Source organism: Paenibacillus sp. FSL R7-0331, from assembly GCF_000758645.1.
In the GTDB taxonomy this organism is placed as follows: Bacteria; Bacillota; Bacilli; order Paenibacillales; family Paenibacillaceae; genus Paenibacillus_AQ; species Paenibacillus_AQ camerounensis.
Map to the genome: position 1 here is coordinate 6,310,001 of NZ_CP009284.1, position 57,671 is coordinate 6,367,671.

At 47.5% G+C, this 57,671-nt stretch carries 42 protein-coding genes, 1 rRNA gene and 1 riboswitch (2 of these 44 running past the window's edge); of the genes, 6 read left to right on the top strand and 37 right to left on the bottom strand.

Translation table 11 applies throughout. The features are described from left to right. A 16S ribosomal RNA gene (locus tag R70331_RS27630) occupies positions 1-645 on the bottom strand; it reaches 903 nt to the left of the window's first position. A 404-nt stretch (positions 646-1,049) separates the two neighbouring features. Here R70331_RS27630 and R70331_RS27635 point away from each other — a divergent pair. Beyond that, entirely contained in the window at positions 1,050-2,306 is a 1,257-nt protein-coding gene (locus tag R70331_RS27635) for an MFS transporter (RefSeq protein WP_081947767.1), read from the top strand. Between the two features lie 204 nt (positions 2,307-2,510). After that, complete coding sequence (locus R70331_RS27640) at positions 2,511-3,785, top strand: molybdopterin-dependent oxidoreductase (RefSeq protein WP_042181129.1); 1,275 nt, start codon at positions 2,511-2,513, stop codon at positions 3,783-3,785. Positions 3,786-3,867: 82 nt separating this feature from the next. On the opposite strand, the gene R70331_RS31330 is transcribed toward R70331_RS27640, so the two are convergent. The 30 genes from R70331_RS31330 to R70331_RS27790 form a co-directional block, all read right to left on the bottom strand. Beyond that, positions 3,868-4,815: a hypothetical protein gene (locus R70331_RS31330; protein WP_231576366.1), complete on the bottom strand. Its 948-nt coding sequence runs from the start codon at positions 4,813-4,815 to the stop codon at positions 3,868-3,870. A 13-nt stretch (positions 4,816-4,828) separates the two neighbouring features. After that, positions 4,829-6,070 carry an ABC transporter permease gene (locus R70331_RS27650; protein ID WP_042181130.1) on the bottom strand — a complete coding sequence of 414 codons (1,242 nt, stop codon included), beginning with the start codon at positions 6,068-6,070 and terminating at the stop codon, positions 4,829-4,831. Further along, positions 6,067-6,786, bottom strand: a complete 720-nt coding sequence (locus R70331_RS27655) for an ABC transporter ATP-binding protein (protein ID WP_042181132.1) — start codon at positions 6,784-6,786, stop codon at positions 6,067-6,069. The genes R70331_RS27650 and R70331_RS27655 overlap by 4 nt, the downstream gene beginning before the upstream one ends. A gap of 11 nt (positions 6,787-6,797) precedes the next feature. Beyond that, on the bottom strand, positions 6,798-8,519 hold the full coding sequence (locus R70331_RS27660) for an alkaline phosphatase (protein ID WP_042181134.1): 1,722 nt from the start codon (positions 8,517-8,519) through the stop codon (positions 6,798-6,800). Positions 8,520-8,748: 229 nt separating this feature from the next. Further along, complete coding sequence (ligA, locus tag R70331_RS27665; RefSeq protein ID WP_042181136.1) at positions 8,749-10,761, bottom strand: NAD-dependent DNA ligase LigA; 2,013 nt, start codon at positions 10,759-10,761, stop codon at positions 8,749-8,751. A gap of 97 nt (positions 10,762-10,858) precedes the next feature. Continuing rightward, positions 10,859-13,225 (bottom strand): DNA helicase PcrA, encoded by a 2,367-nt coding sequence (gene pcrA, locus R70331_RS27670; RefSeq protein WP_042181138.1) that lies wholly within the window; start codon positions 13,223-13,225, stop codon positions 10,859-10,861. A 16-nt stretch (positions 13,226-13,241) separates the two neighbouring features. Next, positions 13,242-13,949, bottom strand: a complete 708-nt coding sequence (locus R70331_RS27675; protein ID WP_042183337.1) for a heptaprenylglyceryl phosphate synthase — start codon at positions 13,947-13,949, stop codon at positions 13,242-13,244. A gap of 142 nt (positions 13,950-14,091) precedes the next feature. Then, a complete protein-coding gene (locus R70331_RS27680) occupies positions 14,092-14,958 on the bottom strand; it encodes a phosphatidylinositol-specific phospholipase C/glycerophosphodiester phosphodiesterase family protein (protein WP_042181140.1) in 867 nt (288 codons plus the stop codon). Between the two features lie 99 nt (positions 14,959-15,057). Then, complete coding sequence (locus tag R70331_RS27685; protein WP_042181142.1) at positions 15,058-16,458, bottom strand: undecaprenyl-phosphate glucose phosphotransferase; 1,401 nt, start codon at positions 16,456-16,458, stop codon at positions 15,058-15,060. Next, a complete protein-coding gene (locus tag R70331_RS27690; protein WP_081947768.1) occupies positions 16,455-17,408 on the bottom strand; it encodes a glycosyltransferase family 2 protein in 954 nt (317 codons plus the stop codon). The genes R70331_RS27685 and R70331_RS27690 overlap by 4 nt, the downstream gene beginning before the upstream one ends. A gap of 159 nt (positions 17,409-17,567) precedes the next feature. Next, positions 17,568-18,431: a dTDP-4-dehydrorhamnose reductase gene (gene rfbD, locus R70331_RS27695; protein ID WP_042183341.1), complete on the bottom strand. Its 864-nt coding sequence runs from the start codon at positions 18,429-18,431 to the stop codon at positions 17,568-17,570. Between the two features lie 8 nt (positions 18,432-18,439). Then, positions 18,440-19,462, bottom strand: a complete 1,023-nt coding sequence (rfbB, locus tag R70331_RS27700) for a dTDP-glucose 4,6-dehydratase (RefSeq protein ID WP_042181144.1) — start codon at positions 19,460-19,462, stop codon at positions 18,440-18,442. A 29-nt stretch (positions 19,463-19,491) separates the two neighbouring features. Next, positions 19,492-20,040 (bottom strand): dTDP-4-dehydrorhamnose 3,5-epimerase, encoded by a 549-nt coding sequence (gene rfbC / locus R70331_RS27705; protein ID WP_042181146.1) that lies wholly within the window; start codon positions 20,038-20,040, stop codon positions 19,492-19,494. Between the two features lie 19 nt (positions 20,041-20,059). Beyond that, positions 20,060-20,803 carry a sugar phosphate nucleotidyltransferase gene (locus tag R70331_RS27710; RefSeq protein WP_042181148.1) on the bottom strand — a complete coding sequence of 248 codons (744 nt, stop codon included), beginning with the start codon at positions 20,801-20,803 and terminating at the stop codon, positions 20,060-20,062. Between the two features lie 21 nt (positions 20,804-20,824). Beyond that, complete coding sequence (locus R70331_RS27715) at positions 20,825-21,757, bottom strand: glycosyltransferase family 2 protein (RefSeq protein ID WP_042181150.1); 933 nt, start codon at positions 21,755-21,757, stop codon at positions 20,825-20,827. Further along, the gene (locus R70331_RS27720; RefSeq protein ID WP_042181152.1) at positions 21,750-22,715 is read right to left on the bottom strand and encodes an NAD-dependent epimerase/dehydratase family protein; all 966 of its coding nucleotides are present in this window, start codon (positions 22,713-22,715) and stop codon (positions 21,750-21,752) included. Before R70331_RS27720 ends, R70331_RS27715 begins: the two co-directional genes overlap by 8 nt. Positions 22,716-22,731: 16 nt before the next feature. Further along, positions 22,732-23,742: a 4-hydroxy-2-oxovalerate aldolase gene (gene dmpG / locus R70331_RS27725; protein ID WP_231576367.1), complete on the bottom strand. Its 1,011-nt coding sequence runs from the start codon at positions 23,740-23,742 to the stop codon at positions 22,732-22,734. Then, positions 23,723-24,637 (bottom strand): acetaldehyde dehydrogenase (acetylating), encoded by a 915-nt coding sequence (locus R70331_RS27730; protein WP_042181155.1) that lies wholly within the window; start codon positions 24,635-24,637, stop codon positions 23,723-23,725. The genes dmpG and R70331_RS27730 overlap by 20 nt, the downstream gene beginning before the upstream one ends. A gap of 28 nt (positions 24,638-24,665) precedes the next feature. Further along, a complete protein-coding gene (locus tag R70331_RS27735) occupies positions 24,666-26,456 on the bottom strand; it encodes a thiamine pyrophosphate-binding protein (RefSeq protein WP_197071372.1) in 1,791 nt (596 codons plus the stop codon). Between the two features lie 14 nt (positions 26,457-26,470). Further along, positions 26,471-27,247 carry an HpcH/HpaI aldolase family protein gene (locus R70331_RS27740; RefSeq protein ID WP_042181157.1) on the bottom strand — a complete coding sequence of 259 codons (777 nt, stop codon included), beginning with the start codon at positions 27,245-27,247 and terminating at the stop codon, positions 26,471-26,473. A 16-nt stretch (positions 27,248-27,263) separates the two neighbouring features. After that, on the bottom strand, positions 27,264-28,340 hold the full coding sequence (rfbG, locus tag R70331_RS27745) for a CDP-glucose 4,6-dehydratase (RefSeq protein WP_042181159.1): 1,077 nt from the start codon (positions 28,338-28,340) through the stop codon (positions 27,264-27,266). Next, the gene (gene rfbF, locus R70331_RS27750) at positions 28,337-29,134 is read right to left on the bottom strand and encodes a glucose-1-phosphate cytidylyltransferase (protein WP_042181161.1); all 798 of its coding nucleotides are present in this window, start codon (positions 29,132-29,134) and stop codon (positions 28,337-28,339) included. The genes rfbG and rfbF overlap by 4 nt, the downstream gene beginning before the upstream one ends. Positions 29,135-29,151: 17 nt before the next feature. Then, a complete protein-coding gene (gene rfbH, locus R70331_RS27755) occupies positions 29,152-30,702 on the bottom strand; it encodes a lipopolysaccharide biosynthesis protein RfbH (protein WP_231576368.1) in 1,551 nt (516 codons plus the stop codon). Further along, positions 30,699-31,118: a GtrA family protein gene (locus R70331_RS27760; protein ID WP_042181163.1), complete on the bottom strand. Its 420-nt coding sequence runs from the start codon at positions 31,116-31,118 to the stop codon at positions 30,699-30,701. The genes rfbH and R70331_RS27760 overlap by 4 nt, the downstream gene beginning before the upstream one ends. 9 nt (positions 31,119-31,127) lie before the next feature. Further along, the gene (locus tag R70331_RS27765; protein ID WP_042181164.1) at positions 31,128-32,921 is read right to left on the bottom strand and encodes a hypothetical protein; all 1,794 of its coding nucleotides are present in this window, start codon (positions 32,919-32,921) and stop codon (positions 31,128-31,130) included. Positions 32,922-32,932: 11 nt separating this feature from the next. Beyond that, positions 32,933-34,564: an acyltransferase family protein gene (locus R70331_RS27770; RefSeq protein ID WP_052419239.1), complete on the bottom strand. Its 1,632-nt coding sequence runs from the start codon at positions 34,562-34,564 to the stop codon at positions 32,933-32,935. Between the two features lie 32 nt (positions 34,565-34,596). Next, entirely contained in the window at positions 34,597-35,946 is a 1,350-nt protein-coding gene (locus tag R70331_RS27775; RefSeq protein ID WP_042181166.1) for a mannose-1-phosphate guanylyltransferase/mannose-6-phosphate isomerase, read from the bottom strand. Further along, positions 35,943-39,209 carry a glycosyltransferase gene (locus tag R70331_RS27780; RefSeq protein ID WP_042181168.1) on the bottom strand — a complete coding sequence of 1,089 codons (3,267 nt, stop codon included), beginning with the start codon at positions 39,207-39,209 and terminating at the stop codon, positions 35,943-35,945. Before R70331_RS27780 ends, R70331_RS27775 begins: the two co-directional genes overlap by 4 nt. Before the next feature lie 15 nt (positions 39,210-39,224). Continuing rightward, positions 39,225-40,508: an ABC transporter ATP-binding protein gene (locus tag R70331_RS27785; protein ID WP_042181170.1), complete on the bottom strand. Its 1,284-nt coding sequence runs from the start codon at positions 40,506-40,508 to the stop codon at positions 39,225-39,227. Between the two features lie 11 nt (positions 40,509-40,519). Then, a complete protein-coding gene (locus R70331_RS27790; protein WP_197071373.1) occupies positions 40,520-41,302 on the bottom strand; it encodes an ABC transporter permease in 783 nt (260 codons plus the stop codon). Between the two features lie 92 nt (positions 41,303-41,394). Here R70331_RS27790 and R70331_RS27795 point away from each other — a divergent pair, with 92 nt between their 5' ends. After that, complete coding sequence (locus R70331_RS27795; RefSeq protein ID WP_042181172.1) at positions 41,395-43,851, top strand: O-antigen ligase family protein; 2,457 nt, start codon at positions 41,395-41,397, stop codon at positions 43,849-43,851. Positions 43,852-43,942: 91 nt separating this feature from the next. Here R70331_RS27795 and galU read toward each other — a convergent pair whose 3' ends face one another. The 5 genes from galU to uvrB form a co-directional block, all read right to left on the bottom strand. After that, positions 43,943-44,833, bottom strand: a complete 891-nt coding sequence (gene galU / locus R70331_RS27800; RefSeq protein WP_042181175.1) for a UTP--glucose-1-phosphate uridylyltransferase GalU — start codon at positions 44,831-44,833, stop codon at positions 43,943-43,945. Positions 44,834-45,048: 215 nt separating this feature from the next. After that, positions 45,049-47,568, bottom strand: coding sequence for a U32 family peptidase (locus R70331_RS27805; protein WP_042181178.1), 2,520 nt, complete (start codon positions 47,566-47,568; stop codon positions 45,049-45,051). Positions 47,569-47,808: 240 nt separating this feature from the next. Continuing rightward, positions 47,809-48,018 carry a hypothetical protein gene (locus R70331_RS27810; protein ID WP_039877472.1) on the bottom strand — a complete coding sequence of 70 codons (210 nt, stop codon included), beginning with the start codon at positions 48,016-48,018 and terminating at the stop codon, positions 47,809-47,811. A 282-nt stretch (positions 48,019-48,300) separates the two neighbouring features. After that, the gene (gene uvrA / locus R70331_RS27815; RefSeq protein ID WP_042181180.1) at positions 48,301-51,174 is read right to left on the bottom strand and encodes an excinuclease ABC subunit UvrA; all 2,874 of its coding nucleotides are present in this window, start codon (positions 51,172-51,174) and stop codon (positions 48,301-48,303) included. Between the two features lie 419 nt (positions 51,175-51,593). Next, the gene (uvrB, locus tag R70331_RS27820) at positions 51,594-53,585 is read right to left on the bottom strand and encodes an excinuclease ABC subunit UvrB (RefSeq protein ID WP_042181182.1); all 1,992 of its coding nucleotides are present in this window, start codon (positions 53,583-53,585) and stop codon (positions 51,594-51,596) included. 179 nt (positions 53,586-53,764) lie between these two features. On the opposite strand from uvrB, the gene R70331_RS27825 reads away from it, so the two are divergent. Further along, the gene (locus tag R70331_RS27825; RefSeq protein WP_042181183.1) at positions 53,765-54,544 is read left to right on the top strand and encodes a flagellar motor protein; all 780 of its coding nucleotides are present in this window, start codon (positions 53,765-53,767) and stop codon (positions 54,542-54,544) included. After that, positions 54,541-55,428, top strand: a complete 888-nt coding sequence (locus tag R70331_RS27830) for an OmpA/MotB family protein (RefSeq protein ID WP_042181185.1) — start codon at positions 54,541-54,543, stop codon at positions 55,426-55,428. Before R70331_RS27825 ends, R70331_RS27830 begins: the two co-directional genes overlap by 4 nt. A gap of 470 nt (positions 55,429-55,898) precedes the next feature. Here R70331_RS27830 and gcvH read toward each other — a convergent pair whose 3' ends face one another. Further along, positions 55,899-56,291, bottom strand: a complete 393-nt coding sequence (gene gcvH / locus R70331_RS27835) for a glycine cleavage system protein GcvH (protein WP_042183354.1) — start codon at positions 56,289-56,291, stop codon at positions 55,899-55,901. Between the two features lie 181 nt (positions 56,292-56,472). Then, positions 56,473-56,569: riboswitch (glycine riboswitch) on the top strand. 249 nt (positions 56,570-56,818) lie between these two features. Here gcvH and gcvT point away from each other — a divergent pair. Next, positions 56,819-57,671, top strand: partial view of a glycine cleavage system aminomethyltransferase GcvT gene (gcvT, locus tag R70331_RS27840; protein WP_042181188.1) — the 5' portion only. The gene runs 272 nt beyond the window's last position; 853 of the gene's 1,125 nt are visible here — the first part of the coding sequence; it begins with the start codon at positions 56,819-56,821; its stop codon lies beyond the right edge, outside the window.

Below are 57,671 nucleotides of genomic sequence, written 5' to 3' on the forward strand. Positions count from 1 at the left end.
AGTTTCCAGTGCGACCTCAGGTTGAGCCCAAGGTTTAAACACCAGACTTAAATAGCCGCCTGCGCGCGCTTTACGCCCAATAATTCCGGACAACGCTTGCCCCCTACGTATTACCGCGGCTGCTGGCACGTAGTTAGCCGGGGCTTTCTTCTCAGGTACCGTCACTCCGGTAGCAGTTACTCTACCGGACGTTCTTCCCTGGCAACAGAGCTTTACGATCCGAAAACCTTCATCACTCACGCGGCGTTGCTCCGTCAGGCTTTCGCCCATTGCGGAAGATTCCCTACTGCTGCCTCCCGTAGGAGTCTGGGCCGTGTCTCAGTCCCAGTGTGGCCGTTCACCCTCTCAGGTCGGCTACGCATCGTCGCCTTGGTGAGCCGTTACCCCACCAACTAGCTAATGCGCCGCAGGCCCATCCCTTAATGACAGATTGCTCCGCCTTTCATTCTCTTCTCAGGAGAAAAAAGAAATTATCCGGTATTAGCTACCGTTTCCGGTAGTTATCCCAGGTTAAGGGGCAGGTTGCCTACGTGTTACTCACCCGTCCGCCGCTAAGCTTACCCCGAAGGATAAGCTCCGCTCGACTTGCATGTATTAGGCACGCCGCCAGCGTTCGTCCTGAGCCAGGATCAAACTCTCCAAATTGGTATTTAGAAAGAGCGATTGCTCATTTTGAAACTGACGATTCATTAAATGAATCTTGTAAAAATTAACGCGTTCCATTTGTTCAGTTTTCAAAGAACTTGCTCCTGCCGTTTCAACAATTCGTTTCACGACCGGAATTAGATTGTATCATTTTTCAATGATTATTGTCAACTTATTTTTTCTCAGCCCGTTTACTCGGCGTCGATGTCTCATAAGCACAAGAGATAATATATCATGCTGATCGTATCATTGCAAGCTTTTTTTATAAAATGATTATTACGTCTATTTCGGGCAGCTTCAGAGCAATAATTGTATTCCCTGTATGCCCAGCTGTAGCTACAATAGAAGCTATTGAAGTATTCCGAATAATTAAACTTCAGCTACGAGTATTGAAAGGAGTATCAATGAATACTAACGCTACGCAGGATATTCCTGCACCTGCTCTTGAAGTCCGGGAGCAGCGCAGTCAGCAGCAGGCTACTATCTACAGGATTTTGCTTGCTGTCAGCTTTGTCCATCTGTTCAATGATTCAATTCAGGCTTTGATTCCGGCAATGTTTCCTACGCTGAGGGATAACCTGCTGCTGTCCTTCACCCAGATCGGCTGGCTTGCATTTGCCCTTAATATGACCTCATCGCTGATTCAGCCGGTAATCGGATTCGCCGCTGACCGCAAGCCCCGGCCTATTCTTCTGCCGCTTGGAATGTGCTGTACCTTTGCCGGAGTGTTCCTGCTGGCCTTTGCTGACAGTTACGCACTGGTCATCTTCTCGGTTATACTCGTCGGATTCGGATCAGCGGCCTTCCATCCAGAAGGGATGCGTGTTGCTCATATGGCAGCAGGACAGCGCAAGGGCTTGTCCCAGTCCATTTTCCAAGTCGGCGGTAATGCCGGCCAGTCCTTGGGGCCTCTGCTTATTAACTGGGTATTCATTCCCTTCGGGCAGATTGGAGCACTCGGATTCACTGTTTTCGCCGCAGCCGGTATTGCTGTCCAGACGTATGTGGCCAAGTGGTACAGCGGTATGCTGAGCGCCGGTTATACGTTCCGCAAAAGGTCCCCGGGAGGCGTAATAGATCCTGCACGGCGCAAAGCGGTTGTTACTGCTGCGGTTATTCTGATCTTTATCGTATTTGTCCGCTCCTGGTACGGTGCTTCTATCGGAGGATATTATTCCTTCTATTTAATGGATCATTACGGGATGAAGCTTGAGCAAGCCCAGATCTATATTTTTATGTATCTGGCTGCCGGAGCTGTAGGCACTTTTTTTGGCGGACCGCTTGCTGACCGCTTCGGACGGCGCAATCTTATTCTGGTTTCAATGCTGGGTACAGTACCGCTCGCTTTGGCACTGCCGTTTGTGAGCCAGTTCTGGGCGGCTGTGCTGCTTATTATCTCCGGCTTTGTGTTACTTTCCAGCTTCTCGGTAACTGTTGTGTACGCACAGATGCTGTTTCCGGGTAATATAGGTACCGTGTCCGGCCTGATTACCGGCCTTGCTTTTGGACTAGGCGGTATCGGTTCTCTAATCATCGGCAAACTGATTGACCACTACGATATTGCAACAGTGTTTGTAGCCTGCGGCTTTCTTCCGCTGCTCGGACTGCTTGCCCTTTTGCTTCCCGGTGACAAGCAACTGGAGCAGTGGGCGGCTGAATAGGTCTTCTCCCTTCTATATCCGCGTTACCTTTATAAAGCCCATCCATCTCCATTCAGGAGCAGGACGGGCTTTTTCAGCGTAGTACAAAACTATTTTCCGGCAGCTTAAAGGGCACATTATTCAACGGTACTTTTTTGCGGTACAATTAATTAATTCAAACTTGAAATAAACCGTTGTGGCCGGAAGCTGAAGGAGGGATCATTTTTGAAAAAGATAGTGGCTGACATCCGGAAAGGGTATGGGAAAAAGCTCGTCTCGATTCACCGCTGGAACGCCTGGCTTGTGCTTATTCTGGCTGTGAGCGGGCTGCTTCTGGTAGGCGGCTTCTGGCGGGAAGTGCTGGGCGAGGGGAGAGTATGGCTCAAATGGGCGCATATCGCCTTTGGACTGATCCTGCTAATCCCGGTTATCTATTATCTTGTGCTTGCTGCCAAGCACTGGAAGAGGTTAAACGGGAAAACCGCCCAGAAGGTAAATGTCATCTTCGTGCTGGTGCTGCTTATCGGCTGGCTTTTATCAGGAATTGTACTCTGGCAGTTCAGGCTTGCCGGACCAAGAGCGGCCAATGCAGCGCTTTTGATTCATGACCTGCTGACCTGGATCGGACTGCCAATCATCATTTACCATTCCATCACGCGGGTGAAATGGCTCAAAGAACCCCGAAAACGATCTGTCATTACTGAAACAGGCGCCGCTGAACGAACCGGTATGTCCGCGGATTCACAGCAACCTGCAGCTGCGCCTGTCCCTCAACCTGTATACACACGGCGCGGCTTCATCAAGCTGGCGGTCGGAGCAGGACTTGCGGTAACCGTTGGCCCGACCTTTGTCCGGTGGATCGGCAAATCTCTCCAGATGCCGGGTACGGCGGATTATGCGGCCAGTAATGCTAACGCCCTTATTCCCGATCCTGTTCCGCTGAGAGCTTCATTACCGCCCATCGGCGGCGGTGCAGAGGGAAGCTTCCGGGTATACACGGTGACCAAGATTCCGGCGTTCGACAACTCTAACTGGTCCTTCACGATCGACGGTCTGGTGGATAACAAATTCACCTGGACCTGGGAAGAGTTCGTTAAGCTGCAGCGTGAGGTACAGGTCAGTGATTTTCACTGTGTAACCGGCTGGTCTGTATATAAAAACACGTGGGAAGGCCTGCCTCTCTCCAAGCTGCTGGATATGGCCGGGGTGAAGCAGGAGGCCGTCATGGTCAAGCTATATTCCGGCGACGGTGTATACACCGATTCCCTGACACTCCCTCAGGCCCGCATGGAGGATGTGATGGTCGCGGTAATGCATGACGGTAAGCCTATCCCTAACCAGCTTGGAGGGCCGGTACGTCTGGTGACTCCGCAAATGTATGCCTACAAATCGGTTAAATGGCTTAACCGGATCGAGCTGATTGATCAGGATCACACCGGATACTGGGAAGAGCGGGGTTATGATAAGGATGCCTGGCTGCCGGGCGCCACACGGGTATAGCAGAAAGCACCTCCCCAACTTGAATACCAAACAGCCCCCGTACCTTAACAGGCAAAGGGGGCTGTTTATCATGGCGTTCATTTTAGAGGCTTTTATAAGAAGCATCATACAGCCGGAACATTGTTTTGTAGCCTGATTCATCAATTTTAATGCCCACATCCAGGCGCCCTGTTATCTCCAGCGGCCCGGAAGTATAGCGGAGCTTGTCGCCTGCTGGCACAAAGACAATCATGATCTTGTTCCAGTAGGTTTCATCCCCGTTATCAAAGGGACACTCTGCACCCGGTTCGGGAATCAGCAGAAACCAGTTTTTCTCAAAGGAAAGGACTTCACCCATAAAGCCCTTAATTTTGACCTGGCTGCCGCTAAGATCCCAGAAATACTCTGAGGGGCGCGTCTGGTCGCTGCCATCAAAGAAACCGTTCCAGTCAATGGAGGTAAGCCCCTCCATAGCGGTTCCTGCCGGAATCTCCGCTGCCGCTGCTGCAGATTGAATAGGGCTCACCGCCGGAGCAGCTGAAGCAACGGGTTGCGACACAGGGACGGAAGACGGCAAAGCAACTGCTGTACCTGAGACGTTACCTCCAGTTTTCCCGGCAGGTACCTGTGCAGCAGCTTCAGCCGAAGCCGGGGCAGCTGCAGGCCCTGGTGTCCCGGGAGCGGTGCTATCAGCTGCAGCCTTGGCGGGCTTGCTGCTCTGCCCTTTCGCAGCAGCACCCGTTTCCTGCTGCCGGACTCCCGTTCCGCCGGATGCACCGCCAGCCGGAGAACTGCTTACAGCCGGGATCGCTGTAGCAGCAGCCCGCTCTGCCGGAGGTGAAACCGAGGCTTGCGGCAATCCGGTTGGCTCCTGCACAACCGGATTGCCGCTTATACCTGCCGGCCGGTCTGACTGATCGGGCGCCTCCATCACTGCAGCAAAGGATTCCCCCCGGCCTTCTGCCGGCGTATTCTGGCCGCAGGCCTGCAGCAGCAGCATGACCATCGCTGCTGTCAGTGCTGGAAGCAGCTTTTTCTGTAATCGTATCAAGTCGGTGTACCTCCTAGGATTTGAACAAAGCGAGCGGATGCATCCGGTACATCCGGAAAGCAGGCCCGAGCGAGGATAACAAACCTATAGCAACTGCCCCGGCGGCAATCAGCCAATGCCCGGCTGTCCACTGGTACGGCTGAATCTGAATCCCGGCCTGTGCGAACAGCGCATCCTTCAGCAGGTAAGCTCCGAGATGACCGAGCAGCAAGCCGGCGATCAGCCCGGTCACCGTAACAAGCAAGCCTTCACTTGTTAAGGCAAGCCATACATAAGCTCTTGATTTTCCGAGCAGACGCAGCAGGCCGACATCCTTAGTACGTTCACCCGCTGCGGCAATAAGCGATAACAGAATCGAAATACCGGCCAGCAGCACGCAGATTGCCGTGAGCATACCCAGCAGCCTTGAACCCTGATCCACTGCGTTCAGCACATCAGAAACAGCCTTACTCGAATAAGCCGCTTGAATCCCATTACTGCCATCAAACGCCTCTTTAAGATCATGCGCCCCAAGCAGACTAGCCGGCTTGACCAATACCGCAGTGATCTCCCTTTCCTCAGGTGCAAGTTCATGCACAGCCCAGGCATAATCCACGGTAGTAAAAATAGCACGGTCATCCGGAGTATGGAGCTCAGGAAGAATCCCAGCTACAGTATAACGGAAGCTGTCATGAGCATGTTCTTCTCCATGCTCCCCGGCGTGCGCATCGTCATCAACATGACCAGCAGCTGCCTCTGCCTCAGACCCTTCCACCTGCACTAGCCCGTGCGCTCCAGAAAAGATATCTCCAACTTTCAGGCCCAATGACTCGGCAACATAAGCTCCGACAATGGTCTCACCGGTATGGGCATACATGGAGCCTTCCTGCAGTCTGGTGCCGCCATACCTTGTAAAAAAATAACCTGACTCCAGCCCGATTATCGGATACCCCCTATAGTTATCTCCGGCGGTCATCGCATACGCTTCAGCAACGGCTGTATCCCGCCTGGCCTGATCTAAAGCGGCAAGCGGAATGTTCCCGTTAGGTGCACCGATATGGTAAAAGGTGTTAAGCACAAGCTGGGTCTCACTGCCCGCAGCACCGATAACAAGGTCAAAAGGGCCGTAGCCCTGCTTGGCCCCCTGCTCCACACTGTCCCGTGACAATGTCAGCAGTACGATAAAGGCAACGGTAACAGCTACCGCGCAGACGGTAAGCAGAGACAAAAAACGCCGGTGCAGCACATTGCGCAGTGTCAGCCGAAACAGGCTCATACAGGTATCTCTCCCCGCTGCAGAAGGACGGTCTGCTGCAGCGGCACTGCATCCCGGCTGACTGCATTCACCTCCCGGATATTTAAACATTGCGGAAAACGCCCTGCCATATTGAGGTCATGGGTAACTACAATTAAGGTGTGGCCGTGAGCCCTGCTCAGCTCAAGCAAAAGAGCTGAAATCTCGTCTGCCGTCTCCCAGTCCAGGCTGCCTGTAGGCTCATCGGCCAGCAGAAGCGGAGGATGATTCACCAGAGCCCGTACGATGGCTACCCGCTGCTGCTGACCGCGTGACAGCTGGGAAGGCAGGTGCCGGCTGCGGTCAGCCAAGCCTACCTGCTCCAGCCAGCCGTCAACGGTCCGTCTGCGCTCCTTGGACGTGAGCCTTGCCGTCATCGCGATCTCAATATTCTGCCGGGCAGTCAACGAGGGGATTAAGTGGAAATCCTGCAGGACATAACCGATATTAGCAGCCCTGAAGGCATCCCGTTTCGCTTCCGCCAGTTCATGAAGCGGCTGGCCGTCCACTGTCAGACTGCCGCTGTCCGCCCGCAGGATTCCGCTGATCAGATGCAAAAGCGTGCTTTTACCGGACCCGCTGGGTCCGGTAATGGCTATACGCTCTCCTTTATGAACATTCCATTCAGGGACATCCAGAATCGGTACTGCTCTGCCGTCTACTCTGAACTGTTTTTTCAAATCCCGTATCTGGAGCAACCGGGTCACCCCTATCTCAGAATAAGCCGTTCGGACAGGGAATCCCACTTCAGGGTTGTACCCGTCAGCTGATTAAATGCTGTGAGCGGAAGATACAGCACGCCGTTATCGATATCCACGGTATAGGCTGCCGTCTTGCCGTTCAGCTTGGCTGTTTTGCCGGTAAGGCTTATCTCAACCGCATTGTTTTTGAATGTCAGCTTCGCGCTCGCCGCATCGCCTTTATACGTGCCGCCAAGCGCCTTGCTCAAGGCTTCAGCCGGGTAGAGCACCTCGTTATCACGGCTGATTTTAAACTTAGGATACAGATATTTGGACTGCAGCTCAGCTGAACGCTTCTTCAAATTCAGACCCAGAATATCTGCGCCAGCAGTCGCAATCTGTGTGTTATCCACCTGGCCTTTTACCTTGTCTGCAATCGGCCCGTAGGCCCAGACTCCGACATCCACTGCCGAGTGCCCGTGACCGGACCAGCCGACGAGCAGGCGTTTGGAAATGACCGCATTATAGGCACCTTCGCGTTTGTAGGAGGAACCGTCACCGTTCATAATCTGGGTAACCTCTTCATCGGTTAGATCCGTAATCCAGGTATTTGCTGTTACAATGCTGCGGATCTCCTCCGGTGTCTGGGCCGCTTCAAGATCTGCCGCCAGGCTTTCGGAGGAATGCTTCTGCTTGTTCCACAGATCGATATTGATCTCATAAATGTTATCGCGCGAGAGGGACAGGCCGCCTGTCTCATGGTCCGCTGTAACTACAACGGAGGTGTTGCCGTTTTTCTTCGCGAATTCAATCGCGGTCTTAAAAGCAGCGTCGAAGTCGAGTGCTTCCTGAACAAGGGTCGGCAGATCATTGGCATGACCGGCATGGTCAATACGCCCGCCTTCAATCATCATCACAAACCCTTCCTTATCAGCGGATAGTATATTCAGTGCCTTGGAGGTCATCGCAGCAAGACTAGGCGTTTCTGCCGTACGATCCGGAACATAGGCAACATGGGAGCTGCCGAACAGGCCAAGCACCTTGGTATTTTTGGAGGTGAGCGCATTTAGGGCAGACGTATTCTCAACTACGGTGTAACCCTTTGCTTTAAAATCAGGGATGAGGCTCTTGTCCGTCCGTTTGCCCTTCTCTTCCTTGGTCACAAAAAACTGCTTCCCGCCGCCCATCAGCACATCCACACCGCTCTCCAGATACTGCGAGGCAATGGCTGCTTCATTATCACGGCTGCGCACATGGGATGCGTAAACGGCTGGTGTGGCATGGGTGATACGGGCCGTGGTCACGAGTCCTGTTGCTTTTCCGGTACTTTCAGCAGCCTCGATGATAGAAGCAAAAGGCTTGGATACGTCCTCGTTAGATACGCTGATCCCGGCATTGTAGGTTTTGTGTCCTGTGGCAAAGGCAGTACCTGCTGAGGCAGAATCCGTAACGATACCGGAAACAATCTTCCCGCCGTCTTCACCGCGGTCAGCATATGTAGTAGCCTGTCCTACATAATATGGATCAATATTCAGATGATTGACACCCTTGGTGTATTGCTGAAAGTATCTTGCCGCCGAAATCTGGGCCGGCCCCATACCGTCGCCAATCAATACAATTAGATTTTTAGACTGGGCTTTTGCCGTTCCCCCTGCATTCGACGTACCCTGTGCCGCTCCGGCAAGTGTTGCCCCTGAAACCACAGCTGCTGCCAGTCCCCCAAAGATAATGCCCTTCATCAGCTTGTTCATTGTATACCTCTTCCTCCTTATGGTGATTCTTACCCTAGCTTAGCTTGGAAAAGTTAACCATATGTCAAAATAAGTAATTGGTTTTATTAAATTATCAGTTGTTCATATATTTCTTAATGCAATTACCAGGCCGCTGGATGGATATGAAAAAGAGCCCTGCATCCCCGCTGCTGCGCAGTGAGATTACAGGACTCTACAAGTCCGCTGTTATGCAATTGGGTAGAGCCGCTTACAGCTCCAGCAGCCGGATGAGTTCATCTTCATCCTCGATGACCTGAATGCCGAGCTGCTGGGCTTTGGCCAGCTTGCTGCCTGCCTTTTCGCCGGCAATAACCAGATCCGTTTTCTTGGAGACGCTGCCCGACACCTTGGCTCCCAGTGCCTCCAGCCGCTCTGCTGCCTCCTCACGGGTAAGCTTCTGCAGGGAGCCGGTCAGAACAACTGTTTTGCCGCTGAAGAAGGAATCGGAACTGACCTGGCGCGGCGCTTCCGGCACTTTGGCCTGCACACCAAGCTCCAGCATACGGTTGATGCTGACCACTACAAAAGGATCCGCGAAGAAGCTCACGATGCTCTCCGCCACGATTCCCCCGATATCCGGCAGACCGGACAGCTCTTCTGCAGTTGCGTTCATAACAGCCTCCAGGCTGCGGTAATGATCGGCCAGCATCCGGGTGGTTGCCTTGCCTGTATTCGGAATACCCAGCGCATACAGGAAGGAGGCGAGATCCCGTCCCTTGCTATCCTCCAGCGCCTTAAGCAGATTGTCCGCCTTCTTCTCACCAAAGCGCTCCAGTTTAACCAGCTGCTCAAAGGTAAGCTCGTATAAGTCTGCAGGCTCGCGCACGTTCAGCTCTTCATGCAGCTGGCCGGCTGTCTTCTCGCTGAAGGTCTCGATATCCATTGCATCCCGGGAGGCAAAATGAGTGATCCGGCTGACAATCTGCGGCTTGCAGTCCAGCTTGTTGTTGCAGAACAGATGCGCACCGCGCATTTCCAGCGGGAAGCCGCAGGCAGGGCAATTTTCCGGGAAAATAATCTCTCCGCCGTCGCTTTCTTCTGTCACCTTGCCGAGAATCTCCGGAATGACATCATTGGAGCGGCGGATGAAGACGCGGGTACCCAGCGCATGCTTCAGATTTTTGCGTTCGATGTCCCCGACGTTATTAAGTGTACAGTTCTGGACGGTAACGCCGGCAAGCTCTACCGCTTCGACCCGGGCCAGAGGGGTCACCTTGCCTGTACGCCCTACATTCCAGCTGACCGATTCCAGAATGGTCGTTGTCTCTTCCGCTTCGAACTTGTAAGCCACCGCCCATCGCGGGAACTTATCGGTATAGCCGAGTGCTTCACGGATCCGGAAGTCCGTTACCTTAATAACTGCACCGTCAATCAGATAATCCAATCCGGCCCGCTGCTCCTCTATTTCTGCCAGCTGCTCTGTAACATCATCGAAAGCATCGAAATAGGTTAGGTACGGATTCACTTTAAACCGGTTGCTCCGCAGGAAATCCATCATCTGCTGATGATCGGCAAACTGCATGCCTTCAGCAAAGCCCACATTATAAAAGAATGCGTTCAGCCTGCGTTCAGCAGTCGTCTTCGGATTCAGGTTACGCAGGGCTCCGGCAGCTCCGTTGCGCGCGTTCTTGAGCGGATCGGCAGCGCGTGTATTGTAATCGGCCAGCACGGACAGATTCATAATGCCCTCGCCCTGCACTTCAATCCGGCCTTCCTTAAACGGAATGGTCAGCGGAACGGATTTGATCGTCTTAACCTGGGCAAGGATACCTTCACCGGTTACCCCGTTCCCCCGGGTCGCAGCCTGTACAAGCTTGCCGTCCTGATAAGTCAGGTTAAGGGTCAGACCGTCAAACTTCAGCTCCACCGCATAACAAGGCTCTGGCAGCGGGGTATCCGGATTCTTCGAGTTATAGTCATTCACCAGCTTCAGGACACGGGCGTTCCAGCTCCGCAGCTGCTCGATATTCTGCGCCTTATCCAGGCTCCACAGCGGCGCAAGGTGCCGGTGCGGGGTAAATCCCTTCAGCAGCTCTCCCCCCACACGCTGGGTTGGGGAATCCGGGAGCACCATACCGCTTTCTGCTTCAAGCTGAATCAGCCTGTCATAGAGCACATCGTATTCCTTGTCGCTGACTAACGGGGCATCCAGGGTGTAATAGTGATAATTGTGTTGGTTCAGCTCAGCAACGAGCTCTTCCATGGTATGCATAACGTCCATCCGGGCTAATCCCTCCGTTATATGGGTTGTATCTAGCAAGAGAATGACACTTCTATATCACTTTATTTTCTATAATCGCTTGTGCTAACCCTGCCGGCTACTCGACTTTGGTAATCGGTGCAAATCCGGCCAGCAGCCGCTTCACGCCAACCGGCGCCGGAAAAGCAATCTGCAGCTCCGTATCGTTGCCGGTGCCCTTCACGGACACAATGGTGCCGGTGCCCCATTTGCCGTGGGCCACCTTGTCGCCGGCCTTGAACTCACCGGCCGGCGCCGCAGCCCCTCCCGTAGCGCGCTGCGCGCCGCTGCCGGTCGTTACGCTCACGCGTCCTGCCCCCGGGACAGCGGACGCGGTACTGCCGCCCAGGCTGCTGCTTTGCCCGCCAGCCGCCGGCGAAGTACCGGCACCGCCTGTGGCGCGGCTGCCGAAGTTCCCCCGGCTGCCTCCGCCAAAGCCGCGGCCGCCATAGGCACCGCCTGCCTCCGCGCCGCCGCGACGGAAGCGGTCCGATTCACGGACGGTGTCTTCCTTCAGCTCCTCCGGAATCTCCTCCAGGAAGCGGGACGGCGGGTTGGCCGTCGTCCGCCCGAACAGCGTGCGCATTCTTGCACAGCTGAGGAACAGCTGCTTCTCTGCGCGCGTAATGCCTACATACGCCAGCCGGCGCTCCTCTTCCAGCTCATCATTGTCCTGGAAGGCACGGCTGTGCGGGAATACGCCCTCCTCCATGCCGATGATGAATACCGTCGGGAATTCCAGACCCTTGGCACTGTGCATCGTCATCAGCACAACCGCATCGCTGCGGTCCTCTTCGTCGTTGTTCATGCTGTCAATATCCGCGATCAGCGCCAGATCGGTCAGGAAGGAGACCAGCGACTTGTCTTCATTATTCTTTTCAAACTCCATCGTCACGGACAGGAACTCGTCAATGTTCTCCAGCCGGGCACGGGACTCCAGCGTATTCTCATTTTGCAGCTCCAGCCGGTACTGGGACAGCTCCAATATCTTCTCGGTAAGCTCGGTTACGGACAGGAATTCCACCATCCGGTGCAGCGCTTCGATCATGTCATAGAATTCAACCAGCGCGTTGCGCGTCCGGCCGGCAAAGCCGAGGTCATCCACCGTCTGCAGCATCCGGAAAATCGAGATTCCCCGTTCAGCTGCCGCTACAGCCAGCTTGCCGATTGTAGTATCCCCGAGTCCGCGCTTAGGCACGTTGATAATGCGCGCCAGACTGATGTCATCATCCGGGTTGGATAAGAGACGCAGGTAAGCGAGAATATCTTTAATTTCTTTACGGTCATAGAACTTGATCCCGCCGACAATCTGGTACGGGATATCCGATTTGATCAGAATTTCTTCTATTACACGGGACTGGGCATTGGTACGGTACAGAATGGCATGATTCTGGTAGGCCTGTCCCTGCTTAACGTTCTTGCTGATCTCTCCGGTGACGAAGTACCCCTCATCATGCTCGGAATCGCCGCGGAACACCTTAATCTTGGCACCCTCATCCGAGTCCGTCCACAGCTTCTTCGGTTTACGGCCTGTATTCAGGGCGATAACACCGTTGGCGGCATTCAGAATGTTCGAGGTTGAGCGGTAGTTCTGCTCCAGCAGAATGGTTGTGGCTTCCGGATAGTCCTCTTCAAAATTCAGAATGTTCGAAATATCCGCTCCGCGCCAGCGATAAATGGACTGGTCACTGTCGCCGACTACGCAAATCCGGTGATGGCCCTCGGCCAGCATCTTGCAGAGCATGTACTGCGCACGGTTCGTATCCTGATACTCATCGACATGAATGTATTTGAATTTCTTCTGATAAAAGTCCAGCACCTCAGGAACATCCTGGAACAGCTGAATTGTCTTCATAATGAGGTCATCGAAATCCAGCGAGTTGTTGCTTCGGAGCCGCTGCTGGTACTTTGCATATACTTTTGCCACAAGGCCTTCAAAGTAATCACCGATCTTCTGCTCATACTGCGCCGGCGTTATCAGTTCATTCTTCGCCGTGCTGATTACCGCCTGCACTGCCTTTGGCTCAAACTTCTTCGTATCAATGTTCAGATCCTTCATGCAGTTGCGGATAACAGAGAGCTGGTCGGAAGAATCGAGAATGGAAAAATTCGAGGTGAAGCCGATCCGTTCAATATCCTTACGCAGAATTCGTACACACATCGAGTGAAAAGTGGATACCCAGATATCCCGTCCTTCATCACCGACCAGCTTCGAGACACGCTCCTGCATCTCACGGGCTGCTTTATTCGTAAAGGTAATCGCGAGAATCGCCCATGGCGGCGCCATACGGTTCGCAATCAGCCAGGCAATCCGGTGGGTAAGCACGCGGGTCTTACCGCTGCCCGCTCCGGCCATAATCAAAAGAGGCCCTTCAGTCGTTTCTACAGCCTTGCGCTGCGGAGGATTCAACCGGCTAACGGCATCCTGTATGTTAATAAGTTGCATGGGTGACATGCTCCTTTCAAATATAGGTCTTCTGTGTCTTCTTAACCGCCTGCACAGTTAACAGCGCCTGCTGCACATCACGGTATATAATATTGCCCACTACGACGGTATCGCATAGTGCCGCAGCCTGTTCAGCCTCAGCCTCGCCGGTAATTCCCCCGCCGTAAAACAGCTGGCTGTGCTCTACCGACTCTCTCACTTCCCGGACAACCTCCATGCTGCCAAACATCCCGCTGTATTCAAGATAGACGACCGGCAGATGCATCAGCTTGTCCGCAATCTCCGCATACGCAGCGGCGGCCCGGCGGCTTAATCCGGTGTCGGCGCCGGTAAGACGGGCTACTGAGGAGTTTTCATTTAATACGATATATCCTTCCGTCAGCAGCAGCTCCCAAGGTATCAGACTGCCAAACCGCTCAATCGCCTTGCGGTGATGGCCCAGAATCCAGTCTGTATGCGGCGTGTTCAGCACCATAGGAATCATGTACAGGTCAAAGCCCGGAACAGCCGCCTCAAGCTCGGAAACCTCCAGTGCACAGGGCAGCTCATAGCGGCGCAGCCTGGAAAGCAGTTTGGTGGTGTTATCATAAGTGATACCGCTAGAGCCGCCTACAAGAATAGCATCTGTTCCGGAACGGCAAATTTCATCAAGCTCGCCATCTCCGAGTTCACGGTCCGGGTCCAGCTTAAACACATGCCGCCACGGCTGTATTAATTGCCGCATTTCATTCATCTGTCGTCCATCCTTACCCTTCAAAAATACGAACGTTTTTTCGCTTTTTTATTATAGTATATAACCGCCTGATCACCAAGCCGATTTGATAAAATAAGGGCCAAAACCGTTGTGTTTTTACTGCAGACGTTTATTAGCGTACGCCCCGCATCCGGCCAAGATCCTCTTCGGAGGCAAAATCCGTGTAAAACCCGTCCACACCCATCCGGGACAGCTTCGTTATTTCGTCCTCCTCGTTAACCGTATGTACATAGACGCGCGCTCCGGCCTGTTTTAGCTTATGAACAAAGCTCTTGGTTGCTCTGGTCACTGGCATTGTGATCTCCACACCGGTCTCCCGGGCAAACGCTATGACCTGCTCGTCGGTGTCATGAGACTGATATAACGTAAATATAGTTTCCGGGAAGGCGTACACCTTGTTGACAACATCAAGCATGTCACGGCTGTAGATCTGCGGTACAATCCGCGAGAGCAGTGCAGGGTCCTTCCGTTTGGCTGCCTCCACGATATGTTCAAATTGTCTGGTTACCAGCTGCGGATCAAGCTCTTTAGTGTCTGTAACAATATAAGCGTCGGGGTATGCCGCCATCAGCTCCATAATTTTATCGATATCAAGCGGGGAATAGAGTGTCAGAATCGGGCTGTCCATTACTTCCTTATGGCTAAGCACCGCCCCCTGTCTTGCAGCGGGCAGTACGTCAAGCTGACCGAGCAACCGGCTCATATTCCCGGTCCATTCATGGCGGGCAACCAGCTTATCGTCTGTAGTGAGCAGCAGGTCTGTCTCGAACACGCGTGTACCCTGCTCGTAGTTGGCCACAAAAGCATCCAGGGTATTCGTATACGTATGATTGTTAATCCCGCCCATCGCATGGGCTATAACCTTATGTGCAGTAAAGCCGGTGGCCGGCTCTTCTTCCTGGGGCCAAAGCGTAATTACCAGCAGCAGGATGATAGCGCCGGCCATGATGATAGATGCAGTGAGCTTTCTTTTATCCATAGTAGAGGAATTCCTTTGCAAAAGTTAGAGTAGAAAAAGCAAAAACGGCTGGAGCCTTATAACAAGGAAGTCAACCGTTTCTATGGGATCATTATAAAATTAATAGGCATTTTTGAAGCCGTTACGGATTGTTCTGGCAATAATGCGGATATCGAACAGCAGCGACCAGTTCTCGATATAAAAGATGTCATGCTTGATCCGGTCCTCAATCGACGTATCACCGCGCAGGCCGTTGCTCTGTGCCCATCCGGTAATCCCCGGACGAACATGGTGCTTGACCATATATTTCGGCACTTCGCCGCGGAACTGCTCCACATAAAAAGGACGCTCCGGACGCGGACCTACGACACTCATCTGGCCGAACAGCACATTGAAAAACTGCGGCAGCTCATCCAGGCTTGTTCTACGTATAAAGGTGCCGAACCGGGTCCGGCGCGGATCTTCCTTTGTACTCCAGCCTGTATCCACCTCGGCGTCCGTCTGCATTTTCATAGACCGGAACTTATACATCATGAAATTGCGGCGGTTCAGTCCAACACGCTCCTGCTTGAAGATAATCGGACCGGGTGACGTAAGCCTCACGCCCAGCGCCACAATCAGCATCACAGGAGACATTACGATAATCGCAAACAGGGAGAACACAATATCAAACACCCGCTTCGCCAGCTTATTGCCGGCCATATCCAGCGGAATATCGCGCACGTTAATCATCGGCATTCCGGCAAAATTATCGAAATACGGCCGCGCCGGCAGGTAATCAAAGAAATCAGGAATGATCAGCGTGCGCATACCGGCCTTTTCGCAGGCGGCAATGATAGCAGGGTACTTAGAATGGGCATCCAGCGGCAGTGCCAGAATAACCTCATCCACCGGCAGCATCTCAAGGATTCCGGCCAGCTCATCGACCGTACCGAGAATCGGCTTGTAACGCTGCTCCTCAATCCCGTCCCACTTATGAAAATCATCCAGGAACCCGATCGTTTCATAGCCCAGCTCAGGGTACTGGATCAAATTGTTGTAGAATCTTTTACCCAGGGAGCCCGCTCCAATAATCAGCACGAACTGGCGGTTATAGCCTTTTTCACGCAGAGATTTCAGCATCGTCTTCAGCACATAGCGGTACAGCATAATGGACAGAATGTTAAAGCCCATGTAAATGGCCAGGTATTGGCGGGAAACGTCTATTTGCTTCAGGAAGAACATCACGCCCAGAAGGATAAAGACGGCCATAATATGCACTTGGAATATCTTCAGGAATTCATCAACAAATCGCTTCTTGCGCTTCGGCAGATAAAGTGAGAGCACAATCCCGATCAGCACAGCTATTGCGCCATACATAATGCTCCAATAAGCGTAGGACTCTACCGGGAGCGTGTTATAGGACTCCAGCCAGCCGCTGCGGAACTTCAGCCACCAGGCCGCCAGAAAGGACAGCTGAATCACTATAAAGTCGGCAACCATATACAGCTGGGTCAAAAATTTCTGATTACGGCGGATCATAATCTCACCTCGGCCTTCGATTCAATCTGGGTTCCCGCTTCAGCAGAAGCTGTAAGGCTCTGTGCCGGAGTCGGCGCCGGTCGAGGCGCCCTCAGGGCATTGACGGCAAGGGACAGCATAAACTTGACCGCCACACCGGCATACACCGTTCCGTTAATTATACTGTTGTACTGCCTCCTATAATGCTTACGGTGGAATAAGATCATTGCTCTGTGAAACTCATAGACGATCTTGAACGGCCTGCGCCGCGCGCTGCCGCCCTTCAGATGGATGATATAGGTCTGCGGATAATAATGAATTCCCCAGCCCGCTTCCTTAATCCGGTAGCACCAGTCCAGGTCCTCGCCGTACATAAAGAATTCCTCGTCCAGCCCGCCTACCTGATCAATCGTCTTGCGCCGGACCAGCATAAAAGCCCCGACAAGGCAATCAACAGGATACGCCTCATCCGGGTTCAAGTATCCTAACTGGTAGCCGTTAAATCTGGGATTGTCCGGGAACAGCTTACTGAAGCCAAACGCATAATAAAAGGATGCCTCAGGCGTCGGGAACCCCCGCTTACAGGCTTTATCCAGCGAACCGTCCGGCAGAATCACCTTGCAGCCCGAGGCCCCGAGCTCAGGACGGCTGTCCATAAAAGCAGCCATTGTCTCCAGTGTATCGCGGCGTATCACCGTATCCGAGTTCAGCAGCAGCACATACCGCCCGGAAGCAACCTCCATCCCCTGGTTGTTGCCGCGGGCAAAGCCCACATTCTCTTTATTCGCAATCAGCGTTACATCCGGAAATTCTGCGCTGATCTTCGCGACGGAATCATCATGCGAATTATTATCTATCAAAATAATTTCATAGGAAAAGTTCGTATCCGACTCATACACCGACCTGATACAGTCCATCGTCAGGCGGCAGGTGTTGTAATTGAGAATTAAAATACTGACATCTACATTCACTCCGCTACGCTCCTGACAAATATAGTAATCTATCGACAATTATTATAACACAAAAACCTCCCTGATAGGCAGTCGCCGGTTAGGGAGGTTTTTACAGATATTACAGAATAATTTTACTGTAATGCTTGTTGCTATTCATTTTAACAGAAAACATTACAGCTAGTTTTTCAGCTCCATTAAAAAATCCTTTAAACCTTCACGCCATGGCCGGATGTCCTCGAACCCGTTCGTCCGGATGGACAGGTGCTCCATCACAGAGTAACGCGGACGCGGTGCCGGACGCGGAAACTGCTCAGTTCCACAAGGCTCAAGCGCAGCTGTGAATTTAAGTCCGAGAAGTTCTTCAGCTTCAGCAAAGATGGCCTGTGTGAATTCATACCACGTGCAGGCCTCGGAGTTAGAGGCATGGTATACGCCATACTTCTCCGTCTGGATCAGCTCCAGCAGAAACCGGGCTAAATCCACTGTGTAGGTTGGGGAACCTTTTTGGTCATCTACAACCTGCAGGAGAGGTTTCTCCTGGCCGAGCTTCAGCATGGTTTTGACAAAGTTATTGCCGTATTTGCCGTACACCCAGGAGGTACGGACAATAAAGAACTTCGAGGACAGGGATTGAACCAGTATCTCCCCTGCCCGCTTGGATTTACCGTAGATGCTCTGCGGATCGGTATTGTCGTACTCGTGATACGGCTTGCTGCCCATTCCATCAAAAACATAATCCGTACTGATGTACACCAGCTTCGCCCCAGCCCGTTCTGCGGCAAACGCCACATTCCTGCTGCCGGTGGCATTGATCAGGTAAGCTGCATCAATATCGGTCTCAGCTGCATCCACTGCTGTGTGGGCGGCACAATGAATAACCGCATCCGGACCGAAGCCGCCGATAACCTCCACACACTGCTCCAGATTCGTGATATCCATCTCCTGACGGTCGCAGCCCAGCACCTCATGCCCCTGCTTTTGCAGCAGCAGTACGAGATCCTGGCCCAGCTGTCCCGCTGATCCGGTAACAAGCACTTTCATTGTAGCCATTACAGGGAATCCCCCAAACGGCTGCCGTATTGAAGCGCGGTATATTTCTGGTATTCCCCGGACTGGATACGGATCCACCATTCCTTATTGTTGAGATACCATTGGATCGTTTCCTTGATACCGGTCTCGAACGTGTGCTTTGGCTTCCAGCCCAGTTCATTCGTAATCTTGGCCGGGTCTATGCCGTAACGGCGGTCGTGGCCCGGACGGTCCTGTACGTAAGTAATCAGGGATTCCGGCTTGCCCAGCTCCTCAAGAATCGTCTTCACAATGTGCATGTTAGTCCGCTCATTATTGCCGCCAATGTTATAAACTTCACCAATAACACCATTATGGATAACCAGATCAATCGCACTGCAGTGATCCTCTACATACAGCCAGTCACGGATATTAAGCCCATCGCCGTAAATCGGAAGTGATCCATCATTAAGAGCGCGTGAAATCATCAACGGAATCAGCTTCTCCGGGAACTGGTAAGGGCCATAGTTATTCGAGCAGCGGGTAATATTCACCGGCAGTCCGAAGGTCTCATGATACGCACGCACCAGCAGATCCCCGCCGGCTTTACTGGCTGAATACGGACTATTCGGAGTCAGCGGGGTTTCTTCTGTAAACAGCCCCGTAGCGCCTAACGTTCCGTATACTTCATCCGTAGACACCTGTACGAATTTCGTCACACTGTATTTTTTAGCTGCATCCAAAAGCACCTGCGTGCCTAGCACATTCGTCTTCACAAACACATCCGGCTCAAGAATACTCCGGTCCACATGCGATTCCGCCGCAAAGTTGACTACAACATCAACCCCCTGGCTAATCAGCGCATCCATCGCCGAGACATCCGTAATGTCTGCTTTGATAAAAGTGTAGTTCGGGTTGCCTTCAATTGCTTTCAGGTTTTCCAGGTTTCCTGCATACGTCAACGCATCCACATTTACGATTTGATAATCCGGGTGCTGCTGCAGCATGTATATTACAAAGTTGCTACCGATAAAGCCGGCTCCGCCGGTTACGAGGAGTTTCATGTTTAGCCCACCTTTATTCTTTTAATAATCTAATCAAAGTTCAGCTCTGCGTCTTTCAAAAGCGGATGAAGTTTATCCTTCTCAGAAAGCACAGGGTTAGAAGTAGGCCACTCAATACGAAGAGCCGGGTCACTCCATAATATGCCGCGGTCATTCTCAGGGGAATAATATTCGTCTACTTTGTACAGCACTTGAGTATTAGGGACGAGTGTACAAAATCCATGTGCAAAGCCCTTAGGCACCAATAACTGGCGCTTATTATACTCACTGAGAATGACGCCAACCCATTGGCCAAAAGTCGGCGAATTACGGCGAATGTCGACAATAACATCATAAATGGCACCCGTTAAAACTCGAATAAGCTTAGTTTGAGCTTTAGGATTTAATTGATAATGTAATCCTCGCAGTACCCCGACTTCTGCTGAAAGAGATTGATTATCCTGAATGAAATTGTAATTAACACCAAGATTATGCATAATATGTTCATTGTAGCTCTCCATAAAAAAACCCCGGTTGTCGCCATGGACCACCGGTTCGAGTAAAATAGCATCTTGTAAAGTTAACGGAGTAAGCTTCATACTGAGTACCCTCCAGATATTATAATTTCAATCTTCCGAATTCATCAGAAAATGTAATATTTTGAGCATATTCATTTGCCTTTGCCAATGAAGGATGTGTTCCAGCGTCTGTCCACCAGCCCTTAAGAATATCGTACGTCATTTCTTTCCTCTGAATGTATGCGTTATTCACATCCGTAATTTCAAGCTCTCCCCGGGCCGAGGGTTTTAATGTTTTTACGATATCGAACACGTGATGATCGAACATGTAGATACCGGTCACCGCATATCCAGATTTAGGTTCAGAGGGTTTTTCCTCTATTGAGATTATATTCTCTCCATTAAGTTCGGGAACACCAAATCTTTTTGGATCATGTACTTTTTGAATAAGAATCTTAGCGCCAATGCCCTGTTCCATGAATTTCTTAACATATTCTGATATGTTATCTTCAAAAATATTATCCCCAAGAATAACCAGCATCTGGTCCGTTCCGACAAAATGCTCTGCAAGGTCAAGCGCTTGAGCGATACCTCCAGCTTCATCCTGGACTTTATACGTGAAACTAACATTCATTTCTCTTCCGCTGCCTAGCAAATTGACGACGTCCCCCATGTGCTCCTTGCCAGTTACGATTAAAATATCCCGAATTCCTGCCTGCTTCAGCTTAAACACCGAATGAAATATCATTGGATATTTCCCGACAGGCAAAAGATGTTTATTAGTAACCTTGGTTAAGGGAAATAACCGCGAACCAGTCCCACCCGCTAAGATTATACCTTTCACAAAACAGCCTCCAGTGATAGCTTATTTAAAATTTATCCGTTCTTTCTCAACGACTAATGGTCTCTTAAGCACCTGTGTATGGATGGAACCGATATATTCTCCAAGTATTCCAATGAAAAAGAGCTGAACGGAAGAGAATAAAAACAATCCAATAATCAGTGGTGCTGTACCCAAAGAGAAGTAATTCCAGAAAATTAATTTGGCCAGCAGATATACTATGGCTACAAGCAAGCTTAATGCCGACATACCAAACCCCAGCATTGCCGCAAGCCTCAGCGGAATCTTGGAATGATTGGTTATCCCTAGCATTGCCATATCATACAGGGTATAAAAGTTGTTTTTAGTGATTCCGCGTTTTCTGACCGGCTGGGTATATTCAATTTTATAGCTCTCAAAACCAACATCAGAGATTAAACCTCTAAAATAAGGATACGGGTCATCTATTTCTCTTAGAATTTGAATGATTTGCTGGTCATATAATCCGAAACCTGTATTATTCTTGGTCAACTCTATTTCTGATACCCGATTAATAAATCGGTAATACATTCTTCGGATTGCAAACATCACCGGGCTTTCATGGCTTTGTGACTTAACTCCCAACACAATTTTATAGCCTTCTTCCCACTTTGCAACAAAATCTCTTATCATCCCGGGAGGATCCTGTAAATCTGCAACTAATAATATTACCGCATCCCCTGTGGCTTGCAATAACCCATGATAGGGAGAACGAATATGCCCAAAATTACGTGAATTAACAATAACTTTAACATTCTTATCTTTAGCCGAAATTTCCTTTAAAATAGAAACGGTTCTGTCCTTTGAAGCATTATCAATGAAGATATGCTCATAATCATAGCCCTCTAATCCCCCAATAACTTCCTTGACCTGATTATAAAGCTCTTCAACATTCTCTTCTTCATTATAACAAGGGGTTACAATACTGATACTATGCATTTTTCCACCTGTTTTCTAGCAGTCTATATCCATCAATTATACTTTGCAGTGAATTATGCACGGGAGAATATCCAATGATTTCAGCCTTGCTGTTTGATGAATAATAATTAGTCTTAGAGCCTGTTGCGGATTGCAAACTGGCGTCCTCTTGAATCTGATATTTCAACCCATAATTTTTTGAGAAATAATCCAATATCTCAAATTTGCTAATAGAATTCAATGAGTATACATCAAAGGCCGTGTTTACATTGCTGCTATTCATACATAACTGAATTAATGCATCCAAATCCGTCGGATGCACGTAGTCTCTTATGATATTCTGCGGAGTAGTCAACAGGATCTCACCCGATTGAATAGAGTTAACAATATCCGTCAGCAGGAATTTCGAGTTAAGATCAATAAAGGAACTGAAAAAACCGAATATACGCAAATCAATGATACTTTTATCAGTTAAACTGCGATGTTTAGCTTCAGTATTTAACTTTGTAATTCCATAAAAATCTTGCGTTGATAATTTATTTAGATCATAGTTGGCTGATTTAGTAGCAGACGCAGGTGAATGAAAGTCTGACCCATAAGCGGCACCGCTGCTAAAATTAATATACATAGTAGAATCATGTTCCTGAAGATATTTGAGAACCAGATTGTCATAATCTTCAGTAACACTAAATACAAGGAAAGGATTTCTGATCAATTCGCTAGGATTACCAATTCCAATACAATTAATTATGACATCATAGTCAAAATCATTGAAATCTGAAAACGCGGGTGTATAAACTTCATTTTTTTGCAAATCCGGAATGGAGGATAGAGTACTCTTCAGTTTATCTTCATTGCGAGCATACAAGAATAATTCATATCCTTCATTTAATGCCAAGCCATGAATAACACTTTGCGCTATATGACCAGTGGCACCTAATACTGCTATCCTATTCTTTTTACGGGTACTGTAAGTCATATAAGTTCCCTATCCCCTACATATTAATTTTATGTTTTGCAAGAGCTTCAGCTACCTCAATAATCAGATCTTCCTGTCCTGCAACTACCTTCCGCTTACCTAATTCAAAAAACACATCTTTAGGATCGACATTATATTCTTTAGCAATACGTTCAACCGGTTTGGCAAAACCAGAAAAAACGCCTGCCACTCCGCTTACAATATTGGAAGAATTAATATAAGGAATCTTTACAAAATCTTTTTCTGCAATATCAGCAATATCCAGAAGCTTATAGTAATCAATCCCTGTATCGTAGTTCATTTTATGAAGAACAGTAACCAGCACTTCAAGCTGCGCATTTCCAGCACCGGCGCCGAAACCTCTGATTGTCCCGTCAAGAATGGTTGCCCCATTCTCCAGTGCAGTAATAGAGTTGGCAATAGCCAGGCCTAAATTATTATGGGCATGAAATCCTACAGGTACCCCAAGACTGCCCGTTAAAGCTGAAACTTTCTCTTGAACATCATGGGGGAGATATGCACCTGCTGAGTCCATTAACACAACCCCCATTGCTCCATAACTCTCCAGCTTTTGCGCTTCTTCAACTAACCTGGCAGCAGACGCCATATGAGACATCATTAGTACACCGTATACTTCTTTTTCTCTGCTTCTTGCATACTCAATATGGCGTTTAGTAATATCCGCTTCCGTGCAATGCGATGCTACTCTTACAACATCTACTCCTAGATCAATAGCGCTTCTAAGATCTCTTGAAATAGTTGCGAAACCAGGAATGACATGAACGCCCAGTTTCGTTTGCTGCAAATTCTCACGACATGCCTCCAACATATCGGTATCCGAAATCAGGCTCTCACCTAGCTGTAAAGAAGAAGCCCCTAAGCCATTTCCATGTCCAACTTCAAGAATAGGGATTTGCGCAGACTCTGCCAGCGCAGCATATGTTGCGATTTGTTTACGATTTAACTGGTGTTTTATTGCATGTGAACCATCTCTTAGAGTAGGATCACTAATTATAATATGCTGCAAACCCCGCACCTTCCTGTATATCATATTTTTTTTTTGCATATTCTTCAGCTGCGGCTACTGCAGCACAATTAATAATATCAAGATTGCCAGCGTAGGCCGGCAAATAATCCCCTAACCCTCTAACCCGTACCATGATTACTATACGCTCGTTCTCAATAGTAGGAGGAATAATTAATTCGTATCCAGGCACGTAATACTGTATTTTTCGGACAATTTCATTTACCGCTTCAACTAAACTCTCTAAGTTTGGAGTTTTTACAAGTGCAAATACCGTGACTTGCATATCTATACAGGGATCTGCCGGATTTAGATTCAGTATCGTTTTAGTGCGGTATACATCGGAGAACCTTTGGATGCCAACTTCAGTTGCACTTATATATTCATCTATATTTTTTCTGGTTGCCGGTCCCGCACTTTTAGATGCAATACTTGACACCACTTCAATATATTCAACATCTTCCTGTGTTTGCCGAATGGCATAGGCCAATGGAATCGATGCTTGTCCTCCGCAGGTTACCATATTTATATTAGTTGTTTTAAGACATTCTTCGAGATTTACAGCAGGAATACACATTTCACCAATATTAGAAGGGGTCATATCAATTACAAACTTGCCTAACTCCTCTAATATGGGAGCGTGCTTTATATGATCTATGGCCGATGTTGCATCGAAAACGATATCGCAGCAATCCGGATCGTTTATAATTGTATCTATACTATTAGCAGATGTTCTTACCCCAAGACTCTTTGCTTTTTTCATACCCTCAGACATTTCATTTCTGCCTATAAAATACGAGCACTCTAAATATGGAGAGCGATGAACCTTCATCAGCAGATCAGTCCCTATATTCCCGCTACCGATAATAGCTACTTTAATTTTTTCGAATCGCTTCATGTTGTTTCAACTCCAATATACCCAGGTATTATTTTAACATATTATTCTCAAGCTCTTCCCTGCTTAAAAAAGGAAACATATCATGAATCGGCATAGAGATCATTGTACCGTCATCAAGTTTTTTCGATGATACTGTTGGGATTATTTTCTGATCAGGCTGGCTGATAATTTCGCAAATTACAGGTCCGGACTGTTCCAGTGCCTCTTGTAAACTGGAGGACAACATTTCTCTTTCACTACAGACGATGTAAGGAATATTGTAAGCTGCTGCAATTTTTGACAGTTCAGGTGTCGATACACCTGAAGTACCGTCTGATCCGACGTAATGTCCGGCAAAAAAGTTATCCTGTGTATTTCTTATGGAGACGTAACCGTCATTATTGATCACAAACAGTTTTACATTCAAATTGTTGTGGCGCATTGTTTGCAACTCTTGAATGTTTGTCTGAAGAGAACCATCCCCCGTCACACAGATAACATTAATAGCAGAGTTAGCTGTAGCTGCGCCAATACTTGCAGGCAATGAATATCCCATAGCTCCAAGTGCGCCGGATACGATATACCGCTGGTCATCCTTTAGTTTAAATCCTTGACCCATGACATAAAATGCAGAACCGGCATCGGTTACCACCGTTTCAGTGCCCTTAGTAACTTCACTTAGTATTTCAGCAAATTCGTAAAAGTTAATTTCCCCGCTTTCAAGCTCATGAGCTTCTTTAAATACCGCATATTGCTCTTTCCAACGGGTACAATTTATATTCCATGCTGAATTCTTATTTTTGTAACCAACAGTCTGTACTGCCTTTGATAAACCTTGAATAAAGTCTGTTAAATCTGCATGAATTTTTTCATTTACTCCAACGTTTTCTCTTTTCAATACCGCTTCATCAAGCTCAACCTGCACTTTATACGCATTTACAGCAAACTTATCCAGTTCATATCCAGTGGTCTGAGTGTGTAAGCTGCTGCCAAGAGACAGAATAAAGTCAGCATTCTGCACGGCAAAATTCCCTGCCCGATCCCCTTTCACTCCCGGATGACCGATAAACAGCTCATTATCATAAGGAAGGGTATCTTTTGCCAACTGTGTAGTAAGGACTGGAACTCCAAGTAGTGAAACCAATTCTCTGAATGCACGAACTGCACCTGCCGAACGAATTCCATGACCTGCCAGAATAACAGGGCGTTCAAAAGTTTCTATTTTCTCCAAAATCTCTACACAAACTGCATGTAAATCCTGTGTAGCAGAGGCCGGTGCTTCAAATCCTTCAAGAAGATCAGGGTCAATTATCGCCCCTTGAATATTAAGGGGGATATCCAATAATACCGGACCGGGCCTGCCATCCTGCGCCATAAAAACTGCTTTTTCAAGATGATATTTGATACTTTCAGGACTATCGATAAAAGCTGCATATTTAGTTATGGATTTCACAATAGGCACAATGTCGACCTCGAAAGTACCGAACTGTCTCAATGATTCAATTTGTGAACCTTGAATGGTTTGTTTCAAATTACTTTGACCAGTCAAAAATAGACACGGAACAGAATCAAGCCAAGCTCCAGCAATTCCAGTTACCGTATTGGTAGCACCCGGCCCACTAGTAGCGTAACACAGCCCAATAGTTCCGGATTGCCGTGCATAGCCTTCGGCGGCCATCGCACTAGCCTGTTCATGATGATTACAGTAGTAGGTAATTTCATCAGCCTTCCCTACTGCATCGATCAAATGCATCATACCGCCACCAGATAACATAAATGCAGATTTCACGCCTTGTTCTTTCATATACCCTGCAATGTAATCGGCTACTCTCATTCTCATGTGAACTACCTCACTCATAAATGATATATAAACTTCATTTGCTCCACAGCTTCTTGCGATGATTTATAGATGAGATTAGAGTCTACTCCATAAACAAGCACATTTGCCCCTAAAGAATAAGCATTCTTTATATCTTCTTCATTTTTGACCATTATTCCGGCAGCCTTGCCTGCATCACGAATCTTCTTAACACAATCTTCAACAAATTTAAGGATAACCGGATCCTTAACATTACCTTTGCAGCCTAGCGCGATGGACATATCATAAACACCCAAATACACCATATCCAATTTCTCTACTGAAAGAATATCATCGATTAAAGCATAACTGCTCTCATTTTCAATAATGATAGACGAAAACCCATAGCTGTTATTTAATTTACCATGTTCATTCGATGGAGGATTACTGTACTGTGCCGCACGGGTAAAGGGATTATATCCTCTTACTCCTTCTGGGGCATACCTCATATATTTGATTACTGTCTCCACATCATTTTTATCTGCTATTTGGGGCACTATAATTCCATCCGTCCCCAAATCCATTACAGACTGAACAATGCTTTGGCTGATTTTAGGCACTCTTATTATGGACGCGCAACCGGAACCTTGGCATGCACGCACAGAGGAATCCAAAGTATCAAGATTATAAATTCCATGTTCCATATCAAATATTTGAAAATCCAATCCTGAAAGGCCGTATATTTCCGCAAGAATCGGGGATGGAACTATAGACCAGATACCGATCACAGGCTTGCCGCTCTTCAGCTTTTTCTTTAAAGGATTCTCCAACATATATTGTTTACGCTCCTTATTGAGTAATAGCGCCTTCGTATTCAGTTATCTGCTGTAATGACAGCTCGTAAACCGATTGACCATTACTATAGCCTTGATACCACTTTATAATTTGATCCAGTGCTTGCTCCAGGTTCCACCTTGGACTCCAGTTAAGCTCGGCTTTTGCCTTAGAACAATCCAGTTTTAGATATTGCGCTTCATGCGGATGCTTGCTGTTATCGAATTCATAATATGCGCCTTCCCATTTCCGGCAAATTTCCTGAACTATCCATTCAACAGGTTTGGCATCAGTATCTGCAGGACCAAAATTCCAGGCTTCTGCAAACTCTTCCCCGTTTTCATAGAGCTTTTCAGCAAGTAAAAGGTATCCGCTTAGTGGTTCAAGCACATGCTGCCATGGTCTGATAGACGCCGGATTTCTAATAACAATTGCTTTATTCGACATTACAGATCTGATGATATCGGGTACGAGCCTATCTGCTGCCCAGTCTCCGCCGCCGATAACATTCCCCGCCCGTGCAGAAGCTACTGCAATAGTTCTACCTTCAATCTGATTATTCAAAAATGAATTCCGATAGGCACTCGTTACCAGTTCAGAACAGGCTTTGCTGCTAGAATACGGATCATGCCCTCCTAACGGTTCATTTTCCCTATATCCCCAATGCCACTCTTTATTCTCATAACATTTATCTGTTGTCACATTAACTACAGTTGTAACACTACCACAGTTCCGGATTGCCTCCAGCAGATTAACAGTCCCCATTACATTGATTTCATACGTTTCAACCGGGTTTTTATAAGATTCACGCACCAAAGGCTGAGCTGCCATATGAATTACAATTTCCGGCTGCGCGTTCTGCATTGCAGCATTTAAAGCCTGATAGTCTCTTATATCGGCAATAATATTATTTTTAAGCAATTTACTAATTTCGCTTAACTCAAACAGATTTGGCGAAGTCGAAGGCTCAAGAGCGTACCCGGTGATTTCGGCGCCCATTGAGCTTAACCAAAGACACAGCCAGGAGCCTTTGAAACCGGTATGCCCGGTCACCAAAACCTTCTTTCCCTTCCAGAACTCTCTATTAATCATTGTGTTTTCACCGACTCTGCATCCCAAATTTTCCAAGGGGCTTTACCGCTTCCCCACAAATCTTCCAGGAGATTTTTATCGCGCATTGTATCCATAGGCTGCCAGAAGCCATCATGCTTATATCCAAACAGCTCGCCGTCTCGTGCCAAACCTTCCAATGGCTCTTTTTCAAAAAAGGTTTCATCGCCACCAATATAATTAAATATATCTGGCTGTAAAACAAAAAATCCAGCATTAATCCAGGCACCATCACCTTTAGGCTTCTCCTGGAACCCCTTAACTTCGTTATTCGGAGCTATATCCAGCGCACCAAAGCGACCGCTGGGCTGCACAGTAGTTACAGTCGCCAAGCGTCCGTGCAACTGATGCTGTTTGACAAGCTCAGAAATATTCACGTCAGCAACACCATCACCATAGGTAAGCATAAACGGCTCATTTCCAATATACTTTTGAATTCTTTTTACTCTTCCGCCAGTCATAGTGTCTACCCCTGTATTCACAAGGGTAACCTTCCATGGTTCCGCAGTATGAGTGTGAGTCACCAATTGATTATCACTTGTGAAATCAAAGGTAACATCAGATTCATGCAGAAAATAGTGGGCAAAATATTCTTTAATATAAAATCCCTTGTAACCTAGACATATTACGAAATCATTAAATCCATAATGAGAGTAGAGCTTCATGATGTGCCATAAGATTGGCTTTTGGCCTATCTCAATCATCGGCTTTGGTCTGAGATGAGATTCTTCACTGATCCGTGTGCCATAACCACCCGCAAGAATAACTACCTTCATGTGAATGCCTCCAGAGTTTAATTTTTTGACAGCACAAAGCTTCTGATTTTACCAACCACGTAATCAATTTTTTCGTGTGTAAGCCCCGGATAGACACCTACCAAGAAAGTATCATTCATAATTTTGTCAGTGTTCGTCAGATCGCCGCTGATCCGGTAATCAACATTTGCAAAGGCTGGTTGGCGTGTTAGATTCCCTGCAAATAGCATCCGCGTCTGGATGCGGCTAGCTTCTAAATATTCAACAATTTCATTCTTAGTGAACTTTGCCCCGTCCTGTACAGTAAGCATAAAGCCAAACCAGCTAGGATCGGAGTTTTCGGTCGCTCTAGGCAAAATGAAGGAATCCCCCAAATCCTTGACACCCTCATACAAACGTTTGAAGTTGTCTTTACGGGCTTGAGTGAACATCGGAACTTTTTTAAGCTGCTCCACTCCGATAGCCGCCTGCATTTCTGTTACCCGCAAGTTATAACCAATGTGGGAGTAGGTATATTTATGATCATAGCCGTATGGTAAAGAGCCGAGCTCCCAGCCAAACCGTTTTTTACAAGTATTATCGCAGCCCGACGGGCACCAGCAGTCTCTGCCCCAGTCTCTGAAAGATTCAATGATGGATTTTAGCAATGCATTGTTCGTATAGACTGCACCGCCTTCCCCCATGGTCATATGATGCGGAGGATAGAAGCTCGAAGTACCAATATGTCCGTGAGTTCCGGTTAATTTTCCGTTAAAAGTAGAACCTAGAGCGTCACAGTTATCCTCGACGAGCCAAAGATTATACTTCTCAGCGATTTCCAGTACCTTATCTAATTCAAACGGATTACCCATGGTATGGGCAACCATAATTGCTTTGGTCTTAGGTGTAATTGCAGCTTCAATACGATCTACCAGTATGTTGTAAGTTCCCAGCTCGACATCTACAAAAACAGGAATTGCGCCGTTCTGAACAATAGGAGTTACTGTAGTCGGAAAGCCGGCAGCAACAGTGATTACTTCGTCACCCGGTTTGATCTGGCGCTCTTTCAGCTTAGGGGATGTAAGGGCAGAAAATGCCAAGAGGTTAGCAGATGATCCTGAATTGGTCAACAATGCATATCTGACACCCAAGAATTCCGCGTACTCCTTCTCAAATTGTTTGTTGTAACGTCCAGCTGTCAGCCAGAAGTCCAGTGATGAGTCAACCAGACTGCGCATTTCCTTCTCATTGTATACGCGTCCGCCATAATTGACATGAGTCGTTTCAATATTAAAACCCTCATCTTTTTTGTGGGCAGAATGATAATAACTTTCCACTTTATTTAGGATATCTTGTCTAAGTAAAGCTTCTAGGCTTCCCTGCTCAATAACATCTAATAATGCTACACATTCTTTTAGATGTGCTTCTTTCTTATTTAAATCACATAAAATGGATTGCTTTGCTCCTTTTAATTTCAGTTCAAGACCTTTAGAAGCATTTCCCTCTATGTCTCTAGTCGCTACAATAATAAAATTATCTATACTTTCCTCAACTATGACACCTCTAAAATCACTATTATTAACTGAAACATAATTACCAATATTACTCACTTAATAATCCTCCCTTTATTAAAGCTCCAATATTTATGTCCAAAAAAACTAACAGCAGTGGTTATGAATAGCGAAAGCAATTGCGCAATCAAGACTTCAACCCCAACCCATTCTACAAAAAAGCTTAGTGTTGCTAAATTCAGAAAAAGAGTGACTAGGTAGACAAGGCAAAACTTCAATACACGTGATAATTTTATTTCGGCTGTATTAAAAGTCCACTTACTATTCCACAAAAAACTATTAACAACCCCGATTATATGTGAAATTACAAGTGACAACGGGTAACTCCATTCTGCTACAGTATAACAAATATAGAAGAATCCATATCCCACTAAGGTATTTAAAACACCAACAACCAAAAATTTTATCGTTTCTTGTTTCAACAGACTGCTCAGGAAGCTAGCTTTTCTCTCCATAGTGCATCACTACTCTCTAGTATAATACAGCATACGACTACTCCATAAAATATCACCCGGTGCAGAAATCCATATAAAATAATAATCATCATTCGCTTTATATATTGCATATTCATTCGGTTGCAATTCAGCAATCGTCTCATTGCTTTGTACTTTATTCGATAAGATATAAGGCTGATTGGTATCCATACGAATTAATTCAGTTCCTAAAGCATCTAAATCAATTAGTCTGTAATAAAGCTTTTCACCCTTTATTGTAGTTAAAGGATAGTTGCTGTCAGGAATACTCCAATTCTCCGGGTTCAATATTACACTGGTCTTCTTCATGGTGCTGGATAGAAGTTCTCCGCTTATATTAATAAATTTCTTCGAGCCTGAGTCAAATCTATATATCAGAGTATCATTAATATTTTTCTCGAATATATTAATCTCATTTATATTGTTAAAGTAATTAACTTTAAAATCGGCCTTGTCAGTATATACTTGAAAAAATAATGAGTCCAGCAATGTCCAATCTAAAGCAGTATCATTCTTCTCAATATAAAGAGTTTTTTTCTTAAGTTCTTCTCCATTCTTTACAAGGATCTCATCATGAGCAGATTCAGCTATAATTTGTGCACTCACAAAAAATACATTATGCTGATAGTTTTTATAGTATATATTTGACATTAAAGATGCCGTTACAAAAACCATTAAAAATATGGATACTCTTTTTGTATTCCAATTGTCCTTTAACAAATAAAAAACAAAAATTAAAAACACTGTATAAGGCGCATATAACCATCTAAACTCCTGTCTAATAGTTATCGAGCTTGCCAGCAGTAAAGAGCCTATTAAAACTATACTTATTAGAAATACAACTATATATTTTTTATTGAACTTACTTTGCCTTATACTGAAAAGCACAAAATACAATATAGTAACAAGAATAATAAGACTCAAAACTTGTATATACTTACTACTCTCTGTGAAATCTAAACCACTTAAATAGCTTAGTCCAATATTGAATCCAAACATATTCAAAGTCCCTGAGATAAAAAATTTCAAGATACGCAGAATGTTAAAGTCTATTGCTGTTCCGCCCGTCCCCTCAAGAAAGGTAGATGCGAAAAATATTTTTTTTATAAAATAATTCAGTATAGTAGGTAGAACTAGCAACCAGCTGTAAAGCATCTTCCTTCTTATCTTCAAACTAAAAAACCAAAAAGCGATTACCAAGGCTGGAAATATAACTATATATCTCTCATGTGTAAAAACAATCAAAAAATTCAAAATACAAATCAGTATTAAATACTTCTCTCTTTTAGTTTTATCGTATTGGAGAAGGCCTCCTATTATAAGAACTAAAAAAAACAAACAGAGAGCCTCCATTAAACCAAATGTTTGAAGTATATTATAATAAGAAAATCTTGAAGTAATATAAAGACAAGTAATTAAAAGTGGAACTAGAATCTCAAATTTATTTCTCCCCTTAATCAATGCATAGAGCACAAAAAAAATCGTCACAGCGATGATATAGTTCATCAAAAGGTTAATATATCTATATGCTGGATAGTTAGGTCCAAAGCTTTCAAAAAGAAGGAACTGTACTATGTTATAAACCGGTCTATACTTATCAGCAGCAGCAGTCTGAAAGGAATAATTCACAAAACCAGTATTCTCCGTAAACATTCTCCATGCATTCAAATCATCGCCCATAAAAACACTAAAATCAAAGCTATTAAACCAAACTAAATTAATGATTAACAAAATTAGCAAACTTCCAAAAATCCCCACCCTGTAATTAATTACTTTTTTCGCCAATTTTCTCCGCCCTATTCTTCAATTGATATTTTACTAATAAGAGCACTCATTTCTCTTTGATCAGCATCATCTTTATCAGGTACATGTATTGCATTAAATTCCATAGTTACCAAATGAGATAATCCCTTTCCGTTATAGGGAACTTTCATCAAAAAACCCTCACCGCTTTTAATATGAACTTCCTGGACTAAATTATTATCAATATATAGAATAGCGTAGTTTACTTCTTTAAAGGATTCAGGAACAAATCCTTCAATCCGAAGGGTTACATCCTTAGAGGGGAATGACAGATCTACGCTTGCCCTTTGTGCCACCCATCTGTAATTCTCGGAGCTACTTTGAGGCAGCCATCCGCCTTGAAAAATACTCTCGCTCTTAAGATACGGGAATTCTATTTCATTAGGCTTAGCATTGTAAAATGTGAATCCGATAATAAACAAAACAAAAAACACCAGGAAACGTAGCCAGTTCACTCGGAATAACTGGTTATATACAGCAGACAGGGTCCCGAACAGCCGCTTCTTAAGCAACATTTCAAAAAACATCTTCTTTTCTCCCGGAAGCTTCATTTTCTTCAACTTAAGAAAGTTCCGCTCTACTATATACCAGGATAATATAGCTAATACAAAAGTGACCATTAAAGATAGTATAAAGTTAATCCAAACCGTAGTCTTTCCGCCGAACAAATACGTTATTGTCTGTTGTACAGGAAATGCATATAGATATATACCATACGAAAAATCTCCGCGAGCTGTTATTTTTGACAATTTACCTGATGGTAAAAAAGCCAAAAATAGAATCACATAGGTACCACATACAGCAAAGATAGATTTGAAACCGCCGTAATATAATGAAATATATAAAACAAGCAAACATACCATGGCTAAATGTTTATTAAAGAATATTTTATCCTTAAAGAGACAAGCAAGCGTACCCATCATAAAAAACAAAAGCAATTCCATTAATGTATTTACTTCCAGGCCGAATAGGTGGCCGGCTCCTGCAGGAGCAATTGTGCCGCTAAATATATAATAATAGAAGATACATGCAGTCAAAAACAATACCAGGTACTTATGCTTTAGAATCCTCAATAATCCCAGGACTCCAACAATTAGATAACATAAGAATTCAAAGGGAATGGTCCATAACGATCCATTTACAGCTGCCCCGTATGCATTATCTTCAAATACACCGGGCAAATTCCACTGCATAGGAAATAGAAAAACCGCCTTTAAATAGGTTAGTACTCCTCTGTTACTTAGATAATCACCAAATGGTAACGAAGTAACTAAAGGACCTATAATAAAGGCAGAAAAAAGCAGAACGCCTATTAAGCCCGGAAATATCCTCAGTACCCTTGCTTTCAAAAAAGTAATTATATTATTAGAGTATAGATAACTCTGTGTTATCAGCAAACCGCTAATAATAAAGAAAACAAATACAGCAAGATTACCTAGTGTGACTTGCCCATTAGAGAAACGATGTAAAGGATCATCATAGCCCGCCCCGGATAGGGGATATGCATGAGAAAAAATAACCATAATAGCTGCAATTAATCGTATTAAGTCAAAATAATTTTCTCTTCCCTTTAATACTTGCTCCAGGTTCTTCCCCGTCTTATTACTCTCATTTGTTAATTGCATGATTTCCCCTCTAACCATTAATTAGTCACCGTTTATCTAATCACGTCATCTTCTTTAACGTAATCTCCAACCTGCACTTCTATTAAACACAAATCTATCTTCCCAGGATTCTCAACCAGATGCTCCTCCCCCATCCGGATAAAAGTGGATTCATTTGTTCTTAGCAGCGTTTCAACTCCATTAATGGTTACTAATGCAGTTCCCCTTACTACAATCCAGTGTTCATTCCGGTGATAATGTCTCTGTGAGCTTAGTTTTCTCCCCGGTTTTACAATTACTTTTTTAATCTTGTAATTCTCAGTATAATCAAGTACCGTATGATGCCCCCATGGACGGTATGCAGTGACGTGATTATCACACAGTTCCGAATTCTGTTCCTTCAGCACCTCTACCACTGCTTTAACCTTTTGCGATGATCCCTGTTTTGATATTAATAAGGCGTCCGGGGTATCAATAATGATTAAATCCTCTACATCTATAGTCGCAATCAAACGTTCGTCAGAAATAACCAGATTGCGCTTGGAATCAACACCTATGACCTTTTCATTAGTTGTATTGTCGTCCTCATCGCGGGGTAATTCAGCATATAGTGCTTCGAAACTCCCTAAATCCGACCAGCCGATATCGGAAGGAATCATTTTTACGCTTGAGCTTCTCTCCATTACGGCGAAATCTATACTGTCAGATGGAATAGCCAACATATCCTCTTTCATGATTCTAACTATGCTATCCCGCTTTTTGGCGTGATTATAAGCATTTAAGGATTGCTCGTAAATTTCCGGGGCATGCTCCTTTAGCTCCCGCAAAAATAATCCTGCTTTAAAAAGAAACATCCCGCTGTTCCAATAGTAATTACCTCGTTTAATGTAATGTTCAGCCAGTATCTTGTCCGGCTTTTCCTTAAAGGAAATCACATCAAAACCACTGGATTCAATGTAGCCGAAGCCTGTCTCCGGATAACCAGGCGTAATCCCAAAGGTGACCATATAGTCCTGTTCAGCCAGTTGCTTAGCACTATTTATGCATTCAGTATAGTGACTGGTATTTTTAACAATATGATCCGAAGGAGTTACCAGCAACAACTCCTCCTCTTCCACTGCAAAGCATGCTAACGCAATTGCCGGTGCAGTATTCCTTCCCACAGGCTCTAACAAAAATTGGCCTGCTGTTATATTAATTTCTTCAAGATGATCAAGCGCCAAGAAATATTGTTCTTCATTAGAAACGATAATGGCTTGATCACAGAGCTCGCGGTTTCTTAATGCCGTCATTTGAAATAACGACTGATTAGAAATCAGCTTATTGAATTGTTTGGGATATAGCGTTCTCGATAACGGCCATAGTCGGGTTCCATTACCTCCGCATAGGATTACGTTTATCATTTTGGGTTCTCCTGGTTAGAAAAATCATAGGCTATAATTTTCCGTGCAGCTTCTACTGAGAAAAACTGATTAATATATTGTTGCGACGATTCAGAGTAGTTAAGCCACACCTCTTCATTCTCATACAACCTAATAACCGATGCAGCAAATGCATCTGCTTCATTCTCAATCGACATTACTCTTTCAGCCTGCTCTAAACCCTCTGCTCCAATTGAAGTAGTAACTATCGGAACCTGATAGTATAAAGCTTCTACAACTTTCCCTTTAACCCCAGCGCCATACCGCAAAGGAACTACTACAAGTCTGGAAACACTATAGTAATTCTCCAGTTCTTCATCTGTCACAAAGCCTGTTACGATAATTTTCTCTGTAGCCTTTGCCTTTAAATCTTCAGGAGGATTAGATCCAACAATATAAAGCTTAATATCAGAATCCCGCTCCTTGATAAGCGGAAACACCTCGTTCAAGAACCAAATGATGCCGTCGTAGTTAGGTGTATGGTTGAATCCGCCAACAAACAACAGATCTTTTCTTGCATCAAAACCATTAATTGCGGTTCGTTCGCTATATGAATCCCCGTAAGGAAACAATGGTATGTTTCTAACGGGCTTATCCGGGAATTCCTTCTGAAGAAGTTCCTGTTCGTAGGAGCCTACCACGTGAATTACATCAGCATCATTCATTAATCCGAACTCAATTTTCTTCCAATCCTCTGAAGACTTTATTAAACTCGGATTTTTAGTCAGCTCATAATTTCTCATTTCACGCAAATAATGCAAATCATGCCCGAAGTATACTATTTTAGCCCTGGTTAATTTTTTAAAATCACTGATATATTTAACGGAGATATGCGGACGGTTCAAATATACATAATCAATATAAGCACCATTAGCCCTAATCCATTTATTTATATTTTTGGCATAGTAATCACCGTAGAGCACTTCAATCCCCAGAGATTGCAGCTCAGACGTGTACGGCTCATGTCTAAAGTAGTTATCCCCGATAAAAATAACATGATAGCCTAATGATACAAAAAGCTTCAAATAGAAAAAGGTACAGCGTCCACCTGCATCTTTATCATAATGGGGGACATAGTGGTCTACTACGACAATTGTTTTTCGTTTTCCGCTTCGATCTCTCGCCCAAAAAACATGTTCAGCATTTGAATAATGATCTTTGCTCAACACAGCGCCCCACTTTTCCAGAAATTTCTCCTTATTCTTGACCTGATAGCTCTTAATACCGCTATTGGTATCTGTTCCATGAGAAATCCCTTCGAAATGAACCACTACGGATTTAGGCTGCAGTAATACTTTATAACCCCGTTGCCGGATTTCGAATGCAAGATCTGAGTCCTCGAAGTACGCTGGTACATACCTTTCATCAAACCCGCCCAATTCTTCCCATATAGAGGATCTGATGAGGATGGCCGCACCTGAAATGTAATCTACCTCTTTAACATAGTTATATTCAGGCTTCTCAGGATCATCTAGGCGGCCATAATTCCATCCGCTTGCATCATTCCATATAATCCCTCCGGCTTCTTGTAATCTCCCGTCCGGATAGACCAGTTTAGAGCCAACCATACCAATATTCTCATTAGTGTCGGCCAGCTCAACCAATGAGCTTAACCATTCTGGTTGCACACTGGTATCATTGTTCAGGAAAAATACATACTTCCCGCGGGCACGCTTGGCAGCATTATTGCAATTGAGCAGAAACCCCCTATTCACACCATCTCTGACCACCGTTATATTTTCTACATAATTCGCAATATTAACAGTCTCATCCGTAGACATGTCGTCCGCGATAATAACCTCATAGGAAACATCAGCCGTATTCTTCAATATAGATGTAAGGCAGGAATACGTGTAGTTCCACTGATTATATACAGGAATAATGATCGACACTTTCGGATTCTCATACTCATTGAATGTTAGCATTCCATATTCTTCAGCAGTATACAACTGGACTTCCAGATCTTTCTGCTCAACAGTGTTATGCCGCTCTACAAAAGTATCCAGCCGTCCTTCCAGACGATTGGCATCCTCTGTTTCAAGATAGTACTTAAATTTTCTCAGATTACCCTTATTCAGTTTAGAAAGCATTAGTCTGGGATGCTTTAGTGTCTTAACGGCCAATTTCCCAATAACCCTTCTCTTGCTGTCTAGAGGGATAATAGAATCTCTGAACCTGTAGTAGCTGCGTAAAAACTTCCATCCGGTGGAGGACTGTATGTTTTGAAGCTCGCGATCTTTTTGTAATAAAAGGTCGATATGTCCTCTTTTGTTGTTAAGTTCAACTTTCATGGCAGCAAGGTTGTCTGCAAGCTTTTGAATTTCTTCTGTACGCTTTGTAATTTCCGTTGCAGCTTCCTGTAACTTCCCCTCCACCAATGCCAATTGATTCTCTTTAGCAAGCACCCGGGCGCCAAGCTCTTTTATTTCGGAACAGGTAGTATCGCGAAGACTATTAATCTCATGATCCAGATTAACAATATGTTGATTTCGCTCCTCTACTTCATCCTGTAACGATAAAACTCTGGATATCACTTCATTATATTTACCGGTAAATACCCCCACTGAGGCTACAGGGGCTGCGTTCTCCGCAACATCCGAACAGAAGGCTATCATATATTTTTGGTATACTTCACTATCGGATACATTATTGCTCCCTACATAAAGCTCTCCCGCAGCATTTTCGGAATCGATCACACTGGCTACTTCAAACCGTTGCGAAGCTACATTCACTGTTTTATAAAAGGTTTGCAGCAACTGAATAAATTCTTCTTTATACAGCTCTTTTACATGGAAGGGATTGTTATACTGAGGCATATCCGAATAAAACTGTTTATTAGGCGTAGAGATAATTAATGTACCGCCACTGGCAAGCACTCTTGTTACTTCATGCATGAAATTCACTTGCATCTCTTCATTTACATGTTCAAGGGTCTCGAAAGAAACCACAATATCGAAAGAATCATTCTGAAAAGGCAATTGATCGATACTGCCTACAGAGTAATTCAAATTATCTTTGTTATATTTTAGTTGAGCATTCATTATAGATTCTGAACTTATATCCAGTCCCTCAACGGAAGCTGCCCCTTTGGATAGCAAATAGGAACCATACCCTTCTCCGCAGGCTGCATCCAAAACCCGCTTGCCCTTAACGAAATCCTGCAGGATTTCATATCGCTGAATATGTTCTATCTCTAATTCCTTATCCGTCACGCCCGGAATAAAGCGTTCACCGGTAAAATCCAATTCAATCGCCGCCCTCTATTTTAAAGATGAAAATGCAACATCACTTAAATGAACTATACCACTTAACTCTTCGTAGCCGAGAGGAAGAACCTGAAGCACCAATGCGTCATGAACCCAGCTATGCTGACGGTGGTCTTCTTGAGTGCCGGACGCAATAGCCGGAGAAATCGTATATTGTCCGTGATTCAGATTGGGAAAACGAAAATCAAAGCTGAACACATTATTTTTGTCAGGATTAAGTGTTGCCAGGTCACTCCCTAGCACATAGCTGTTAGTCTGGCTAATGATCGTCCCTAAACGATCCTTTATAGAAAAGCCAATAATCGGATTCTCCAGTTTTTGCAGTACATCAATCTTCATTAGAAGCTTTAGTTCCTGATTTCCTTCAACTACGCTTGTCTTCTCTCCAGAAATCGAATCAAGCAAGGATATCCCGGTAATCATCGCCTTGTCATCACCCATAACATCCAGCTCATCATTCAGAGAATCAATCTCATCTTCAATTCCAACAGCAGCGCTTCCAATCGATTCAATCTGCTCTTTGAAATTAATTTTCCTGAAATCCGCGCCAATCATAAAGGCCTGATACTTTTTGGAAATCATTTTCGGATCTCCATCTTCAAGTAAAACCCCTTCATTAATCCACAGAACCCTATCACAATATTTATTAATTACTGATAAATCATGAGTGACAAACAATACTGTTTTCGTCTTTTTCAGCTCATCTATTTTGCGGTAGCATTTCTGCTGAAATCTTAAATCACCAACGCTCAATGCTTCATCAATGATTAGAATATCCGGTTCAACATTAATGGCCACAGCAAATGCAAGCCGAACAAACATCCCGCTTGAGTAGGACTTGACAGGTTGATATATAAATTCACCAATATCAGCAAAAGCCAAAATACTGTCAACCTTCTCGCTCATCTCGGAATGGGAATACCCCATAATCGTCCCATTTAAATAAATGTTTTCCATACCAGTAAGATCAGGATTAAACCCGGCCCCCAGTTCAAGCAAAGCAGAAATTTTACCAGATACTTCAATGTGTCCCGAAGTCGGGGTAAGAACACCCGTCAAGATTTTTAGCAAAGTAGACTTACCTGAGCCATTCTTTCCGATGATCCCCAAACACTCTCCGGTTTGTACATTAAATGAAATAAGATCCAGCGCTTTAAAGTCTTTGTGGTATTTCTTTTTGGAAAAGCTAAGCGTCTCTTTAAGCCGGTCCGTCTGCTTGTTATAAAGTTTATATATTTTAGTGAGGTCTTTCACCTCAATAGCATTCATTTGTCCCATACTAATCTCCCTTACATTACGTCTGCAAAATGCGGCTTTAACTTTCGATAAAGGAAATAACCTGTAAACAATAATATAAGCGTTACTATCCAGAAATACACGGTAAGCTTCATATCCTGCCAAAACCACTGGCGATAAATAAACGTTCTTCTATATCCATCAGTAATATAGTACATTGGATTTATTTTCAATAAAAATCTGAATCGTTCAGGTATCGTATTTATGGAATAAAATATAGGCGTTAACCAAAAACCGAATTGAACAAACATGATGACTATTTGTGCCGTATCCTTAAAGAAAAGCACAACCGAGCTAGTTATCCATGAGATACCTAATACAAGAAGAATACTGGATAATAAATAGTAAAACACCTGCAAATAATACCAGGAGAATCCGTATCCGTATATAAAGAACATGGCAAACAAAAAAACTATAAAGAAAAGATGCACAAATAACGCTGAATATATTTTTATAACGGGTAAGATTTCTAATTTAAATACCACTTTTTTCACTAAAAAATTATTTTCAATTACTGAATTTGTGGAAGTCTGAACAGCATCTGCAAAAAAATTCCATGGTATAATGGCACAGGCCAACCACAGGATAAAGGGAGCATCATCTATGGGGGTATTTCTAAAGCCCACTTGAAAAACAAACCAAAACAATAATAATGAAATTAACGGTTGAATAAAGGCCCATACTACACCCAGATAGGAGCCAAGGTATCTTTTTTTAAAATCACTCTTTGATAATTCGATAATTAATTTGTTTGTTTTTTTCAATCTTGATATCATACTGTCCCTCTTGTTCATTTCATATTTAGTAGTAATGGAAGTTAGCATTATGCTAAAATATTGTCGTACCTACAGGAAAAGGAGATTAAAACGTGTCGAAACCAGTATACGGTAAAAATGCAGCTCAGTCGAGAAATGTTGAAAAGATATCCAGCCCGGTATGGGCATTGGTTGTTGCTTTTATCCTGTTTTTGATCTGGACCCCATTCCAGGTCGGCTTGTTTAACGGACAGCAATTAGACTTCGAAAAACCGATCTACATATCCTCACTGCTCAGTAGTCTGTTACTACTGATCTGGATGGGCTTGTACTTCACTAAGTTCAAGCTGGAGGAGCAGCGCGACCTGCTTGTTGTTGCATCTTTACTACTGCCTGTCACATACGCTTTGTCGCTTTTTGGCGCGGCTTCGCATTATATGGCGATGAATCTGCTGCTCATTCAGAGCATGTACATTGCAATATTTATTATAGCTCTATATCTCATCAAGCAAAAGCAACTAAATGTTGTCATACAGAATGCGGTTCTTGCCATTTCCTATTTTATTGTCATGTTTGGTCTGATTAACTGGCTTGGCGGCGCGAAATTTGCCGGAGGTCTGGTCGGATGGTTCTCGAACACGGTTCGCGGTGGTAAATATTTGGATGCCGTTATGACTGACTCTAACGGTCTGCGTTTAACCTCCATTTTCCAATATGCGAATACGTATGCAGCCTTCCTGATGGCCTTCCTGTTCGTAGCTGTATTCGCCCTGATCCGCTCCAAAAAGTGGTATGGCACACTAACCCACGGGTTCATGCTAGTACCGATTATCGTATCGCTGCTGCTTACCCTATCCCGCGGCGGACTTGTTATGCTGCCTGTCGTATTTATCCTGCTGCTGATTCTGCTAAAACCGGCCCAGCAGATTCTCTGGATTATTCATCTGGCGATTGCCGGCATTTCTGCGCTGGCAGTAACGAACCCGCTGACCACTCTCGGAATCGAGCTGAATACGGCTTTCACTTCCGGGGCTGCCTTTAAAGGCTGGGCTTACCTGATTGTTACTTCTATTATAGTAGCAGGGCTCGGATGGGTTATACAGCGTTATGTAGCACCTTGGCTGGAGAACAAGCTAGGAGCTTGGGGATCGCGTAAAGGAACCGGTCTCTGGTTACCGCTCGGCTCGCTCGTTCTGGTGGGGATTGTTGCTTTCCTGCTGATCGGGACAAGCGTCCGCAGCATTCTGCCGGCTAACATTGAAACCAGGCTGGAGAACATTAACTTTAAGCAGCATAGTGTACTGGAACGGTTCACTTTTTATAAGGATGCCATGAAGGTCGTTAAAGACTACCCTATTCTAGGAGCTGGCGGCGGCGGCTGGGCGTCTCTTTATGAGCAGTATCAGAACAACCCGTATATAAGCCGTCAGGTACACAACTTCTTCCTGCAGTATCTGATTGAGGTTGGAATTATCGGATTTATCGTGTTTGTTGGCTTTATCGGATATGTGTTCTACAAATACATCCGCGGATACCTAAAGCGTGATAAAGACGATTTTGCCAACGGTTACTTCTACTACATCATTGCACTGTCCATTCTGGTTCACAGCTTGCTGGATTTCAACTTAAGTTATGCATTTATGGGCATCTTGGTCTTTCTGGGCCTTGCCGGCATGGGAGCCTCAATGGATAGCAAGGCACTGCGCCGTAACTGGAATAAGGCTGGACTGCGGATAGGTTATCTGGTTGCGGTTGGCGTAGGGACTGTCTTCCTTCTGTTCCTTTCCATTAATTATCTGAGCTCCAGCACTTCCGCAATGAATGCCAAGAATCTCGTCGGCGTCAGCCAATCTTATGAAGAAATCAAAGCACCGCTGGTGAAGGCTCTGGACAAACGCCCGTACCATCCGGAATCGGTCATTTACCTGTCCTCAATGGATCAGCAGGTCTACAACCAGACCCAGGATACCCAGTATCTTGATGAGGCATATAACCTTGTAACCCGGGCGCTGGAAGATGAGCCTTATAATAAAGACCTGCTCAAGCAGCTTGCCGGTATTTACGATCTGAAGGGACAAGGCGATCTCGCCTTGGCTGTATACCGGGATAATGCTTATAAATTCAACTGGGATATTGACTGGTATGCTTCCATTATCAGCCGTTCCTTCTCCTTGGGCTACACTGCTCTTGAGCAGAAGGATGATACCAAGAAACAAGAGTATATTACCACCGGTCTTGAGGCTTACAAACAGGTGGTTGAAGGAATAGAACACTTAAAAACACTGCCGCCTGAACAGCAGCAGGGACGTCCCTTCTCCGTTACGCCTGGCATTGCACTTAATACCGGTAAGCTGCAGCTGATGTCTGGAGACAATGAGCTAGCGGCGGCCACACTCAAATCCGGTCTTAGCGAAGATTACACAGATACTACTAACCGCGAAATTGCCCGGTGGTACCTGGCTGTGCTGAAGCGCAGCGGCGGACAAGACCAGGCTGTCTATGATCTGCTGGTTGCTGCTGATGGAGCGGAAGCAGCGGCGGTTGATGCAATTGCTGCAATGCAATTCTAATATGAACATAAAAAAAGGGGCAAGGCTGCTAAATACAGCTTGTCCCTTTTTGATGTGAATCGCAGGCTAGTTACATAATCATGTGATTACTTTACAACTGCCCCGCCTTCGCTGCCTCACTGTTGATAACCTCTTTAAGATAATCCAGCAACCCTTCCTTTAGCTCCTCATGCTGCATTGCATAATGAATGGTCGTCTGGATAAAGCCCATTTTCTCGCCGACATCATGGCGTCTGCCCACAAAGTCATAAGCTATAATCCGCTCAACTTCGCTCAGTCGTGCAATTGCATCTGTCAGCTGAATTTCTCCGCCTACTCCAACCTGCTGTTCGCCAAGCATATCAAAAATCCGCGGGGTTAGAATGTAACGTCCCAGAATAGCCAGGTTGGACGGAGCATCTTCACGCTTCGGCTTCTCCACCAGCCTGTTGGCTTTGTAGACCCGGTCTGCCAGCTCAGTGCCGTCTACGAGCCCGTAACGGGATACTTCTTCCCAAGGCACAGGCTGCACTCCGACAATGGAGGACTTGTATTCTTCGTAGACTTCGATCATCTGCTTCAGGCACGGCTTCTCTGCCTCGACGATATCGTCACCAAGCAATACTGCAAACGGCTCATTGCCGATAAATTTACGGGCGCACCAGATGGCATGCCCCAAGCCGCGCGGCTCCTTTTGACGGATATAATGGATGTCAGCCATCTCAGAGGATTTGCGTACAGACTCCAGCAGCTCCCACTTCTGCTTCTCAGCAAGGTTGAATTCCAGCTCAAATGAATTGTCAAAGTGGTCCTCAATCGCCCGTTTTCCCTTACCGGTAACGATGATGATATCTTCAATGCCGGAAGCTACAGCTTCTTCGACAATATATTGAATCGTCGGCTTGTCTACAATAGGCAGCATTTCTTTGGGCATTGCTTTGGTAGCAGGCAGGAAGCGTGTACCCAGACCAGCCGCAGGAATAATCGCTTTACGGATTTTCATGACATAGCTCCTTCTGATTTCGGTTCTTTTGAAATGGCCCAAATTTAGGCGAAACTGGGCATAATAAATTCAATTATAGCAGTTAACAAGGTATTTTGGCAGTTAAATTGTTATATGTTAGGAACAGATACTGTATATGCTAAAATAGCCAGGGCGTACTCAAGTTCAGCATATAATGCTTCTGAGTGACCCTGGCTTTATATAATAATCCGGACTTACTTAGCGTTAACCAGCTGTCCGCGTGTTACACCAAGCTGATTAGTTGCCTTAAGGCTCTTCCAAACCTGGGTACCGGAGATTTCACCGCGCAGGGCACGTGTGTAAAGGCTGATGACCTCTGCCACCTGCTCCGGCGTTTCTTCCAGGAACTCCACCCGGAAGGAGGATACGCCCAGGTCACGGAAATTGTTCAGGTATTCTGCACCGGACTGTTCCACCGCATTATATACAGTGTTACGGCAGCCTTCGTCTACACGGACAGGATGAGACATGCCGATCCGGTCCTGCAGAGAGGCACGCTGCTCTTCGCAGGGACGGCCGCAGTTCGTGTAGTTCGTACCTTCACTCATGAAGGTGCAGTACACACAGTGCTCGGTGTGGAACATCGGCAGATGCTGGTGAATCACGACCTCCATACGTGAGGTGTCACTCCGTCCGAGCAGATCAACCATCTGCTGAATGTTCAAGTCATAGGATGGCGTTACTGCATCCAGGCCTGATTCCAGGAACAGGTCAACTGCTTTGTGGTTAGCGATGTTCAGTGAGAAGTCGCCGATCAGGCGCGGATGCTGTGCATCCGGGTGCTCCATCCGGTGCTTGAGGTAGTAATACAGAGCGCCGGTGTTGCGCACCAGTACTGCATCCGGCTGCAGGCGCAGAATGTTGGCATGATAGCCGTTCTCGCCCGGCATATGGATGCGCGGCGTAGCCAGCGCAATGCTGGCGCCCGCAGCCCGTACAGCATCTACCGCTGCCGGGAACTGCTTGATGAACTCAAAGTCGGCGTAAATGTTCGTTACGCCCGCTTCGAGCGCAGCCTGTACCTGCGGCAGGCTGCGGCACAGCGCGGTAAGCTCCGCTTCACCGCGCACCCCCGCGCCGTCCCTGCGGGCAGCGTCGCCGTACACCTCTACCGCCCGTTTCACGTAGACGGGCGGCTTCGGGCGCTCGCCGGCAAGCAGCTCCACCGCCTGGCGGCGGATGCTGTTCAGCTCGCGCATAGGCACGATCACGTCGCCTTCCAGCTGCGACCGAAGCGCCTCAAGCTGGAACACGGTCCCGCCAAGGCGGCCGAATTGTTCTTCCAGCAGGGCGGTATCCATCGGGCGCTTCTGCGCGGTTTCCAGCAGCAGCTCCGAATTCACTTGGACCGTGACGTTCTTCTGAACGTCGGTCCACCAGGTGGCCAGCGGCTCTCCGGCGCGGCCTTCGACCTTCACCTGGACCGGGAAGACACGATACGGCTTCTCGGTCTCATAGGATTGGCGCAGCGATTTGTCTAGCGCCGGGTCATTCGTCTTCCAGATGCGGTCACCGACATGCAGTCTGCGCAGATCCACGTCGTTACGGCCGGGCACGATGTCAACGATCCAGCCTTCGCCGGCTTCGCCTTCCAGCTTCACGCCTTTGCGGCGCAGGTCATAGACACGGCCGCCCTCTTCTTTCTTCGTCGGATCTCCGGCGTCGAACACAATCCCGTCCCCGCGCTTAAGCGGAGCATGAATACGGCAGACTACGCCATCCCGCAGAATCTGCTCGACAGTGCCCATATACACGCCGCGGCTTTTTGGAAAGGTTCCGTCCACCAGTTTCTTGTTATTCGTTCCTTCAAGGAAGCCATGCGTAAAGCCGCGCGAAAAGCTCTGCTGCAGCTCACGCATATCCTCCTTGGAAGTAGGCGACCAGTTCCCGTCAAAATAACGGTCAATCGCTTTGCGGTATTTACTGACCACGTTCGCCACGTATTCCGGAGTCTTGAGCCGGCCTTCGATTTTAAAGGAGGTTACGCCTGCCTCAATCAGCTCAGGCATCAGGTCGATCGCCGCCAGGTCCTTCGGGGACAGCAGATACGTCACATCACCCATCGGTTGAATAACACCATCTACCATCAGATCATAAGGAAGACGGCAAGCCTGGGCACATTCACCGCGGTTCGCGGACCGGCCGCCCCACATTTCCGAGGTCAGGCACTGACCCGAATAGGAAACACACAGCGCACCATGCACAAACACCTCCATTGGCAGCCGGGCCTGATCACCGATCGTCTTGATCTGCTTCAGGTTATTTTCACGCCCGAGTACGACACGTTCCATACCCCAAGGCTTGGTAAACTCCACCGCTTCGGGCGAAGTAATCGTCATTTGCGTTGAGCCGTGAATCGGGAAGTCAGGGGAGATTTCACGAATCATCCGCACCAGCCCCAAATCCTGGACAATTACCGCATCCACACCTGCATCAATACAAGCATCGATCAGTTCCTTGGCATCTGCCAGCTCATTCTCAAACACCAGTATATTAAACGTCAAAAAGCCCTTCACTCCATAGCTATGAAGAAAAGCCATAATCTCCGGCAGCTCGTCCATGCGGAAGTTGTTGGCTCTCGCCCGCGCATTAAACTTTTCTACGCCAAAAAAGACCGCATCCGCACCGTTCGCCACTGCTGCACGCATACACTCCCAGTCACCGGCCGGAGCCAGCAGCTCCACGTCTTCTCTGCGTATTCCTTGCTCGTTCATTTATATCCTCCCAAACCGCCGCTTGGCGGGCCATTTCCAAACCTTTAACTTATTAATTGTATCAAATATCACAGCTATCCGCTATCGGTTTGCCAACATTTATCTATAATAATTACAATTATGCATGCTGCCGCCCATATGAAAAAGACGCCTTTATCCACGCCGGCAGCGTTAAAAGGAGTCTTTCGGGCTTTAACATCATCTGCAGTTAGCCTAACGCAAGATATTCCGCCGTTCTTCTCAGCTCAACCAATTCATAACCATCGCATAATCCGAAACAAGAAAGACGAGCAGACTGACTACGCCAAAAGCAATGGCAAACTTGTTCTTCTGCGGAGCACGGAGCAGCCGGATGACGCCGATAAAGATCAGCACGGTGAAAGCAATCATAAAGAGGTCAAAGGTATGAAAGGTAGACGTTTCTTGTACAGCAGCCTCTGCCAGCAGCATGGCATTACCTCCCAAAAAGGATTGACAAGCAGGTTCATCTCATTCATATCTACCTTTATGTTATCGTTACCATTAGAGCAGTGCAATAGGAATTCTTCAAAAACCGCTGTAATTGTTGTAAAAAATTTTTATCCTTGTGTATCACTAGCTAATAAATGTGATTTTTAAAGTTGACGTACTGCTGCACATGCAAAAAGAGCGCCGCAAACGGATACCCGCCTGCAGCGCTCTAAATCACAGCTTGTCTTAACTATCCCGTAAAAGAAACCTGCTGCTTCACTCTTATACCGTCTCCGGCGTCTGCAGCTCCAGTGCCTTTGTCCGCTCAGTATCGCGGATCAGGATCGGCTTCAGATATCTGCCGGTGTACGATTCCTCAACTGTAATTAACTTCTCCGGCGTTCCGGTAGCAAGAACCGTACCGCCGCCGCTGCCGCCTTCAGGTCCCATATCGATGAGGTAATCCGCAGTTTTGATGACATCGAGATTATGCTCAATGACCAGAACAGATTCGCCGGAATCCACCAGACGGTGCAGCACCTCCAGCAGGCGGCCGATATCGTCCACATGCAGCCCTGTAGTAGGCTCATCCAGAATATAGAGCGTCTTGCCGGTGCTGCGGCGGTACAGCTCGGAGGCCAGCTTCACGCGCTGGGCTTCACCGCCTGACAGTGTTGTTCCCGGCTGTCCGATGTTGATGTAACCGAGGCCGACATCCAGCAGCGTCTGCATCTTGCGGTGAATTTTCGGAATGTTTTTGAAGAACTCGGTTGCGTCCTCCACAGTCATTTCCAGCACATCGGCAATACTCTTGCCTTTATATTTGACCTCCAGTGTCTCCCGGTTGTACCGCTTGCCCTTACATACTTCACAAGGCACATATACATCCGGCAGGAAGTGCATCTCAATCTTGATAATTCCGTCCCCGCGGCAAGCCTCACAGCGTCCGCCCTTTACATTGAAGCTGAACCGGCCCTTCTGGAAGCCGCGCACCTTAGCCTCATTGGTCTTCGAGAACAGGTCACGGATATCATCGAATACGCCGGTATAGGTTGCCGGGTTCGAACGCGGAGTTCGGCCGATCGGCGACTGGTCGATCTCGATAACCTTGTCCAGGTTCTCAAGGCCCCGGATTTCCTTATGCAGACCCGGACGCACCTTAACGGCTCTGTTCAGCTGGCGGGCCAGGCTCTTATAGAGAATCTCATTAACCAGCGAGGACTTGCCTGAGCCCGAGACACCAGTTACTGCTGTAAAGACACCCAGCGGGATCTTCACGTTAACGTTCTTAAGATTATTCTCTTTGGCTCCGCGGATTTCAATCCAGCGGTCATCGGTTGCCCGCCGCTTGGAGGTTACCGGAATGAACTTACGTCCGCTGAGGTACTCCCCGGTCAGTGACTTCGGATCATCCATGATCTCCTGCGGCGTACCCTGGGCAATTACGCTTCCCCCATGGATACCCGCACCCGGGCCGATGTCGATGATATAATCAGCAGCCATCATCGTATCCTCGTCATGCTCAACTACAATCAGTGTGTTGCCAAGATCGCGCATATGGGCCAATGTTGAGATCAGCCGGTCATTATCCCGCTGATGCAGCCCGATACTCGGCTCATCCAGAATGTAAAGGACCCCCATTAGGCTGGAGCCGATCTGCGTCGCCAGTCTGATACGCTGTGCTTCGCCCCCGGAGAGTGACCCCGCCGCACGGCTAAGCGTCAGATAGTTCAGTCCGACGTTAACCAGGAAGCCGAGCCGGCTGCTGATTTCCTTCAGGATCAGATTGGCGATGGCTGTTTCTTTTTCATTCAGCACGAGATTTACGAAGAACTCCTGGCAGTCCCCAATGGACAGGTCTGTAACATCCGCTACGTTCCTGTCGTTAATGGTAACAGCAAGAATTTCCTTCTTCAGCCGTTTGCCTTTGCACACATGACAAGGCTTAGCGCTCATGAAGCCTTCAATGAATTCACGGATTCCTTCCGAGGCTGTGTCCCGGTATCGACGTTCCAGGTTAGGAATAATCCCTTCGAAAGCCACTAGTGCATCCTTCTTCTGTCCAAAATCATTCTCATAGCGGAAGCGGATCTTCTCGCTGCCTGTTCCGTACAGCAGCTTGTTCATCTGATCCGGTGACAGCGTGCTTACCGGCACATTCTGCGGAATCTTGAAATGCTCACAGACCGATTTCAGAAACTGCGGATAGTAGTTGGAGGTACTGCCTGTCCAGGCCAGAAAAGCCCCGTCCTCCACCGACTTCTCAGAGTCGGGAATCAGCAGTTCCGGATCGACAACCATGTTCACCCCGAGGCCGTCACATTCCGGGCAGGCCCCGAAAGGGCTGTTGAAGGAGAACATCCGCGGCGCCAGCTCCTCAATACTGAAGCCGCACACCGGGCAGGCAAAGTTCGAGCTGAACAGCAGCTCCTCCTGACCGATAATATCCACCAGAATCTGGCCGCCGGACAGCTTAAGTGCTGTTTCCAGCGAGTCAGTCAGCCGGGTCTGCACATCGTCCTTGATGACAATCCGGTCCACTACAACTTCAATAGTGTGCTTCTTGTTTTTTTCCAGCTCAATCTCTTCCGTTACCTCACGCAGCTCTCCATCCACACGCACACGGACGAAGCCCTGCTTGGAGATGTCGCTGAACAGACCTTTGTGCTCGCCCTTGCGGCCGGAAATAACCGGTGCGAGAATCTGCAGCCGGGTCTTCTCGGGATACTGCATAATCCGGTCAACCATCTGTTCAACGGTCTGTGAGGTTATCTCAATGCCGTGGTCCGGACAGTGCGGATGGCCGATCCGGGCAAATAACAGACGCAGGTAGTCATAAATCTCCGTTACCGTACCTACCGTCGAGCGCGGATTGCGGCTCGTAGTCTTCTGGTCAATAGAAATTGCCGGGGATAAACCGTCGATGGAATCAACATCCGGCTTCTCCATCTGGCCAAGGAACTGGCGGGCATAGGCGGAAAGGGATTCCACATAACGCCGTTGTCCTTCGGCATAGATCGTATCGAACGCCAGCGAAGATTTGCCGGAGCCGCTAAGTCCCGTCAGCACAACGAAGCGGTCCCGCGGGATCGTTACGTCGATGTTCTTGAGATTATGCGCTCGCGCGCCTTTGATTACTATACTTTCGTTCGCCAACGGTAAAACCTCCAATTTCAAATACGGAAATATTTTGGGAAAACATTTTCGCCCCCTCCCAAACCCTCCCTTTGCCAAGGGAGGGCCCCAAGGGTTGTACCCTCTGGACACCCGCAAGGGTTGGCGAAGGAGCTGGGTTGGTCGGACTCAGTTACTTGGGTGTTGGGATCGCTTGTCCCTGCGGGACCGCTTGAACTTTTGGCGCTCCGGGGGCTGTTCCTGCGGAATGCGCCAACTGCAGGGCTGTCCCTTCGGGATGCGCAAGTGCCTCAACTACAAAGCTGTTCCTTCGGAATGCGCAAAGAGCATTAACTGCAGGCTGTCCCTTCGGGATGCGCAAGACCTAAAGTATTATGATGTCTGCTTATCTAAAAAGAACGGCCGGAAAAGAGCCGTTCTGTTAAATTCCTGTTGTGACCTTACTCGGCCCGCAGCTCCAATAAAGCGTCTCGAAGCTCAGCGGCACGCTCGAATTGCAGGTTCTTGGCGGCGTCCTTCATCTCGGCCTCCAGACGCTGCATCAGGCTCTGCTTGTCTTTCTTATTCAGCTTGCCGCCAGCACCAGTGAGATAATCGGCTTTGGACTCGGCCACCTTAGTGGCTTCGATGATTTCGCGGATCTTCTTGTTGATTGTCGTCGGTGTAATCCCGTGCTGCTCGTTATAAGCAATCTGAATCGCCCGGCGGCGTTCGGTTTCGCTAATCGCCTTCTCCATTGAGTCGGTAATCCGGTCGCCATACATGATGACCCGTCCTTCTGAGTTACGGGCGGCACGTCCGATCGTCTGGATCAGTGAGCGCTCAGAACGCAGGAAGCCCTCCTTGTCAGCATCCAGTATAGTAACCAGAGATACTTCTGGAAGATCAAGACCCTCTCTTAACAAGTTAATACCCACAAGGACATGGAACGTACCGAGCCGGAGATCCCGCAGAATCGCCATCCGCTCAAGCGTCTTGATATCAGAGTGCATATAACGGACCTTGATGCCGATTTCTTTAAAGTAATCCGTCAGATCCTCTGACATTTTCTTGGTCAGTGTGGTCACCAATACCCGTTCGTCCCGTGCTACACGTTCACGGATCTCATTAATCAGATCATCAATCTGCCCTTCTGTCGGGCGCACCTCGATAATCGGATCAAGCAGGCCGGTAGGCCGGATGATCTGCTGCACCATTGTTTCGCAGTGCTCCATCTCGTAGGGTCCCGGTGTCGCTGAGACATAGACAATCTGGTTCACCTTGTCTTCGAACTCCTCGAACTGCAGCGGACGGTTATCCAGTGCAGACGGGAGGCGGAAGCCGTGCTCAACCAGCACCGTCTTGCGCGCCCGGTCACCGTTATACATGGCCCGGATCTGAGGCAGCGTAACATGCGACTCGTCGATGACAATCAGCATGTCATCCGGGAAGTAATCCATCAGCGTGTAAGGAGTAGCCCCGGGCTCCCGGAAGGTCAGCGGTCCGGAATAGTTCTCGATCCCCGAACAGAAGCCGACCTCCTTCATCATCTCGATATCATAGCGTGTCCGCTGCTCCAGGCGCTGTGCCTCGAGCAGCTTGCCTGCATCACGCAGAACGGCCAGCCGCTCCTCAAGCTCACGTTCAATATTGACTACTGCGACTCGCATGGTCTCTTCCTGGGTAACAAAGTGAGAGGCCGGAAAAATCGCAATATGATCGCGCTCGCCGATCAGCTCTCCGGTCAGCACATCAATTTCTGTAATCCGCTCAATCTCATCACCGAACAGTTCAACCCGGATGGCGTGCTCCCCCTGGGAGGCCGGGAAGATTTCGACCACATCACCGCGTACACGGAAGGTACCCCGCACAAAGTTAAGATCATTGCGCTGATACTGGATATCCACCAGCCGGCTCAGAATCTGATTGCGCGGCTTCTCCATTCCGACACGTAAAGAGAGCAAGAGGCTACCGTATTCCTGCGGCGATCCGAGACCATAAATACACGATACGCTCGCCACAATAATAACATCACGCCGTTCAAACAGTGAGCTCGTTGCCGAGTGGCGCAGCTTATCTATCTCTTCATTAATGCTGGAATCTTTCTCGATGTAAGTGTCGGAGGAGGGAATGTAGGCTTCAGGCTGATAGTAATCGTAGTAACTGACGAAGTAATCGACGGAATTGCTTGGAAAAAACTCCTTGAACTCACTGGCCAGCTGTGCAGCAAGCGTCTTGTTGTGCGCAATAACCAGTGTAGGACGGTTAAGCTTGGATATCATTTGTGCAATGGTAAAGGTCTTGCCTGTACCCGTTGCTCCCAGCAGCGTCTGGTGTCTCTTACCCTGCCGGATGCCGTTCAATAATTCTTCTATGGCATGAGGCTGATCGCCCTGGGGTGTATACTCGGACTCCAGTTTAAAAGTCTGCGTACTGACGACAATATCACTCATTTGCCCGTCTCCCCTCTATCGTCTAAAATATATTAATATACCACTAATTGTGGTCTGAATGCGCTGATCCCATACGGTATAAAAAATATGGAAGATAAGAATGCGTGTTCCCGTTTATTATACAGTGTTGCCTACATGGATGCAAACCATAATATATAGAAATCTAAGGAGACTGGTCTATGGATATCACCTCAATTATCGGCCTCCTGACCGGGCTGGCCGCGCTTATCGGCGGTTTTTTCCGGGAAGGCGGCACGCTGCCGGGACTGCTTCAGCCAAACGCCGCCCTTATTGTATTCGGAGGCACGCTCGCTGCGGTGCTGATTAGCTTCCCCGCTTCCAAGCTGCGCTCTGTACCCGCTGCGCTGCGCCTTGCTTTTGGCAGACAGCCTGACACAGATTTGGATAAAGCCCAGGAACTGATCTCGATGGCGGCTATTACGCGCAGAGGCGGTGTGCTTGCACTGGAAAAGCAGGCAGAGGAGCATCCCGACCCTTTTACCCGTGAAGGGCTGCTGCTCATCGTCGACGGTACTGATCCGGACCAGGTACGCCAGATTCTGGAGCTGGATATGGATGCCAAAGAACTGAAATATGAAGGCTATGCCAAAATTTTCGAGGCTGCCGGAGGATACGCCCCGACCATGGGGATTATCGGAACCGTCATGGGACTTATTCATGTGCTCAGTAATCTTTCTGATCCGTCAGGCCTTGGTTCATCCATTGCTGTCGCCTTTACCGCGACCTTGTATGGTGTAGCCAGCGCCAATCTAATCTTTTTACCCATCGCCTCCAAAATCAAATCCCGTGCACAGACTGAGCTAAGCAGCATGGAGATGCTGCTGGTCGGCATACTGTCCCTGCAGAACGGGGATCCTCCGCATCTGGTGCGCAAGAAGCTGAGCTCTTTTATCGCTGATTCACCGGATATAGAGAGATCCTTCAGAGGCCTGTCATGAAGCAACGGACCCGGCGCAGCCGCAAGAGTGATGGACAGCACGAGCCCCGGGACCGCTGGATGATTACCTATGCGGATCTGATTACGCTGCTGCTGATTTTTTTCGTCGTCATGTATGCGATGAGCAGTCTCGATACCGAGAAGTACAGGATAGTAACGGGCTCCCTGTCTGAAACGTTCCGTAGCGGGAACCCTGTGCTGGATGGGGGAAGCGGTGTTCTGGATGGAGAGAACGGAATTCAAGCCCCCCCTGCTGCCGGAGGGCAAAACGGAGGAAGCAGCACGGGCGGGACCGATGATTCCGTAAACGGCGGAACAGGCAATGCAGGCAGCGGCTCCGGCGGAACACCAGCCGCAGAAGAACAGGACGGGAATGAGCCGCCGTCTGCGCGCGAGCTCGCTTTCCGCGAACAGGAAGCCAAGCTTAACGCCCTTATGAACGTAATCACAGCTTATGTTGAGGACAATAATCTCGGCGGCCAGATCTTTGTGGCGGACAAGCCGCAGGGTATTGCCATTACGCTCAGCGACCGCTTTTTGTTCGATGTCGGCCGGGCAGAGCTGAAGCCGCCTGCTTTTCCGGCACTCCGCCAGCTATCCGGGTTATTCAGCGGCATAGGCGCATCGATCAGCATCGAAGGCCACACCGATAATACCCCCGTATCTGCCGGCTCACAGTATAATGACAACTGGGATCTGTCGGGGGCACGCGCACTCTCGGTTTTACGCTTTTTTCTGGACAGTGAGGGGCTGGACCCGGGAACCTTCCAGTATGCGGGTTATGCCGACACCCGGCCCGCTTACGACAATACTACCGCTGAGGGACGCCAGAGAAACCGCCGGGTTGAGCTGATTGTGCTCCGGCAGCTGCAGGAAGAGGAATAACGGATTCGTCTCAGCCAAGAAATCAGCAGAATGTAAGACTGCCAAACTTTGCTGACAGGGAGCCTGAATTCAGATGAGTCCATCCTCCCCTGGCGAGATAAGATTTTTTCTGTGTATAGGTATGTCTGCAGTGCTGCTGTTTCCGTTCTACCCTATCTTTCTCTACCGTTTTGTGTTGCGCGTCAACGCACCTCCAAAGCGTACTATCAGGCTCCTTCTTCTCCTGATTTCATTTGCACTAATTGGCATGGGGCTATTGTGCTTGTTATGGCGGATCGTCCCGCAGCTTTACCCGGAGATTAACAAATCCCCCAACTTTTATTAAGGATAGTTTAAGAGGCATCAGAAAAAGACGGACTCCGCGCAGCATGATGTAAGCCGCATACGGAATCCGCCTCTATATTACACAGGTACCCCTACCTTGGCGAAGGCAGGAGTGCCTGTTTTCATTTGCACAAATTGTCCAGCTGTTATTCCCCGATTAATTCACGGTAAGCAGCCGCATCCAGCAGTCCGGCAACAGCCTCGCTGTACTCCCCGTCAAGCTCAAGCTCAAAGATCCAGCCGCCGCTGTAAGGCTCGTCATTAAGCAGCTCCGGGCTGGCCTCCAGCGCATCATTAATCCGGGTCACCTTTCCCGAGACGGGTGAATATAATTCGGAAACTGTCTTTACAGACTCAATGCTGCCTACGCTGTCCCCGGCGGAAATAGCAGCTCCTACCTCAGGAAACTCTACAAACACGATGTCCCCGAGCAGATGCTGGGCATGATCCGTAATCCCGACCCGCACTACGCGTCCTTCACCCTGCTGAGCCCATTCATGCTCTTCACTGTACCGCAGGTTGTCTAACACTTCACTCATTTCAAGCGCCTCATTTCCGAATTTGGTGTTGTAAATGTAGTTATAGACTAAGATATCGGCTTGCGCAATGTCAATATAACTGACAGGAAATTTAATTTTGTCATCTTTTTGACGTTTTTTTGTTGACGCGGGGTCCAATACCCGGTTTAATGGAGACATCAGAACATCATATGGTTTGCGAATGATGGCATAGGGAGAGACTGTCTCCTGAAGACAGCGCCGAAGGAGTAAGCCCGCGAGCGGGTGAATCTCTCAGGCAAAAGGACCTTTGCCGGACGCATCTCTGGAGAGCATCAGTCCCTGTATCTGCAGCGCACTGATCACCAACGGGGAAACCTGCGGGATTTGGTCCCGGCAGGGTAACTCTCAGGTACAAAGGACAGAGCGGAAGGCTATTTTTGCGCACAAGTGCGTATTTTTAGCGTCCGCTCTGTCCTTTTTTTGTTGTCTATCCAAACAGGCGCCGGCCCGGACGGGTACGGGACAGCCGCTATGCTTATGTGTAATCAGATCAGGGGAGTGAGTACATGGATGCTTTGAAGAGAACACCGTTTTTCGGGCTTTACTCCGCTTACGCGGAGGCCAGATGCATTGATTTTGGCGGCTGGGAGCTGCCGGTGCAGTTCACTGGAATCGTCAAGGAGCATGAGGCGGTCCGCCAGCAGGCAGGACTGTTCGATGTATCGCATATGGGGGAATTCATGGTCAGCGGAAGCGGCTCGGAAGCTTTTCTGCAAAAAATGACCACCAACGATGTCAGCCGGCTGGCTGACGGTGCGGCTCAATATACACTGATGCTGTATCCGGACGGCGGAGTTGTGGATGACCTGCTCGTCTACCGTCTTGGTGAAGAACGCTACATGCTTGTCGTCAACGCCTCCAACATCGATAAGGACTTCCAGTGGCTGCAGGAGCATCTCACTGCTGAGTTCAGCGGAGCGAGCCTGAAGAATGTCTCTGATGATACGTTGCTGCTGGCACTGCAAGGGCCGCTGGCGGAAACAATCCTCCGTGAAGTCACCTCCGCTCCTGTTGCAGAACTGAAGCCTTTCCACTTCATTGAGCGCGCTGAGGTCTGCGGCGTTGAAGTCCTGCTCTCCCGTACCGGCTACACTGGTGAGGACGGCTTTGAACTGTACGCCTCATTGGATACAGCCGCCGCCTTGTGGAACGGCCTGCTGGCAGCGGGTGCTCCGCATGGCCTGACGCCGGCCGGGCTGGGCGCACGCGACACGCTCCGCTTCGAGGCCAAGCTGCCGCTGTACGGCCAGGAGCTGTCGGCAGATATCACTCCGCTGGAAGCCGGCGTGCAGTTCTTCGTCAAGCTGGATAAAGCAGACTTCATCGGCAAGGATGCGCTGGTGAAGCAGAAGGAAGCCG

Excerpts from the sequence above, each read along its gene's own strand:
- R70331_RS27635 (WP_081947767.1), top strand. The coding sequence starts at position 1,050 with ATGAATACTAACGCTACGCAGGATATTCCTGCACCTGCTCTTGAAGTC.
- R70331_RS27650 (WP_042181130.1), bottom strand. The coding sequence starts at position 6,070 with ATGAGCCTGTTTCGGCTGACACTGCGCAATGTGCTGCACCGGCGTTTT.
- R70331_RS27660 (WP_042181134.1), bottom strand. The coding sequence starts at position 8,519 with ATGAACAAGCTGATGAAGGGCATTATCTTTGGGGGACTGGCAGCAGCT.
- ligA (WP_042181136.1), bottom strand. The coding sequence starts at position 10,761 with ATGGACGTTATGCATACCATGGAAGAGCTCGTTGCTGAGCTGAACCAA.
- pcrA (WP_042181138.1), bottom strand. The coding sequence starts at position 13,225 with ATGCAACTTATTAACATACAGGATGCCGTTAGCCGGTTGAATCCTCCG.
- R70331_RS27675 (WP_042183337.1), bottom strand. The coding sequence starts at position 13,949 with ATGCGGCAATTAATACAGCCGTGGCGGCATGTGTTTAAGCTGGACCCG.
- R70331_RS27680 (WP_042181140.1), bottom strand. The coding sequence starts at position 14,958 with ATGGATAAAAGAAAGCTCACTGCATCTATCATCATGGCCGGCGCTATC.
- R70331_RS27685 (WP_042181142.1), bottom strand. The coding sequence starts at position 16,458 with ATGATCCGCCGTAATCAGAAATTTTTGACCCAGCTGTATATGGTTGCC.
- rfbD (WP_042183341.1), bottom strand. The coding sequence starts at position 18,431 with ATGAAAGTGCTTGTTACCGGATCAGCGGGACAGCTGGGCCAGGATCTC.
- rfbB (WP_042181144.1), bottom strand. The coding sequence starts at position 19,462 with ATGAAACTCCTCGTAACCGGCGGAGCCGGCTTTATCGGTAGCAACTTT.
- rfbC (WP_042181146.1), bottom strand. The coding sequence starts at position 20,040 with ATGAAGCTTACTCCGTTAACTTTACAAGATGCTATTTTACTCGAACCG.
- R70331_RS27715 (WP_042181150.1), bottom strand. The coding sequence starts at position 21,757 with ATGCATAGTATCAGTATTGTAACCCCTTGTTATAATGAAGAAGAGAAT.
- R70331_RS27720 (WP_042181152.1), bottom strand. The coding sequence starts at position 22,715 with ATGACTTACAGTACCCGTAAAAAGAATAGGATAGCAGTATTAGGTGCC.
- R70331_RS27730 (WP_042181155.1), bottom strand. The coding sequence starts at position 24,637 with ATGAAGCGATTCGAAAAAATTAAAGTAGCTATTATCGGTAGCGGGAAT.
- R70331_RS27735 (WP_197071372.1), bottom strand. The coding sequence starts at position 26,456 with ATGAGAATGAGAGTAGCCGATTACATTGCAGGGTATATGAAAGAACAA.
- R70331_RS27740 (WP_042181157.1), bottom strand. The coding sequence starts at position 27,247 with ATGTTGGAGAATCCTTTAAAGAAAAAGCTGAAGAGCGGCAAGCCTGTG.
- rfbG (WP_042181159.1), bottom strand. The coding sequence starts at position 28,340 with ATGATTAATAGAGAGTTCTGGAAGGGAAAGAAGGTTTTGGTGACCGGG.
- rfbF (WP_042181161.1), bottom strand. The coding sequence starts at position 29,134 with ATGAAGGTAGTTATTCTTGCGGGTGGTTATGGCACACGGATCAGTGAA.
- R70331_RS27760 (WP_042181163.1), bottom strand. The coding sequence starts at position 31,118 with ATGGAGAGAAAAGCTAGCTTCCTGAGCAGTCTGTTGAAACAAGAAACG.
- R70331_RS27770 (WP_052419239.1), bottom strand. The coding sequence starts at position 34,564 with ATGCAATTAACAAATGAGAGTAATAAGACGGGGAAGAACCTGGAGCAA.
- R70331_RS27775 (WP_042181166.1), bottom strand. The coding sequence starts at position 35,946 with ATGATAAACGTAATCCTATGCGGAGGTAATGGAACCCGACTATGGCCG.
- R70331_RS27785 (WP_042181170.1), bottom strand. The coding sequence starts at position 40,508 with ATGGGACAAATGAATGCTATTGAGGTGAAAGACCTCACTAAAATATAT.
- R70331_RS27790 (WP_197071373.1), bottom strand. The coding sequence starts at position 41,302 with ATGATATCAAGATTGAAAAAAACAAACAAATTAATTATCGAATTATCA.
- galU (WP_042181175.1), bottom strand. The coding sequence starts at position 44,833 with ATGAAAATCCGTAAAGCGATTATTCCTGCGGCTGGTCTGGGTACACGC.
- R70331_RS27805 (WP_042181178.1), bottom strand. The coding sequence starts at position 47,568 with ATGAACGAGCAAGGAATACGCAGAGAAGACGTGGAGCTGCTGGCTCCG.
- R70331_RS27810 (WP_039877472.1), bottom strand. The coding sequence starts at position 48,018 with ATGCTGCTGGCAGAGGCTGCTGTACAAGAAACGTCTACCTTTCATACC.
- uvrB (WP_042181182.1), bottom strand. The coding sequence starts at position 53,585 with ATGAGTGATATTGTCGTCAGTACGCAGACTTTTAAACTGGAGTCCGAG.
- R70331_RS27825 (WP_042181183.1), top strand. The coding sequence starts at position 53,765 with ATGGATATCACCTCAATTATCGGCCTCCTGACCGGGCTGGCCGCGCTT.
- R70331_RS27830 (WP_042181185.1), top strand. The coding sequence starts at position 54,541 with ATGAAGCAACGGACCCGGCGCAGCCGCAAGAGTGATGGACAGCACGAG.
- gcvH (WP_042183354.1), bottom strand. The coding sequence starts at position 56,291 with ATGAGTGAAGTGTTAGACAACCTGCGGTACAGTGAAGAGCATGAATGG.